The following is a 54,474-nucleotide window of genomic DNA, read 5'->3' on the forward strand; positions in this document are numbered from 1 at the left end:
GGCTGGCGGCGATGGCCGTCGGCTTGGGCCTGTTGTGGAACACGCGTTTCTCGGCCGACGTCTCCTTCTTCCTGCCGTCCAAGCCCACGCCCGAGCAGTCGGTCATGGTGGACCAGCTGCGCGAGGGCGCGGTCTCGCGCCTGCTGATGCTGGCCATCGTCGGCGGCAGCGCCGACCAGCGCGCCGACGCCTCGCGCGCGTTGCGCGCCTCGCTCAAGGACGAGCCCAGCCTGGACACGGTGCAAAACGGCGAGGCCGAGGCGCTGGACGCCGCGCGCGATTTCCTGCTCGACCACCGCTACGTGCTCAGCGGCGCCGTCACGCCCGAGCGCTTCAGCGTGGAGGGCCTGCGCAGCGCGGTGAATCACAGCGTGGACCTGCTCAGTTCCTCGGCCGGCCTGCTGTTCAAGCCCTACCTGGCGCGCGACCCCACCGGCGAGCTGGTGGAACTGGTCTCGGGCCTGAACGCCGGCGTGCAGCCCAACGAGCAGGACGGCGTGTGGGCCTCGCGCGACGGCGAACGCGCCATGCTGGTGGTGCAGACGCACGCCCTGGGCTCCGACACCGACGGCCAGGCCGCCGCCATCGACCTGATCCGCGAGCGCTTCGCGCAGGTGCAGCAGCAGCCCGGCATGGAGGGCCTGACGCTGGAGATGTCGGGGCCGGGCCTGTTCGCGGTGCGCGCGCGCGCCACCATCCAGGAAGAGGTCAGCCGCCTCTCGCTCATCAGCACGGCCATCCTCGCGGTGATGCTGGGATTCGTCTACCGCCGTGGCCGCCTGATGTTGCTCACGCTGGTGCCGGTGCTCAGCGGCACCCTCGCGGCCATCGTGATGGTGGGCCTGGTGCACGGCACCGTGTTCGGCATCACCGTGGGCTTTGGCGCCGCGCTCATTGGCGAGGCGGTGGATTACGCCATCTACTACTTCGTGCAGTCGGGGCGGCAGGGCGTGGGGTCCTGGCGCGAGCGGTACTGGCCCACCATCCGCCTGGGCGTGCTCACCTCGGTGCTCGGTTTCGGCGCGCTGCTGTTCTCGGGTTTTCCGGGCCTGGCGCAGCTGGGCCTGTACGCCATCACCGGCGTTCTCACGGCCGCGCTGGTCACGCGCTACCTGCTGCCCCAGCTTGCGGGCCCGGGCGTGCACCTGCACGACGGCGCGCGCCAGGGCCGCCTGCTGCGCCCGCTGGTGGACCATGCCACCGTGCTGCGCTGGCCGCTGCTGGCGCTGGTGCTGGTCTCGTGCGTGTACCTGGTGCAGGAGCGCCACGGCGTCTGGCAGTCCGACCTGTCCGCGCTGTCCACCGTGAGCCAGGCCGAAGGCGAACTCGATGCGCGGCTGCGCGGCGACCTGGGCGCGCCCGATGCGCGCTACATGGCCGTGATCACCGCGCCCGACCGCGAGAGCGCGCTGCAGGCCGCCGAGCGTGCCGGTGCGAAGTTGCGGCCACTGGTCGAGCAAGGCCTCATCGGCGGTTTCGACACCCCGGCGCGTTTCCTGCCGAGCGAGGCCACGCAGGCCGCGCGCCGCGCCAGCCTGCCCACGCCGGATGAGCTGCGCGAGCGGCTGCGCAGCGCGCTGGTGGACGCACCGCTCTCGGCCGATCGACTGCAGCCTTTCCTGGACGACGTGGCAGCCGCGCGCGGCGCGCCCAAGCTCACGCGCCAGGACCTCGAGGGCACGGGCCTGGGGCTGGCGGTGGATGCGCTGCTGATGCAACGCCCCAGCGGCTGGAGCGTGCTGCTGCCCCTGCGCCCCTCGGCCGAGGCCACGGGCGCGGACATCCCGGTGGCGGCCGTGCGCGAGGCGCTGGCCGGCAGCGGCGCGCTCTTCATCGACCTCAAGGGCGAGTTCGACACGCTGTACGGCGAGTACATCGACGAGGCCATCGTGCTCTCGCTCGCGGGCTTTATCGCCATCGTCGTGGCCATGGCCTTCGTGCAGCGCAGCGCGCTGCGGCTGGCCAGCGTGATGCTGCCGCTGGTGATGGCGGTGCTGGTCGTGACCGCCGGCCTGCACTTCTTCGGCGAGCGCCTGCACCTGCTGCACCTGGTGGGCATGCTGCTCACCGTGGCCGTGGGCTCCAACTACGCGCTGTTCTTCGACCGCCTCGCGCTCGGCGAGGCGCTGGACGACGAGACCCTGCTGTCCATCGGCGTGGCCAGCTTCACCACCGTCATCGGTTTCGGTGTGCTGGCCTGGTCGACGGTGCCGGTGCTGCACGCCATCGGCGTGACGGTGGGGCCGGGCGCGGTGCTGGCCCTGGTGCTGTCGGCGGCCTTCGCCGTCAGAAGGCCCGCGCCGTGAAGGCCTTGCGCACGGTCGGCAGCGCAGGCGCTGCGCCGCAGCTGCTCGTGATGCTGCCCGGCGTGGCCATGCGGCCCGAAGAGCTCTTCGAGGCCGGTTTCTCCGACGCCATCGAACGCCGGGGCCTGGCGCTGGACCTGCTGGCGGTGGACCTCAGCGGGCTCGGGCTCGACGCCGTCGACACCTGGGACGCCTTGCAGCACCAGGTGCTCACCCCGGCGCGCGAGCGCGGCGCGCGCGTGTGGCTGGGCGGCATCTCGCTCGGCGGCATGGTGGCCATGGCGCACCTGGCCGCGCGGCCCGGCGTGGCCGACGGCTTGTGCCTGCTCGCGCCCTACCCGGGCAGCCGCCCCAGCGTGAATGTGATCGAGCGTGCCGGGGGCATCGATCGCTGGCAGCCCAGCGCGCAGGACCTGCAGGACCCCGAGCTGCGCGTGTGGCAGTGGCTGCGGCAGCCGCCCGCCGAGCTGCCGGTGTTTGTCGGCCACGGCACGGAAGACCGGTTTGCCGCGCGCATCGCGCAACTGGCCGAGCGCTTCCCGGCCGCATCGCGCCACACCGTGCCGGGCGGGCACGACTGGTCGGCCTGGCGGCCGCTGTGGGCGCGCTTCCTCGATGCCGGGCACTTCCACTGACATGGCCACGAAGCGCTGGAGCCCATCCCCTTTCCTGAGCGCGAGCGCCGCCGTGCACGGCGCGGCCGTGCTCGGCACGCTGGCCATGCCGGCCGCCTGGCCCTGGGCGGTGGGGGCGCTGGTGGCCAACCATGCGCTGCTCGCCGGTGCCGGCCTGTGGCCGAGTTCGCGCCTGCTCGGCCCCAACCTGATCCGCCTGCCCGAGGCCTCGGTGCAACGGCGCGAGGTCGCGCTGACCATCGACGACGGGCCCGACCCCGAGGTGACGCCGCGCGTGCTTGACCTGCTCGATGCGGCGAACGCGAAAGCCAGTTTCTTCTGCATCGGCCGCATCGCCGAGCAGCACCCAGCCCTGTGCCGCGAGATCGTGCGGCGCGGCCACCGCGTGGAGAACCACGGGTACGCGCACAGCAATGCGTTCTCGCTGTTCGGTCCGGGCGCCATGCGTCGCGACATCGTGCGCGCGCAGGCCACATTGACCGAGATCACCGGCCAGGTACCGCGTTTCTTCCGCGCCACGGCCGGCCTGCGCAACCCCTTCCTCGACCCGGTGCTGCACGGCCTGGGCCTCGCGCTCGCCACCTGGACACGCCGTGCCTACGACACGCGCACCGGCGACCCCGAGCGCGTGTTCCAGCGCCTCTCGCAACACCTGGGCCCGGGCGACATCGTGCTGATGCACGATGGCCACTGCGCCCGCACCCCCGCTGGTGAACCCGTCATCCTCGTGGTGCTGCCGCGCCTGCTGCAGACCCTCGCCGAGCGCCAGTTTCCTCCCGTCACCCTGAACCAAGCCCTGCCCCCATGAGCCGCCAATCCGTCCAGCTGCTGGTCAACGAAGCCAGCCAGACCTTCCGCCCCAGCGGGCGCTTCGCCTACCACTACGCGCGCGGCAAGCTCGGTTACGACAGCATCTTCCACGAGATGCTGCGCCGCGGCCTGCTGCCCGAAGGCGGTCACTACCTCGACCTCGGCTGCGGCCAGGGCAGCCTGTTCGCCTGGCTGCTGGCCGCGCGCCGGCTGCACGAGCAAGGCCACTGGCCGGCGGGCTGGGCGACGCCGCCACAGCCCAGGAAGCTGCGCGGCATCGAACTGATGCAGCGCGACGTGGACCGCGCCGCGCGCGCCTTCGGCCCGCAGCACCCGGTGGTGCGGGTGGAGCAGGGCGACATGAACGCGGTCGACTTCGGCCGGCCCGATGCCATCCTCATCCTCGACGCGCTGCACTACTTCAGCCACGAACAGCAACGCGAGGTGCTCGCGCGCATCCGCCAGGCGCTGCCACCCGGGGGCGTGTTCCTCACCCGCATCGGCGATGCGGGCGCGGGCCTGACTTACCGCATCTGCAATGGCGTGGACCGCCTCGTCACCTACACGCGCGGGCACCGCCTGCCGCGCCTGTACTGCCGCACCCTGCAGGACTGGGTGGCCGAGCTGCAGCAGCTGGGCTTCGTGGTCGAGACCGAGCCCATGAGCGGGCGCAAGCCCTTCGCCAACGTGATGCTGGTCTGCCGGGTACCGCACTGAGCGCCGGCGGTTTTCCTGCCACCATCTGAGACAATGCCCGACCCCGTTTTTGCCCCCTGCCCGTGAAGCCCCTGCTGCTGTCCGCCTACACCGCCACCACCTGCCTGGGGGTGGGAATCGATGCCCACCGAGAGGCCGTGCGCCAAGGCCGCAGCGGGCTGCGGCCCTGCCATTTCGAAACCGTGGAACTGCCGACCTGGGTGGGTGAGATTCAGGGCGTGGACGCCCAGGCGCTGCCCGCCTCGCTGGCCGCCTACGACTGCCGCAACCACCGCCTGGCCTTGCTCGCGCTGCGCGCCGACGGCTTCGAAGACCGCGTGCGCGCCGCCGTGCGGCGCCATGGCGCGGGCCGCGTCGGCGTCTTCATGGGCACCAGCACCTCGGGCATCCTGGAGACCGAACTCGCCTACCGCCGGCGCGATCCCGCCAGCGGCGCGCTGCCCGCCGCCTTCAGCTACGCCACCACGCACAACCCGTATTCGCTCAGCGAGTTCCTGCGCGAACACCTGGGCATCACCGGCATGGCCATGACGATCTCCACCGCGTGTTCGTCCAGCGCCAAGGTGTTCGCCGCCGCCGCGCGCCAGATCGAGCTGGGCACGATCGACGCGGCCCTGGTCGGCGGCGTGGACTCGCTGTGCCTGACCACCTTGTACGGCTTCGCCTCGCTCGAACTCACCTCCGCCGAGCCCTGCCGACCCTACGATGCGGGGCGCGACGGCATTTCCATCGGCGAAGGCGCCGCCTACGCGCTGCTGGAGCGCGGCGCTGACGCCCCCGACGCCCAGGCCGTGTGGCTGCTGGGCGCGGGCGAATCCAGCGACGCGCACCACATGTCCGCGCCGCACCCCGAAGGCCTGGGCGCGAAGCTGGCCATGGAGGCCGCGCTGCGCTCGGCGTCCTTGAACGCGGGCGACATCCACTACATCAACCTGCACGGCACGGCCACGCCGGCCAACGACAGCGCCGAAGGCAAGGCCGTGGCCGCCCTGTTCGGCGACCGCGTGCCGTGTTCGTCCACCAAGGGCGCCACCGGCCACACCCTGGGCGCGGCCGGTGCGGTGGAAGCCGTGTTGTGCGCGCTCGCCCTGGTCGACGGTGTCGTGCCCGGCAGCCCTGGCACGCGCGAACTCGACCCCGCCATCCCGCTGCGCTACCAGTTGCACGGCGAGCCGGCCGCGCTGCGCCATGCGCTCACCAACTCCTTCGGCTTCGGGGGCAGCAACTGCAGCCTGGTGTTCGGGAGGGCGCAGGCATGAACGCACCCCTGACCGCCTGGATCACCGGGATCGGCCTGATCGCGCCGGGCCTGCCCGACTGGCCCAGCGCGCGCGCCGTGCTGCGCGGCGAGCAGGCCTGGGCGCCCGCGCCCTCCGTGCTGCCCACGCCCAGCCTGCTGCCGCCGGCCGAGCGCCGCCGCGCCAGCCGCGTGATCAAGCTCGCGCTGGGCATCGGCCTGGAGGCCGCGGCCGGCGCCGACGTGTCCACCCTGGCCACGGTGTTCAGCGCCTCGGGCTCGGACGGCCACAACTGCCACGCGTTGTGCGAGCAGCTCGCCACCGACGACCGCCACATCTCGCCCACGCGCTTCCACAACTCGGTGCACAACGCGCCCGCCGGCTACTGGGGCATCGCCACGAAGTCGATGGCGCCGTGCCAGGTGCTGTGCGCCCACGACGGCAGCTTCGGCGCCGGTCTGATCGACGCGCTCGGCCAGGTGGTGCTGGACCGCCAGGCCACGCTGCTGCTGGCCTACGACAGCGAGTATCCCGAACCCCTGTTCGCCAAGCGGCCCGTGCCAGACTGCGCGGGCGTGTCCCTGCGGCTCGAGTGCGAGTCCTCGCCGCAGGCGCTGGCGCGCATCACCGTGCAGACCACCGAAGCGCCCGCGCGGCCCCTGGAGCAGGCCACGCTGGAACCCTTGCGCGCGGCCATTCCCGCGCTGCGATCGCTGCCGCTGCTGGAGCGCCTGGCGCAAGGCCGCAGCGGCGAGATCTGTATCGACTACCTGCCCGGCCTGCGGCTCGCGGTCCGGATCGACCCCGCATGAGCGCAGCGCCGGGCCATTCCCAGGCAAGCTCGCACCGCAGCCCGCGGGGCGAAGGTACTCCAGTGAGCCCGGCCACGCTGAGCCACGAGGGCATCGCGGCCCGCATCCCGCACCAGGGCACCATGTGCCTGCTCGACGCCGTCACCGAGTGGTCGGCCGATCACGTGGTCTGCCGGGCGGTGGGCCACACCGACCCGGCGCACCCGCTGCGCGCGCACGGCCGCCTGGGCGCGGCCAACGGCATCGAGTACGCAGCCCAGGCCATGGCGGTGCACGGTGCCCTGGTGGCCGGCACCGAGGCCGCGCCGCGCCAGGGTTACCTCACCAGCGTGCGCGGCGCCACCCTGCACGTCGAGCGGCTGGACGACCTGCCGGGCCCGCTGGACGTGCGCGCCGAGCGCCTCTCGGGCGATGCCTCGAACGTGCTCTACCGCTTCACCGTGGACCACGCCGGCCGCTGCCTGCTCGAAGGGCGCGCGGCCGTGGTGCTCGACGCCGATTCCCTGAACCCCAACAAGGACCCGCAGCCATGAAACGAGCCCTCGTGACCGGCGGCAGCGGCGGCATTGGCGCGGCGATCTGCCAGCGCCTGGCCTCCGACGGCCACCACGTGATCGTGCACGCCAACCGCCAGCTCGACAAGGCCCAGGCCATCGTGTCGGCCATCCGCGAGCGCGGCGGCAGTGCCGAGGCCGTGGCCTTCGACGTGACCGAGCGCTTGGCCACCGCCGCCGCGCTGGCCACGTTGACCGACGCGGGTGCGATCCAGGTCCTGGTGAACAACGCCGGCATCCACGACGACGCCGTGTTCCCCGGCATGAGCGGCGAGCAGTGGGATCGCGTGGTCGATGTCTCGCTCAATGGCTTCTACAACGTGACGCAGCCGCTTACCATGCCCATGATCCGGAAACGCTGGGGCCGCATCGTGAGCATCTCGTCCATCGCCGGCCTCATGGGCAACCGGGGGCAGGTGAACTACGCGGCGGCCAAGGGTGCATTGCACGCGGCGAGCAAGTCGCTCGCGCTCGAACTCGCCAGCCGGGGCATCACCGTCAACGCGGTCGCGCCTGGCATCATCGAGACCGACATGATCGAAGGCGCCTTCGACGCCGAGGCCATCAAGCGCCTGGTGCCCATGCAGCGCGCGGGCCGCGCGGACGAGGTGGCCGAGCTGGTGGCGTTTCTGGTGTCCGACAAGGCGGCCTACGTGAGTGGGCAGGTGATCTCCATCAACGGCGCGATGTGCTGAAGGCCTGCCTGTGAAACCTGAAAACCTGTCCCCGTTCATCCTGCTGTGCGGCCTCGCCGCAGGCCTGCCCGCACGGGCGCAGACCGAGACGCCCCCCACGCTGGAGGCCTGCGCCGCCATCGGTGCTGCGGCCGACCGCCTGACCTGTTACGACAAGCTCGCCGGGCGCGCGCCGGCGCCCACCGCCCCGGTGGCGCAGCAACCCTTCGGGGGCGAAGCGGCCCCGGCGGCCCCGGCCCCTTCACTGCTGTCGCAGTCGGGCGGGCAGCTGCCTCCGGCGGCCGCACCGGCCTCTTCCAGCAGCCTGCTGGCCAAGTTCTGGGAGCTGGACCCGGCCGACAAGCGCGGTGTGTTCAATTTCGTCGGCTACCACCCGAACTACGTGCTGCCCGTGCACGTCACCTCCCGCATCAACCGCTCGCCCCAGTCGCCGACGCAGGCGGCCGTGACTGCGCCCGATGACCGCCGGGAAGAGGCGAAATTCCAGCTGTCGCTGCGCACCAAGTTCCTGCAGGATGTCGGTTTCCCCGGGGGCGACCTGTGGGGTGCCTTCACCCTGCAGACGATGTGGCAGGTCTACAACCACGCCGACTCGCGGCCCTTTCGCAACACCGATTACCAGCCCGAACTGATCTACGTGGTGCCCACCGCGCCGCAGTTCCGCGCCTTGCCGCTGGGCTGGCAATGGCGCTTCACCCAGCTGGGCGTGGCGCACCAGTCGAATGGGCAGTCCGACCCCTTGTCGCGCAGCTGGAACCGCGTGTACCTCGGCGCCGGCTTCGAACGCGACAACTGGACCTTCACCACGAAATTCAACCAGCGCCTGCGGGAGCGCGAAGAGACCGACAACAACCCGGACCTCATCGACTACCGGGGCAAGGCGGAGTTCAACCTCGGGTGGGCGAGCGGGGTGCACACCGCGTCGCTGGTGCACCGCAGCACGCTGCGGGGTGGCAACCGGGGGAGCACGTCGCTCGAATGGACCTACCCCGTGGTGCGCGACCAACCCAATGGGCTGCGCTGGTACGTGCAGCTGTTCAGTGGTTATGGCGAAACGCTGTCGGACTACAACTTCCGCCAGACCAGCCTGGGCGCGGGCGTGAGCTTCCTGCAGTTCTGAGCCTGCCGTCAGGAATGGCGCAGCGCGCTGGCGCCCCGCGCGGCGCCGCGCAGCTTGGGTTCCACGATAGGCACCGTCAGCATGGTGCTGGCCACCGCCATCAGCAGCAGCGCGGTGAAGGTCTCGCTGGTGATCACGTGCTTGTCCAGCAGGATGTTGGCGAAGATGATCATGATCAGCGCCTTGGTCTGCAGCAGCCAGCCGATCAGGGAGGCCTCGCCCGGCGGCCACTTCAGCACGCGGCCGGCCAGGTGCACACCGATCAGCTTGCCGCTGACCGAGGCCAGCAGCAGCAGGGCCGCCATGCCGAACACCGCCGCACCGCCCACGTCCCAGTTGGTGCGCAGGCCGGTGGAGAGGAAGAACACCGGCATGATCACCAGCAGCACGTGGTGGCGCAGCTGGTCCAGCTTGTCCTGGTCGAACCAGTCAGCGTCCATCACCACACCCGCCAGGAAGGCGCCCACCATGTAGTGCAGGCCCGACCAGTCGGCGCCGAACGCGCAGACCGCGAGCCAGATCAGCGCGACGGCCCAGCGGTCGGCTTCGGCCAGGCGGCGCATCAGGTGGCGGAAGGCCCAGCTCAGCACGACGAAGGCGAGGATGAAGGCGCCTTGTTTGCCCACGCGCTGCCAGTCCATCAGGATCAGCGCGAGCACGCCCCAGATCGCGATGTCGTCCACGCTCGCATAGCGCAGGATGCGCTGGCCCAGCGGCTGGCGCAGCAGCTGCAGCTTCTCCATCAGCAGGATCAGGATGGGCAGCGCGGTGACCGCGCAGGCCATGCCCACGCCGAGCACGAACTGCCAGGGCCGGGCAGACGCGCCCATCCAGCCTGGCATGCCCAGCATCACCAGCGCGGCCGCGCTGCCCAGCAGCAGGGGTGCGCCCAGGGCCAGACCGGCGGTGATGCCGCTCTCGCGCCGGTGTTTCCAGGCCTGGCGCAGGTCGAGTTCGATGCCCGCGATCATCACGAACAGCATCACGGCCCACCACGCGATGCCGTTGAGCGACTGGATCACCGCCGGGTTGAAGACGAAGGCGTGGTATTCGGGGAAGGCCTTGCCCAGCACGCCGGGGCCGAGCAGGATGCCGGTGACGATCTGCACCACCACCAGCGGCGCCCAGTAGTCGGTGCGCCCCAGCCGCCAGATCAGCCACGGCACGGTGAAGATGATCGCCATGGCGATCAGGAAGATCTCGGTGGTGTTCATGGCGGTGCGGCCGTCAGCCGGTCAGGCGCCGCCAGAGCAGCAGGGGAAGGCGCAACACGAAGCCGGTGAACAGGCGTGTGTGCATGCCGCTGAGCAGCAGGTTGTCGCGCAGGTAGTTGAAATGCGAGACGCCACCCTCTTCGGGCGTGAAGTAGCGCACCGGGGCGTCGATGTTGATCGGCCGCACGCCGGCCCAGCTCAGGCGCACCACGGCCTCGGGGTCGAAGTCGAAGCGGCGCATGAAGCGCGTGCCGTGCATCACGCGCATCAGCGGCGCGATCGGGTAGACGCGAAACCCGTAGAGCGAATCGCCGATGCCGACGCCCAGCGTTTCCAGGTTGGCCCAGCCGTTCGAGAGCTTTCGGCCCAGCACGCGCACCAGGGGCGCTTCGGGGCCGAACACCGGCTTGCCCAACACCATGGCCTCGGGCTCGGCCTGCGAGGCGGCCATGAAGTCGGGGATCAGGGTTTCGGGGTGCTGGCCGTCGGAGTCCATGGTCAGGGCGTGCGTGAAGCCCTGCTGTGCCGCGACCGTGATGCCGTGCAGCACGGCCGAGCCCTTGCCCTGGTTCTCGGACATCACCAGCACGCGCAGGCCCGGGTCCTTGGCGGCCTCTTCGGTCAGCCAGTCGGCCGAGCCGTCGGTGCTGCCATCGACCACCACCCACACGGGCGTCCATTGGGCCCGCGCGGCGCGCACCGTGGCCAATACCTTGCGGCCCGGGTTGTAGCTGGGAATGAGGACCAGGTGCGTGGTGCTGGAAACGGGCATGGATCAGGCGGCGGCGGACGACGCCATCGGTGGGGAAGAAGGGTCGAGCATGGCACGGAAATAGTCTTCCAGCTCCTGCGTGAAGGCGCCCGGGTTGCGTGGCGCCTCGAAACGCCGGCCCAGGCGGATGCGGCAGGTCAGCGGCAACAGGGGGCGGCGCCAGATCGGCCAGCCCTTGCCCAGGTAGGGGCTGGAAAACTCCACGATCAGCGTCTGCACCGGCACCCCGGCGCGGGCGGCGATCAGCGCGGTGGAGCGCGAGAGCGGGTTGATCGGGTTCGCCGGGTAGCCGCGCGTGCGCGTGCCCTCGGGGAAGATCAGCACCTGCGCGCCCTGTTGCAGCTCGCGGCGGCAGTTCAGCACGGCGGTGAGCAGGTTGTCGTTGCGCACGTAGCGCGCCAGGCGCGCGCCCGCGCCGAGCAGCGGGTTGTCCATCAGGTCGGCCTTCATGAAGCAGACCGCGTTGGGCAGGCGCGAGGTGATCAGCACGGCGTCGAGCAGCGAGGGGTGGTTGGCCGCGATGACCATGGGCCCCTGGTCGCGCAGCGCATCGATCTCGGACAGGTCGAAGCGGCAGGCGCACAGCAGGCGCAGGATGCCGACGTACAGGCGGAAGCCGCGCATGATGGCCTGGCGGCCGAGCCAGCGGCCCAGCGGCCGGGGCAACACCGGGTACAGGGCCAGCGCCGGTGGCGTCCAGCTCAGGCACACCAGCGCCAGCGCGCTCAGGCCCACCACCATCGCGAGGTGCTCGTACACGCTCCACAGCAGCGAGGTCGGGCGGGTCGCCGCCGTGCTCATGGCGACCCCAGCGGGTGGATGGCCTGGCTCTCGATTTCCAACAGCAGGTCTGCGCGGCAGATGTCGGCCTGCACGCACACCAGCGAAGCGCCGCGCAGCAGCGGCTGCAGCGTGCGCTGCACGGTGTCCACGTCGGCGGCGTGGCGCACGTAGGCGCGGTGGCGCAGGCCGGTGAACGAAAACGGCCGGCCCGAGCGCGCCACGCGGTTGGCCTCCTGCACCAGGCACTCGATGTTGCGCACGGTCTCCTCGCACTGCGCGGCCACATCGCCGGGATGCACCGTGGCGTGCCCCACGATGCTGGCCGTGCCCGAGACGAACAGCGCCTCGCGCCCGCGCGGGTAGGCCAGCGCGGCGCGCGAAAAGGTGGGCGCGCGCGGCCCGTACTGCGAGGGGTAGCGCCAGGCGCTAACCTGGCGCGGGTTCTCCAGCGGCACCACCGGCGAGCGGCCTGCCAGGAAGGCCACCGAGAGCGGGCCACCGGCCACGCCGATGGCGCAGGCCGCGGGCACCTGGCCGCCGGTCTCGCGCTGCGCGTGCACGAAGGCCTCGTAGCGGCCCAGGTTGAACTGGCGGTAGCGCTCCAGCCCGTGCGACTCGCCGTTGATGTCGGCCATGTAGTTCCAGACCCGCCACAGGTGCGGCGTGCCCTGCGCGCGCAGCAGGCGGAACAGGCGCTCGTAGAGCAGCCGGCTCGCCGTCTGCAGCGGCGAGCCGCCCTCGGCCGTGGGGGCGTGTTCGGCCTCATTCAGCTCGATCACGCCATAGAGCAGTTCGGCGTTGCGGCGCCAGTGGATGCCCTCGTCGCGGCCTTGGCGCAGTGGGCCGTCGACGCGCCACTGCTCGTGCGCCGCTGGCGCGCCCGCAGGCAGCACGGGCGCGCGCAGGGGTTGGTGCGGCCAGGCCATCGGGCCCAGGTCCTTCTGTTCCCCGATCGACATGCCGCCCAGCACCTCGCCGTCGGCGGGCGCGGCGAGCACGCGGCTGATGGTGTGTTGCAAACTCACGGCGTGCGGGCCAGGGCGGTTTCGTCCGCAGGCCGGATGTTGACGCGGCGCTTGCGCCAGGCGTTGAACGCGCGGCGGGGCTGGGTGAGGTTGGCCAGCAGGTACAGGGCCTTGAAAGCCAGCATCGACCGCCCGATCGGCGCGCCGCCATACACGTCGCCGGCCAGCGTGGACAGCAGGGCTTCTTTCACGCGGAAGATGTTGCGTGGGCCCATGAAGAAGTCGCGCATGATGGGGTTGGTCACGCGGTAGATGAACCACGAGAACGCCTTGGGTCCGTGGCGGCTGTGGCGGTCGAAACGCCTGAGCGCCGCGCGCGCCTGCGCGGGCTGGCGCAGGCAGGTGTCGATGGTCTGCGCGCCGAGCTCGCCGCCGTTCATGGCCAGCCACACGCCCGAGGAGAACACCGGGTCGATGAAGGTGTAGGCGTCGCCCAGCATCAGGTAGTTGTCGCCGTGGTTGCGTTGCGCGGCGTAGGAGAAGTTGCCAGTGGCCTCCACCGGTGCCACCCGGTGCGCGTCCTTCAGGCGCTCGGCCAGGCCCGCGCAAGTGGCCACGTTGTCCATCATGAACTGCTCCATGCTGCGGCCGGCGCGCGCCTTCATGTGGTACGGCCAGGTCACCATGCCCACGCTGGTGACGCCGCCCGTGAGCGGGATGAACCAGAACCAGCCGTGGTCGAACCAGAAGATGGTGATGTTGCCCTCGGCCTCGCCGGTGTTGCGGCGCGCGTTCGCGAAGTGGCCGTAGACCGCCGCGCTGTTGTGGTGGGGGTTGCGTTCCTTGATCTTGAAACGGGATGCAAGAAATGTGTCGCGGCCCGAGGCGTCCACCAGGAATTTCGCGTTCCACACGCTGGTGCGGCCGTCGTCGTGCTCGGCGTGCACGCGCACCGTGCGGTCGGGCAGGAACTCCACCGAGCGTGCCTTGCAGCCTTCGTGCACCTCCACGCCTTTTCGTGCGGCGTTGCGGAACAGGATCTCGTCGAACTCGGCGCGCTTGACCTGGTAGGCGTAAGGCATGGACTTGTCCCAGGCGTCGGCGAACTCGAAGGTCTGGGTGTGCGCGTGGTGCGGCGAGACGAACTCGGCGCCCGGCTTGTGCTGCCCGATGGCGCGCACCTCGTCGGCCACGCCCAGGCGCTCCAGCAGTGGCAGGTTGGCCGGCAGCAGGGATTCGCCGATGTGAAAGCGCGGGTGGTGCGCCTTCTCGAGCATCACGACGCGGTGGCCCTTGCCGGCCAGCAGCGGAGAGACGGTGGAGCCGGCAGGCCCGCCACCGATCACAAGCACGTCACAGGTCTGGTGGTCGGCGCCTGGATGGTCTGGGTTCATGGCCGGGATGCTCGGGCAGTGGACAGTCCAAAATTGTACGGTGTCAAACGAAGGTGGTAGCGCCGGGAGCGGCTTTGGTTACAAGCGCGGGCCGGCTGAACTTTTCGGATATGAGATTCACCCAGTCCAAGCCCTTCAGTTTTCTTGCAACGACCCCATGAACTCCAGCTCCGTCTCGTCCAATTTTTCCAATTCACCCGGTGGGACGTCCCTGCAGGGGGTCACGGATTTGATGAAAGACACGCAATTCAGAGAATTTGCGAAAGAGATGGTGAAGCGCTGCGAGGACGTCGGGAAAGAGCAGGAGGTCTCGGAGGCGCCGGCAGAAGAGCCGGCAGAAGAGCCCCCCGTTGAGATTGTCCGAAGCGCCAGCGCCCAGCAGGGCCCCGTGCGCCTGAACCTCCTCGACCGCAGCGAGAAGAAGGATCAGGACGACCTCAACGGCAGCCAGCAGAAATTCCTCTCTCGCCAGGGTGCGCCCTTGGTGCGTGTGCATGCCGAGCAGCTGGCACAGTTGCCACCGCAGCTGCCTCGGCCGGGCTTTCTCTCGCGCCTGAGCACCGGTTGCCTGAACTTCGTCCAGCGCTGCTTCGGTCGCCCGGCCGGTTGACCCGTCCACCCTTCCCGACGCGGCCCACGGCCGCTTCGAGCGCCCGCCACAAGCCGCACAGCGTGGCATTTCTCGCACTTCATCGGAACGGATGGGCAGCGGGGGCATGAGCTTGTTACAAAATGCCGCATCGCCCTTGCACGTGTGCGACGCCCATGGCGCGACAGGGCCATCGATCCGATCGGAGCACCATGCGACTGCACATTTCCCTGGCCGCCGTTCTTGTTGCCGCGCTGTTCAGCGCAGGGCCTGCCGCCGCCCAATCGCGCGGCGATCGGCTGGCCGCCGCGGAGCAGCAATGCCAGCCCGGGCGCGAAGCGCGCGCTGCGGTCGCCAAGGGCACATCGGTTCCGGAAGGCGCCATGCCGCGGCAAGTGCCAGGCGCCATCACCATCTCCCCGCGCGAGGCCCACTGCATGATCGAGCAGATGGGGCTCGGGCTGGCCGTCGTCGCGGCCATGCGGACGCAGGACAAGATCCCGGGCACCCTGGTCGAGATGCCCCAGGTGGCCGGTGATTCGGACGAGATCCGCCAGGCGTACGCCAAAGCCTTTCAGCGGTTCACCGGGGGCGAGAAGGACACGCCCCTGCTTTTCTACTGCCACCATGACCGCTGCCAGCTGTCGGTGTTCGCCGTGCAGCGGGCCGTGGATGCCGGCTACCGCAAGCTCTACTGGTTGCGCGCGGGCAACAGCGGGTGGGTGAATGCCGGGTTGCCGCTCGAGCGCGATCTGGCCGCCAAGGCGTCGGCCGAGAAAGCCCAGGAGGCCATGCGGTATGCCCAGGTGGGCGTGCGCACCTGTGGCTTCGAAGTCACGGATCAGGATTTCGTGGCGATCGCACTGAAGTCGCCCACGGACCTGCTGCTGACCGCCAACCTGCGTTCGGCTGCCCAGCAGAGCCGGAACCTGCGCACGGAATGCCTCAAGGGCGTGCGCGAGCATGTGGCGAAACTCGACGCGCAAAGCCCCGCGCTGGCCGAGATCGACACCCTGGTGGCCCGCACGCCGGAGGAGGTTGACCGGGCCTACAAGGCCGCCCGCGCCCGCGTCGAGGCCTCGCCTTCGGCTCACCTCAAGGCGCCGTTGGACCAGATGTTCCTGCCTGCCTTGAAGATGGCCCTGGACGAGGCGCGTGCGTCGAAATCGGCGCGTCAGATGTGCGGGACCTTCGACCGCGCCATGCCCTCGAACCAGGCGCAATGGAACGCCGCCAAGACGGCACTCGATGAATACCGCACCTGCCTGGATCGCCTGAAGAGCCGGGCCGAGAACGCGTTCACGGAAGCGGCCATGGGCCACACCAGCGGCCGCGACTTCAATGCCGACGAGGCCGTCGCCCTGGTGACCGGGTCGGCGCGTTACCGCTGCTCCGTGCACGCCGCGTCGGGTTGCCTGCCGGATGCCAGCTGGGACCGCGTGGCCGCGGTCGCCACGCCCGCGAACATCGCTGCCTTCGAGAAAGCCCGCAGCGATCGGCGCAACCAGTCCGGCGACATCGACACCCTGCACGCCGAGGCCAACGACTGGGTGGATCGCTTCAATGCCCACCTCGAGCAGCAGGAGGCGTCGCGTGCCCGCTCCAGCAGTGCCGGTGGCTACAACCCGGTGCCGTCGAACAGCGCACCGCCGGTGCGCCGCTCGTACAGCACCTCGGCCCCCGGGATGAAGTAAACGCCAGGGCTCAGAGCTTCTCGGTCTCGCCGCTGCGCGGCTGCCATTTCATGAGCCGCTTCTCGATCCGGCCCACGGCCGCGTCGAGCGCCAGCGCGAACAGCGTGAGCACGACGATGCCGGCCATCACGGTGTTGATGTCGAAGCTGCCCTCGGCCTGCAGGATCAGGTAGCCCACGCCCTGGCTCGACCCCAGGTACTCGCCCACCACCGCGCCCACGAAGGCCAGGCCCACCGAGGTGTGCAGCGAGCTGAACACCCAGCTCGTGGCACTGGGCAGGTAGACGTGGCGCAGCAGCTGCTTCTGGCTCGCGCCCAGCATGCGCGCATTGGCCAGGATCACCGGGCTGACCTCCTTCACGCCCTGGTAGACGTTGAAGAACACGATGAAGAACACCAGCGTCACGCCCAGCGCCACCTTGCTGGCGATGCCCAGCCCGAACCACACCGCGAAGATGGGCGCGAGGATGATGCGCGGCATGGAGTTCATGGCCTTGATGTAAGGCTCCAGGATGGCCGAGGCCATGGGCGAGAGCGCCAGCCACAGGCCGCCGGCCAGGCCGCCGACGGCGCCGATGGCGAAGGCCAGCACGGTCTCGGTGAGCGTCACGCCCAGGTGCTGGTAGATGTCGGCGTCGCGCACGAACCAGGTCCAGATGCGCTCGGCCACGCGCAGTGGCTCACCGAAGAAGAAGGCGGCCTGGCGGTCGTTGTCGAACATGAAGGGCGGCACCAGCCCGGGCGTGGTCATCAGGTACCAGAACACGATGAGCGCCACCAGCAGCGCTCCTTGCCACAGGCGCAGCGTGGACGGCTGCGGTTTGATGTGCTTCCACATGGGTTCAGGCCGCCTTGAGTTGTTGCTGGTAGCCCTTGAGCACCTCCTCGCGCATCACCGCCCAGATGGCGGCGTGCAGCTCGACGAAGCGGGCGCTGGTCTTGATCTCGGCCACATCGCGCGGGCGCGGGATGTCGATGGCGAACTCGCCGATCGGGTGGCTGGCCGGGCCGGCGCTGAGCACCACCACGCGGTCGCTCATGGCGATCGCCTCATCCAGGTCGTGCGTGATGAACAAGACGGCCTTCTTCTTCGCGGCCCAGAGGTCGAGCACCTCGTTCTCCATCAGCTGGCGGGTCTGGATGTCGAGCGCGGAGAAGGGTTCGTCCATCAGGATGATGTCGGGGTCGAGCACCAGGGTCTGCGCCAGGCTGGCGCGCTTGCGCATGCCGCCGCTCATCTGGTGCGGGTAGCGGTCGCCAAAACCGCCCAGGCCCACGCGGCGCAGCCAGTCCTCGGCCTGGGCGCGCGCTTGGGCTTCGGCCACGCCACGGAACGACAGGCCCGCCATCACATTGCCCAAGGCGGTGCGCCAAGGCATGAGGCTCTCGGTCTGGAACATGTAGCCGGCGCGCGTGTTGATGCCCTGCAGCGGCTGGCCGAAGACCTGCACGGTGCCGGTGCTGGGCGCGAGCAGGCCGGCCGCGACGTTGAGCAGCGTGCTCTTGCCGCAGCCGGTGGGGCCCACCACGCTCACGAACTCGCCCGCGCCCACGGTCAGGGTGACGTTCTGCACCGCCGTGTAGCGCTGGCCGGGGTCGTCCTTGCTGATGAAGGTGCAGGACACGCCCTGCAGGTCGATCGCGGCTGGACTCGTCACATCAACCCTTCGGGTATTTCGCGTTGGCCTTCTGCACGAAGCTGTTGGTGTAGACGGCGTTCAGGTCCAGCTTGGCCTTGGCCAGTTCGGCGTCCACGCTGGCCAGCGCGCGAAAGGCGGTGTCCGCGCCCTTGGCCGGGAAGCTGCCATCGGGCGAGAGCGCGCCCTTGGCGGCCATGAACGCGTCGATGTAGACCGCGCGGTCGCCCAGCAGGTAACTCTCGGGCACGGCCTTGATGATGTCGCCCGGACCGGCGGCCTGGATCCACTTGTCGGCGCGCACGATGGCATTGGTGAGCGCCTGTGCGGTGTTGGGGTTCCTGTCCAGGAAGGGCTGGGGCGCGTAGAGGCAGGCCGCAGGCATGGGGCCCCCGAACACCTTGGCCGACTCGGCCACGATGCGCGTGTCGGAGATGATCTTGAGGTCGCCCGAGCGCTGCAGCAGGGTGATGACCGGGTCGAGGTTGCTGATGGCGTCGATCTGGCCCGCGCGCATCGCGGCCACCGCACCGTTGCCCGCGCCCACGCCGACGATGCTCACGTCGCTGGGCTTGAGGCCGGCCTTGGCGAGCACGAAGTTGACCATCACGTTGGTCGAGCTGCCCGGCGCGGTCACGCCGATCTTCTTGCCCTTGAGGTCGGTGATGGCCTTGTAGCCGCCCATGGTCTTGGGGTTGACGCCGAGCACGATCTGCGGTGCCAGGCCCTGCAGCGCGAAGGCGCGCATGGGCTGGCCCTTGAACTGCATGTTGACCGTGTGCTCGAAGGCGCCGGAGACCACGTCGGCGCTGCCACCCACCACCGCGGCCAGCGCGCGCGAGCCGCCCGCAAAGTCGACGATGGTCACGTCCAGTCCCTCGGCCTTGAAGTAGCCCAGCTGTTCGGCGATGGTCAGCGGCAGGTAGTACAGCAGGTTCTTGCCGCCCACGGCGATCGTGACCTTGGGTTTCTCCACGCCCTGCGCGAATCCGAACGGGGGCAGGACCGCGGCGGCCAGGCCACCGGCCATCAGGTGTCGTCTTTGCATCGGTGTCTCCTTGATGTGGGGCGCCGCCAGGGCCGGGTGGTATGCCCCTGGGGGTATGTTGGAGACGCCATGGTAGCCCCGGGTCCGGCCCAGCGCATCCGGGAAATCACGGCAGGGGCAGGCCGTCCACGAACACCTTGAGCTCGTTGGGCTCGAAGGCGGTCCATTGTTCGTTGCTGGTCAGTGGCGTGGTCACGACCACGGCGGCGCGGTCGCCGGGGTGGTTGAGTTCGGCGAAGTTCACCGTCCAGTCCTGGTCCATCAGCGTGGCCTGGGCGAACGGGTGCTGGCGCACCAGCCAGTGCAGCTTGGTGCTGCAGTGGGCCCACAGGGCCTCGCCGTTGGAGAGCAGGAAATTGAAGGTGCCGAACTGGCGCACCTGCGGCACCAGCTCGCGCAGCGTGAGGGTGAGTTCGCGCACATCGGGCAGGCCGGCGTGCGACTTGGCGAGTTCCTGCATCAGCCAGCAGAAGGCGCGCTCGCTGTCGGTGGTGCCCACCGGGCGGAAGTGGCTGTGCAGCGTGGGCGCGTAGTCCTTGAGGTCGCCGTTGTGCGCGAACACCCACTGGCGGCCCCAGAGTTCGCGCACGAAGGGATGGGCGTTTTCCAGCGCCACGGCGCCGATGGTGGCCTTGCGCACGTGGGCGATGATGTTGCGGCTCTTGAGCGGGTACTGCTGCAGGAAGGCCGCCATCGGCGAGTCGGACGCGCTCTGGTGGTCCACGAACAGCCGCAGGCCCTTGCCTTCGAAGAAGGCGATGCCCCAGCCATCGGCGTGGTGGTCGGTCTTGCCGCCGCGCTGGCAGAAACCGGTGAAGCTGAAGGCCGCGTCGGTCGGCGTGGCGCAATTGAGTCCGAGCAGTTGGCACATGCTGTTTATTGTGACGCCTGGGCCGAGGGCGCCGCCTTGAGTCTCAGCGCGGCGGTCAGTGCGAGCGCACAGATGGCCGCGAGCATCAGAAAGGTTTCCTCGAACGCCGCCACGCGCGCCGGGGTGGCCACGCCGCCGGTGGTGAGCTGCGCGCCGTGCGCGGCCAGGCGCCATTCGAGCACGATGCCGCACAGGCTCACGCCGGCCGCGCCGCCGAGCATGCGCAGGAAGTTGATGACGCTCGCGCCCTGTGCGATGTCCACGCGCTCGAGCCCGCGCATGGCGCCGATGTTGAGCGAGGGCAGGATGAAGCCCAGGCCGATGCGGCCGACGATGGCCCAGGTCACCAGCAGCGGGATGATCTGCGCCGGGCGGCTGGGGTCGATGGTGGCCATGAGACCGAACGACGCGGAGAGCAGCACCAGGCCGATGCTCACCAGCCGGTGCGTGGGCTGCTCGTCGGCCAGGCGCCCCACCATTGCGATGGCCACCGCCAGCACCAGCCCGGCCGGCAGCAGGATGGTGCCGACGTGGGAGGCCGAGAGGCCCAGGCCGCTCTGCATGTAGACCGGCAGCAGGTAGGTGGAGCCGAACAGGGCGATGCCGTAGATGAAGGCCACGATGCTGCCCATCGCGAAGCGCCGGTCCTTGAACAGCGTGAGGTTCATGAGCGGGTCCGTGCCTTGGTCGGGCTGGCGCCGGCGCGCGCGCAGCGTTCGCCGCTCCAGCACCACGAAGGCCAGCAGCGCCAGGAACGCGCCACCCAGCAGCAGGGTGGCCGTGGTGGCGGTGCCGCCGTGCAGCTCGACCAGGCCGTTGAGCAGGCACAGCGTGCCCACGGCGGCCAGCAGCAGGCCGCGCCAGTCCAGTCCGCCGCCCTGCGGGTTGGCGGCGGCGCCACCCGGCGAGGTGGTGGGCACGAAGCGGTGTGCGAGCCAGAGCGAGGCCAGGCAGAACGGCACCACCATGAAGAAGATCGAGCGCCAGCCGAAACCGTCCACCAGCAGGCCGCCGATGCTGGGCCCGAGCGCGGGTGCGAGCACCACGCCCATGCCGAAGATGCCGCTGGCCCGGCCCTGCTCGTGGGGCTGGAAGGCGCGCAGGATGATGATGGCCGGGATCGGCTGCACCACGCCCGCGGCCAGGCCCTCGGCCACGCGCGCGGCCAGCACCACCGGGTAGTCGTTGGCGAAGCCGCCGGCGATGCCGCCCGCCATCAGCAGGCACATGCAGCCCACGTAGGTGCGCCGGTAGCCGTAGCGCGCCAGCAGCCAGGGGGTGGTGAGCATGGAGACCGTCATGGCCGCCATGAAGCCGGAAGTGACCCACTGCGCGCGCTCCTGGCCGAGCGTGAAGTGGTGGCTCATGTCGGGAATCGCCACGTTGATGATGGTGGACGACATGATGGCCGCCATGGTGCCGACCATCACCGAAAGCAGCAGCAGCCAGCGGTAACGCTCGCCGTACCGTTCGCGCAAAGCGGGCAGGGAATGGTCGGGCGGTGGGCTCATGGGGTGGGTGCCGTGGTGACGGTCAAGCTTAGCGCCTTTGCGGGCCGGACCGCGAACGGGCGCGCGTCATCGGGCACTGTAGGGGGGTCGGGTATATTGCCCCAGGTCTCTTTGTCTCTCTCCGCGCCCCTTCTCCCTCCATGCCACCTGTCCCGAACGCTTCACTGATCATTCGCGGCCTGCTGCTGCTGATCGTGGCGGCCGGTGTCTACTTCTTCCGTGGCTTCCTGGTGCCGGTGCTGGCCGCGCTCATCATCGGTTTCGCCAGCTGGCCGCTGTACCGCCGGGGCGTGCGCGCCTGCGGCGGGCGCACCGCGCTGGCGGCCAGCCTGGCCCTGGTGGTGGTGGTCGTGGTGCTGGTGGTGCCGCTGAGCCTGGCCTTGCACTACGCGCTGAAGGAGGCGGGTGGGCTGGTGGCCTGGCTGCTGGACGTGAACCGCTACGGCGCCCCGCCGCCGCAGTGGATCGAAGCCCTGCCCTGGGTGGGCGAGACGCTGGCCTCCTACTGGCGCGAGCACCTGGGCGAGCCGCACGCGCTGGGCGACTGGATCCAGCTGCTCAGCGGCCAGCACATCGGCAACATCTATCGCATGGTGCTCAGCGCCACGGGCGATGCCGTCAACCTCGCGCTGACGGTGCTGTTCATGCTGATCACGCTGTTCTTCGTCTACAAGGACGGCGCGCGCATCGCCGGCCAGCTCGACACCATCGGCGAGCGCATCCTGCCGCTGCAGTGGCAGCGTTTCTCGCGTGTGGTGCCGGCCACCGTGAGCGCCACCGTGACCGGCCTGGGCCTGATCGCCATCGGCGAAGGCGTGGTGCTGGGCGTGGCGTACTGGGTGGCGGGGGTCCCCTCGCCGGTGCTGCTGGGCGTGGCCACCGGTTTCATGGCGCTGATCCCCGGCGGCGCGCCGCTGTCGTTCAGCCTGGTCTCGCTCTACCTCGTGGGCTCGGGCCACCTGTGGGCCGGCGTGGGCCTGTTCGCCTGGGGCTCGATCGAACTCTTCATCGTGGACAAGACCCTGCGCCCGCGCCTGGTGGGCGGGCCGGTGAAGCTGCCCTTCCTGCCGACCTTCTTCGGTCTGGTGGGTGGCGTGAAGACCATGGGCATTGTCGGCCTGTTCGTGGGCCCGGTGCTGATGGCGCTGCTGGTGGCGATCTGGCGCGAGTGGCTGCACAGCCTCAGCGCGGCGCCCACGCCACCGCCGGTGCCGCCGTCCGAGCCGGACCACCCGCCGCGCGAGCCCTAGCTGTGAAGTCTCAATAGGTTGTTCATCTGTCTCGGATTTGAGAAGCTGTGGTTACCAGGCCAAGCAACTCAAGTCAGGAGAGACAGATGAACAGTCATAAGCATGCTCGATTGACGCCCGCAGGTCGAGCCCTGTTGATAGGCCGGGTGCTGGATCAGGGGTGGAGCATGGCGGCGGCGGCTCAGGCCGTGGGCGTGAGTTGCCGAACCGGTTTCAAGTGGCTGGCCCGCTTCAGGGCCGAGGGCCCAGGCGGTCTGTGTGATCGCAGCTCCCGGCCTCGACGCAGCCCAGCGGCCTGCCCCGCCGAGCAGGTGTGCCAGTTCGAGCTGCATCGCCGACAGCGCCAGCCGCTGTGGCGCATCGCCCGCGAGTGCGGTCGTAGCCTGGCCACCGTGGCCCGGCACATGGCCCGCCTGGGCTTGAGCCGCTTGAGCGCCTTGCAACCACCCGTGCCCGTGTACCGCTATGAGCGGGCCAGTCCTGGCGAGTTGTTGCACATCGACACCAAGCGCCTGGGACGCATCCAGGGTGTTGGCCACCGCATCACAGGTCAACGCCAGCACCGCAACCGTGGCATTGGCTGGGATGCCGTTCACCTGGCCATCGACGATCACTCTCGGGTCTCCTTTGCCCGGGTACTCAGCGACGAGACGGCCCTGAACTGCGTGCAGTTCCTGCGCCAGGCCGTGGACTACTACGCCAGCCTGGGCGTGCGCATCGAGCGCGTCATGACCGACAACGGCGCGGGCTACAAGAACACCTTCGGGGCGGCCTGCCAGGAACTGGGCATCCGGCACATCCGCACACGGCCCTACACGCCCAAGACCAACGGCAAGGCCGAGCGCTTCGTACAGACCAGCCTGCGCGAGTGGGCCTATGCCCGGCCCTACGAGAGTTCAGCCCAGCGCCAGGCTGCTTTGCAGCCATTCATTGACGCCTACAACTGGTGTCGCCCACACTCCGCTCTGAACCATCAGCCGCCCATGAGCCGCATCCCGGCCATGAACAACCTCCTGAGACTCAACACCTAGCCGGCCGCTTCGCGCGCCGCGCGCAGGGCCTGGGCCGCGCAGGCCGCGCAGATGCAGGCCTGGCCGCGCGCGGCCTCGGAGATGCGCTTGAACAGATCGGGGCTGAAGGTCGCATCCACGCACCAGCAGGGTGGCTGGGGTTCACCGGTCTCGCGCTGGATTTCCATGGCGCAGCGGTTGTCGGCGCCGCAGAGCGGGCAGCGGCCGGGGTCGATCGGGGCGGCGGGCATGGCGCAGTGTATGACGCCTCAGCGACAAGCGCAGCGCCCCGCCTCACTACCATGGGTCGCATGAACGACGACGCACCCACACCCCCTTCCGAAGGCCGCATCCGCACCGAGGTGCAAGGCCCTGTGCTGCTGATCGCGATCGACCGCGCGGCCAAGCGCAACGGCTTCACGCCGGCCATGCTGCAGGCGCTGGCCGAGGCCTACACCCGGCTCGACGACGACCCCGCGCTGCGCGTGGGCGTGCTGCACGCCGAGGGCGGCCACTTCACCGCCGGGCTGGACCTGCCCAGCTTCGCGCCGCTGATGCAGCGCGGCGAACGCGCCATCGCCGAGGGCCTGGTGGACCCGCTCAACCTGGGCCGCCCCGGCCTGCGTCGGCGCAGCAAGCCGATGGTGGTGGCTGTCAAGGGCATCACCTACACGCTGGGCATCGAGCTCATGCTGGCGGCCGACATCGTGGTCGCGGCCGACGACTGCCGCTTCTCGCAGCTGGAGGTGCAGCGAGGCATCATGGCCACGGGCGGCGCCACGCTGCGCATGGTCGAGCGCGCGGGCCTGGGCAACGCGCTGCTGCACCTGTTGACGGCGGACGTGTTCGACAGCGCCGAGGCGCTGCGCCTGCATTTCGTGCAGCGCGTGGTGCCCGCCGGCAGCGAGCTCGACGAGGCCCTGCGCATCGCGCAGGCGATCGCCCAGCAGGCGCCGCTGGCGGTGGTGGCCACGCGGCTCAACGCGCTCAAGGCGGTGGAAGAAGGCCCGATGGCCGCGGCCGACGAATTCGAGGCCACGCAGCAGCGCCTGGCGAACAGCGAGGACGCGCGCGAAGGCGTGTTGTCCTTCCAGGCCAAGCGCGCCGCGCGCTTCACCGGGCGCTGAGCGGCACCGTCCCGGCCAGGGCCGGCTCGCGCCGGCGCCCGATGCGGCCCAGCGGTTGTTCGACCGCGTGGTGGAACAGCGCCCCCGCCACGTTGCACGCGAGCCAAGCCAGCAGCACACCGAGCGTCTGCACCTCGGCGTCGGCGTTGCCGTAGCGCGTGAACAGCGCGTTGACCACCAGCGCGATGGGGAAGTTGAGCAGGAACACCGCGTAGGAAATGCGGCTCAGGTAAGCCACCACGCGGTTGCGCGGCCAGGTGAACAGCCAGCCCTGGCGCTGCGAACAGGCCAGCGCCAGACACACCGCGAGCGCCAGCGCGATGCGCTCGCGGAAGTCGATCGCCAGCGCCAGCAGCGTCATCGTCACCAGGGCGCCGAGCAGCCAGCGGCCGCTGCGCCAGGCCTCGTCGCTGCGGGCGGCCCACCAGGTCAGCGCGCCCAGGCCGTAGGCGCCGAAGAAGTACAGCGCCCAGCTGTCCCAGTCGCTCTCGCGGTTGAAGTGCAGCAGCGAGGCCGCCACCACGATCACCACCAGCGCCTGCGCCCAGGCGCCGGCCGCGTGCTGGCGGCGCGCCAGCCAGAGCAGGCCCAGCAGCAGCGCGTAGAGCTGGAAGTCGATCGCCACGTACCAGACGCCGGCCGAGAGCGAGTCCACGTCCAGCAGCGTGTGCAGCAGCAGCGCGTGCGAGACGAACTGCCACAGCCCGGGCGGCGCGGAAAGCGAGTCGTGCGCCATCCACAGGCGGGCCAGCTCGGTGCACAGCATGGCGATCAGCAGCGAGGCAATGTAGGGCAGGGCGGTGCGCACGTAGCGCTGGCCGACCTGGCCCAGCGGCGAGGCGGTGCGCAGAACGCCGTCGGGCGCGAGGCTGCGCGCCGCGAGGAACCCCGCGACCACCAGGAAGACCTGCACCGCCATGCGCGCGTCCTGGCTGAACCAGGTCACGAGCTCGGGCGCGAGCCGGTGTGTCCAGTCCGACATGGGGCCGTAGAAGGCGAGGTGGTGCAGCACGATCAGCTGCGAGCCCACGGCCTTGAGCAGGTCGATGAACATCAGGCGCTCACCCGCGCCGGCGCTCTCGACGGCCCTCACAGCGCCGCCACGCCGCCATCGCTGCGCGGGTCGGCCGCGCCCTCGATCACCCCGTCGGGGTGGCGCACCAGCGCGCCTGCGTGGCCCATGGTGTCGCTGAAGGCCTCGGGCAGTTCCTCGATCACGTGGCCGGCGTCGCGCAGGGCCTGCACCAGGGCGGGGTCGAAGCGGCTCTCCAGCTTGAGGGTGGTGCTCTTGTCGCCCCAGGTGCGGCCCAGCAGCCAGCGCGGCGCGCTCACGGCCTGCTGCAGTGGCTGGCCAAAGCGCGCGTAGCGCGTGAACACCACGGCCTGCGTCTGCGGCTGGCCTTCGCCGCCCATGGTGCCGTAGGGCATCACGCGGCCGTCGTCGAACAGCGCCAGCGAAGGGTTGAGCGTGTGGAAGGGCTGGCGGCCCGGCTCGAGGTGGTTCAGCGCCTGCGGGTCGAGCGAGAAGCTGGTGCCGCGGTTCTGCCAGCAGATGCCGGTGTCCTGCAGCACGGTGCCCGAGCCGAATTCCCAGTACACGCTCTGGATGAAGCTGACCGAGCGGCCCTGGGCGTCGATCGCGCCCATCCAGATGGTGTCGCCCGGCGCGGCCGGGTCGGGCCAGGGCAGGGCCTGGCGCGGGTCGATCTGCGCGGCCAGGGTGTCCAGCGAGGCGGCCTCCAGCAGGCTTTGCGGGTCGGCCGGCACGCGCCCCGGGTCGGTCACCACGCGGTCGCGCACGCGGAAGGCGCGCTTGGTGGCCTCCACCAGACCGTGCAGGTGCTCGAAGCCCTCGCCTTCGCTCACGCCCAGGCGGTCGAACAGGCCGAGGATCATCAACGCCGACAGGCCCTGCGTGGGCGGCGGCAGGTTGTAGACCGTGCTGTCCTTCAGGCGCACCGCAAGCGGCTGGACGCGCTTCGCGCGGTAGGCCGCGAGGTCACTGGCGCGCAGCGGGCTGCCCAGGCGTTCCAGCTCGGCCCCGATGCGCCGGCCCAGCTCGCCGCGGTAGAAGTCGTCCAGGCCGCGTTCGGCCAGCGTGGCCAGGGTCTGGCCCAGCGCGGGTTGCCGCAGCAACTGGCCGGGCTCGGGCGGCTGGCCGTCCACGAGGTAGGTGGCAGCGAAACCCGGCGCGTCTTTCAGGCCGTCGAGCTTCTGACGCGTCAGGGCGGCCTGGCTGGTGGTCACCACCACGCCGTCGCGCGCGTGGCGGATCGCGTCGGCCAGCAGGCGCGGCAGCGGCAGGGCCTGGCCCCAGGGCGCGGCCACGTTCAGCGCCTCGGCCCAGCCGCCGAGGGTGCCGGCCACGGTCAGCGCGGCGGTGGGGCCGCGCGCGGGAATCTCCTGCAGGCCGGCGTAGAAGTCGCGCGTGGCCAGCGCGGCGGCCGGACCGCTGGCGTCGATCGCCACCACCGGCCGGCCCGGTTCGTGGATCAGCCAGAAACCGTCGCCGCCGATGGCGTTCATGTGGGGGTAGACCACGGCGATGGCGGCGGCGGCGGCCACCATGGCCTCGACCGCGTTGCCACCGTCGCGCAGCACATCGCGCCCGGCCTGTGCCGCCAGGTGATGGGGTGCGACCACCATGCCGCCCAGGGCCTTGAGGGTGTGGATCATCGAAATGGGTCTCCTGCGCGTGGGGAAATGAACATGGGGCAAACCCGCTATTGTCGCGGCGCCGCGAAGGGGCAAATCGGGTGCGATGACGCACCAGCGACGCCCAGGCATAGACTGGGCCGCATGAGCACGTCGTCCTGGCCCGTGTGGCCCGCCCTCATCGCCGCCCTGCTGCTGGCCTTGCTCGCCACCTCGGGCTGCGCGGTCTGGCGCATCGGCCAGGCGCGCGACCTGGCCCAGCGCAGCGAGCCGCTGCAGCACGCCCCGGCGGATGCCGCGCTGCGCCTGCTCATCGTCGGCGACAGCACCGGCGTGGGCACCGGTGCGAGCGACCCGAGGCACAGCCTGGCCGGCCTGCTGGCGCGGGCCTACCCGAGGCTGCACATCGACAACCGCGCCAGCGACGGCGCGACTTTCGCCCGGGTGATCGGCCAGCTCGAAGCCACCACCGGACGCTACGACCTGGTGCTGGTGCAGGCGGGTGGCAACGACGTGATCCGGCTGCGCTCGCTCGATGACGTGCGCGCCGACATCGACCGCGTGGCGGCGCTCGCCCGTGCGCGCGGTGGGCGCGTGTTGCTCATGCCGGCGGGCAATGTGGGCAACGCGCCCTTTTTCTTCGCACCGGTGTCGTGGTTCATGACCTCGCGCGCCCGCTCGATGCACGGCTTCGTGCGCGAGGCCGCGGCGCGGCACGACGCGGTGTATGTGAACCTGTTCAAGGAGAAGGCGGACGACCCGTTCGCCCAGCAGCCCGGCCTGAACGCGGCCGATGGCCTGCACCCCAGCGACGCGGGTTACCGCGTGTGGTTCGACGAACTCATGGCGCAAGGCCGGCTCGAGCCTGTGCTGGCGCCCGCGGCCGCGCGCTAGCTGCTGGGCCTTCAATCGGCTGGCGCGAACTGCGCCAGCAGGGCCTCGCCCCAGGCCCAGGGGCCGGTGAGCGTCAGCGTCACCGTGGTCCATTCGCCGTCCACCTGCACTTGCTCGTCGGCGTCCCACGCGCCGCCCTCGTCGAGCGGGCCGCGCGGGCCCGGCGCGTGGGCTTCGGCCCAGTCCAGCACCGCGCGCACCTCGGCCATCGCGGCAGGCAGCTGCGCAGCGCGCACGCTGGCCATGGCGTCCCAGGTGCCGGTGTCTTCGCCGTCGTCGCTGGCGTCAAAAAGCAGGTAGTTCATCAGGGGCATGGCGGCGAGCTTAGCCGGTCCGCCGAACGCTGTTCAGGGTAAACCCGCATTTGGTTGATATTGCAACTGGTTGGCAATACAACCATAATTCGAGCCGTCAACACCGATGCCATTTCCCCCGAGTGGCGCAACAACCAGGAGACAGACATGTCCATCTCACGACGCGTTCTCTGCGGCACGGCCCTGGCGGCCGCCGTCCTGTCCACCGCGCCTGTCCACGCGCAGGACCCGGCGATCAAGGTGGGCGTCATCGGCCCGTTCTCCGGCCCGTTCGCGCACTACGGCACCTTGTTCAAGGCCGGTGTGGAGGCCTATGTGGCCAGCCAGGGCGGCAAGCTCGCGGGCAAGTCGGTGGAGTTCATCTACCGCGACACCGGCGGTCCGAACCCCGCGCAGACGCGGGTGCTGGCGCAGGAGCTGATCGTCAAGGACAAGGTGGACTACCTGGGCGGTTTTGTCTTCACGCCCAACGCGCTCGCGGTCGCGCCGCTGATCCAGCAGTCGCAGACGCCCACGGTCATCTTCAACGCGGCCACCTCGTCGATCACCGAGAAGTCGGAGTATTTCATCCGCAGCAGCTACACGCTGTGGCAGGTGACGGTGCCGCTGGCCCAGTGGGCCGCCAAGCAGGGCATCAAGAAGGTGGTGACGGCCGTGACCGACTACGGCCCGGGCCTGGACGGTGAAGCGGCGTTCAAGAGCGAATTCGTGAAGCAGGGCGGAACGGTGGTCGAGACCATTCGCATGCCCATTGCCACCACGGACTTCGGCCCGTTCGCGCAGCGCATCCGCGCCAGCGGCGCGCAGGCGGTCTACACCTTCCTGCCAGGCGGCCCGCCGAACCTGGGTTTCGTGAAGGCCTACAACGAGAACGGCCTGGCCAAGGCCGGCATCCAGTTCCTGGGCACCTCGGAAACGGACGAGTTCGACCTGCAGAAGTTCGGTGACTCGGCGCTCGGCCTCACGACCGCGTTCCACTATTCCGGCGCGCACGACTCGCCGGCGAACAAGGCCTTCGTCGCCGCGCTGAAGAAGCAGAACCCGGCGGCGGTGGCCAACTACGCCTCGGTCGGCGCGTGGGACGGCATGCACGTCATCCACAAGATGATCGAGGCCACCGGCGGCCAGAAGAACGGCGCCAAGGCCCTGGCTGCGGCGCGCGAGCTGCAATGGGAAAGCCCGCGCGGCCCGGTGCGCATCGACGCCAAGACGCGCCACATCACCCAGAACGTCTACCTGCGCAAGGTGGAGAAAGAGGGCGGCGTGCTGGTCAACAAGGAAGTGCAGAGCTTCGGACCGCAGACCGATCACGGCCTGAACCCCTGATGCGGCGGCTGATGGACGAAGCGACGTGATCACGTTCTCCAACATCCTGATCGACGGCCTGGCCTACGGCATGGTGCTGTTCGTCATCGCCGTGGGCCTGTCGGTCACGCTGGGGCTCATGCGCTTCGTGAACCTCAGCCATGGCGCCTTCGCCATGGTGGGCGGCTACTGCGTGGCCCTGCTGACGCGCGAGCTCCAGTGGAGCTTCTGGATCGCCGTGCCGCTGGCGGTGCTGGCCACCGGCCTGCTGGGCGCGCTGCTGGAAGCGCTGGTCCTGCGGCACCTGTACCAGCGCAAGGAGCTGGACCAGGTGCTCTTCACGATCGGCCTGACCTTCGTGCTGATCGCCTCGACCAATGCCCTGGTCGGCCCGCAGGTGCAGATGGTCCAGCTGCCGCCCTCGCTGTCGGGCTCGGTGGACCTGGGTTTCCGCACCCTGCCGGCCCAGCGCCTGCTCGTGATCGGCGTGGGCCTGGCCGTGGCCGTGCTGGCCGCGCTCACGGTGACGCGCACGCGCTTCGGCATCTGGCTGCGCGCGGCGGTGGCCCACGCGGGCACGGCCTCGACGCTGGGCATTCCGATCCGCCGCGTGCAGTGCCTGACCTTCGCCGCCGGCGCGGCGATGGCCGGCCTGGGCGGTGTGCTGGGCGCGGAGGTGATGCCGCTGGAGCCTTACTACGCGCTGAAGTACCTGGTGCTGGTGCTGGTCGTCGTGGCCGTGGGCGGCATGGGCAGCATCGCGGGCTCGCTGTGCGCGGCCATCGTGCTCGGCCTGATCGAGACCGCGAGCAAGTACCTGGCCTCGGACTGGGGCAGCCTTTTCTTCTTCGCCGCCATGGCCCTCTTCCTGGCCTGGCGTCCCAACGGACTGTTGAAACGATGAACGCCCTGTCCTTGTTCAAGACGCGGGCGCTCGCGGGCCCGCAAGACGGTGGCGGCGATGCCGCCTCGCCGCGCTGCGCGCCGGCCTGGCGCGCGCCGCTGGTGATGCTGGCGCTGGGCCTGGCGGCCTGCCTGATGCTGCCCGACCAGCTGGGGCTGCTGACGCGCATCTTCATCATGGGCCTCTTCGTGCTGTCGCTGGACCTGGTGGTGGGCATCGCCGGCCTGGCCACCCTGGGACACGCCGCGATGTTCGGCGTGGGTGCCTACGCGGCGGGCGTGTTTGCCTTGCGCGTGATGCCCGACCCGCTGGTGGGCCTGGCCATTGGCGTGCTGGCGGGCGCCGTGCTCGCGGCGGCGACCGGGGCCTTTCTGCTGCGCTACCAGGGCTTCACCTTCCTCATGCTCACCGTGGCGGTGGCGCAGATGGTGCTGTCGCTGGCGCACAAGGCGCGCGACTGGACGGGCGGCGACGACGGCCTCTCGGGCTACGTGATGGGCCCGCTGCTGGGGCAGTTCCAATTCGACCTCGAAGGCCGGCTGGCCGCGTTCTACGCGCTGGCGGTGCTGGTGGTTTGCTTCTATGCCGCGCGCCGCCTGGTGGACTCGCCGTTCGGCATGGCCGTGCGCGGCATCCACGAAAACCGCGCCCGCATGGCCGCCCTGGGCACGCCGGTCTACCGCCGCCTCTGGGGCATGTACGCCGCCGCGGGCGCGCTGGCCGGCGCGGCCGGGGCGCTCTCCGCGCAGACCACCGCCGTGGTGGGCCTGGACAGCCTGTCGTTCTCCCTCTCCGCCGAGGCCCTGGTCATGCTGATCCTGGGCGGCGCCGGGCGCCTGAGCGGTGCCCTGGTGGGCGCGGCGGTGTTCCTGGTGCTGCACCACACCGCGGCCTCCATCAACCCCTACCACTGGCTGTTCGTGGTGGGTGGCCTGCTGATGCTGGTGGTGCTGGTCTCGCCCGCGAAGGCCGTGGCCTGGCTGCGCAACCGCTGGGGAGGCCGCGCATGAGCCACCTGCTCGAACTGCGCCACCTGGACAAGCGCTTCGGCGGCATCCACGTGACGCGCGACGTCTCCTTCCAGCTCGCGCCGGGCGACCGCCTGGCCCTGATCGGCCCCAACGGCGCGGGCAAGACCACGCTGGTGAACCAGATCAGCGGGGTGTTCCCCGCCGACAGCGGCGAGATCTGGCTGCGCGGCGAGAACGTCTCTCGCCTGAGCCAGGCCCAGCGCGTGCGCGCCGGCCTGGCCCGCACCTTCCAGATCACCACGCTGGCGCCGCACTTCCCGGTGCAGCGCCAGATCGAACTCGCCCTGTTCGAGCGCGAAGGGCTCGGCGGGTGCTTCTGGCGCGGCATCGACAGCTTCCCCGCGCTCCAGGCCGAGGCCCGGGCGCTGCTGGCCCGCTTCGGCCTGCAAGGGCAGGCCGCCACGCCGACGCAGGACCTGGCCTATGGCGAACAACGCCTGATCGAGATGGCGCTGGCCATGGCGCTGCGGCCCCAGGTGCTGTTGCTGGACGAGCCCATGGCCGGCGTGCCCAAGGGCGACGGCGAGCGCCTGCTCGCCGCGCTCGATGCCCTGCCGCGGGACCTCGCGGTGCTGATCATCGAACACGACATGGACCTGGTGTTCCGCTTCGCCAGCCGCATCCTGGTGCTCGCCGAGGGTGCGGTGCTGGCCGACGGCACGCCGGACGAGATCCGCCGCGACCCCCTGGTCCGCGCGGCCTACCTGGGCCATGGAGAGGCGACACGGCATGCTTGAAGTCAAAGACGCCACGGCCGGTTACGGCCCCACGACGGTGCTCAACGGCCTGTCGTTCGAGGTCGGCGCCGGCGAGCGCCTGGCCATGATCGGGCGCAACGGCGTGGGCAAGACCACGGCGCTGCGCGCCGTCATGGGCCTGGTGCCGCTGCGCGCCGGCACCATCACCTTCCAGGGCGAGGACGTCACGCGGCTGTCCGCGCACCAGCGCGCGCAGCGCGGCCTGGGCTACGTGCCCCAGACCCGCGACGTGTTTCCCTCGCTGAGCGTCGAGGAGAACCTGCTCGCCGGCCTCAAGCACCGCCCGCGCGCCGCGCTCAACGAGGCCTACGAACTGTTCCCGCGCCTGGCCGAGCGCCGCCGCAACGGGGGTGCCCAGCTCTCGGGGGGCGAGCAGCAGATGCTTTCGGTGGCGCGCGCCCTGCTGGGCCAGCCCCGGCTGATCCTGCTGGACGAGCCCCTCGAAGGCCTGGCGCCGCTGATCCGCCTGGACCTGTTGCGCGCCTTCGGCGAGATGAGCCGGCAGACCGGCATCGCGGTCGTCATCGTGGAACAGCAGGTCGACGAGGCCCTGGCCTACGCGGGCCGGGCGGTGGTGCTGGACCACGGTGTGGTGGTGCACGGCGCGCCCGCCGACGAGCTGGCGCGCGACACCGCGGCGCTGGAGCGCTGGGTCGGGATGGCGGTGCACTGACATGCGTGTCCAGAATAGAGGCATGAAAACCTCCAAATCCCTCCCCGCCGTCAGCGATCCGCTCAAGCAGATCGACCTCGACCACTACGTCCCGGCCTACCTGACCTGGACCGCCAACAAGCTCTCGCGCGGTGCGTCCCAGCACTACCTGAAGATCTTCGGGGTGGGCATCGAGACCTGGCGCTGCCTGGTGCTGCTGGCCATCGAAGGTTCGATCTCCGCGCAGCAGGTCTCGCGCGTCATCGGCATGGACAAGGCCTCGGTCAGCCGCTGCTTCAAGTCCATGCAGGAAAGTGGCTTCATCCGCATCGAGCTGGACCCGCGCGACGGCCGGGCCCGCATCGCGGTGCTGACCACCAAGGGCCGCGCCATGCACGATCAGATCCGCGAAGTGGCGCTCGAACGCGAGCGCGCTTTCCTCGAGGTGTTGTCCGCCGACGAAGCCGAGACCCTGTTGGTGCTGCTGCGCCGCCTGCACGAAAACCTGCCGGCCGTGGAAACCGCGACCCAGCGCTTCGTGGAGCAGAAGTACGCCAAAACCCGCAAACCGCCGCGAAAGCCGGCGCCCCCCGAAAGCGACTGAGACATGGTGGAACTGGACGTCAGGGTGCGCGCGCGCCAACCGGAGGCCGACGGCATCTGCAGCTTCGACCTGGAGCCCATCGGGGCGAACGAGCTGCCGGCCTTCCGCCCCGGGGCCCACATCGACGTCCAGGTCGCGCCCGGCCTGATCCGCCAGTACTCGCTCTGCGGCCACCCGCAGGAGCGGCGCAGCTGGCGCATCGGCGTGCTGCGCGAGCCGCAGTCGCGCGGCGGCTCGGCCGGCATGCACGACCGGGTGCAGGTGGGCGCAGTGCTCAAGGTGAGCGCGCCGCGCAACCTGTTCGAGCTGGTCGAGGCCCCGCACAGCGTGCTGGTGGCTGGCGGCATCGGCGTCACGCCCATCCTGTCGATGGCGCAGCACCTGCAGGACGCCGGCGGCTCTTTCGAGATGCACTATTGCGCGCGCTCGCCCGAGCGCATGGCGTTTCGCGGGCAGATCGAGGCCGGGCCGCTCGCTGGCCACACGCGGCTCTACTTCAGCGACGCGCCGTCGCCCCAGGCTTTCGATGCACCGGCCCTGCTGCGGGCCGCGCCCGAGGGCGCGCACCTCTACGTGTGCGGCCCCGCCGGTTTCATGGATTTCGTGCTCTCGGCCGCGCGCGCGGCCGGTTGGGCCGAGGCGCGCCTGCACCGCGAGCATTTCGCAGGCACCGTGGCCGACAGCACCGGCGACCAGGCCTTCCAGATCCGCCTGCAGCGCAGTGGCGCCACGCTCGACGTACCGGTGGGCGTGAGCGCGCTCCAGGTGCTGCTGGAGCACGGCGTGGACGTGAACTACGCGTGCGAGGCCGGTGTCTGCGGCAGCTGCCTCACCCGCGTGCTCGAGGGCACGCCCGACCACCGCGACAGCTGCCTGATGGACGCGGAGCGCGCCACCAACGACCAGTTCACGCCCTGCTGTTCCCGCTCGAAATCCCCCACGCTGGTCCTCGATCTGTGAGACCGACCGCCTGACCGTCACCCAAGGAGACCCCCATGAACGCCGATTGCATCGCCATCCAACCGATCCCGCCCACCGCCGCCGGCCGCGGTCGCTTTCCGCTGAACCAGTGGTACATGGCCGGCTTCTCCAGCGACCTGACCGACAAGCCCGTGGGCCGCACCTTCCTGAACCAGAAGGTCGTGCTGTTCCGCACCGGCGAAGGCCAGGTCGCCGCGCTGGAGGACCGCTGCTGCCACCGCTCGCTGCCGCTGTCGTGCGGCACGGTCGAGGCCTCGGGCGTGCGCTGCGGCTACCACGGCATGCTCTACGCGCCCACGGGCGTGTGCATCGAGATCCCGGGGCAGGAGCGCATTCCGGGCAAGGCCCGGGTCAAGGCCTACCACGTCGCCGAGAAGAACCACATTCTCTGGATCTGGATGCCCAAGGAAGAGGGCGGCGCGCCCACCGTCGAGGCGCCCGACTACCCCTGGCACGATGACCCGCGCTACAAGTTCGGCTCCGGCCAGTACCACTACAACGCGCCCTGGCAACTGATCCACGACAACCTGCTGGACCTGAGCCACCTCGGCTACGTGCACCTCAAGACCATCGGCGGCAACGCCCGCCTGCACATGAGCGCCAAGATGAACGTCACGCAGGACGGCGACAAGGTCAAGGTGGTGCGCCTCATGCCCGGCTCCACGCCGCCGCCGACCTACAAGGCCGCCTGGCCCTTTGGCGAGACCTGCGACCGTTGGCAGGAGATCGAGTTCGAGCTCTCGCACCTCAGGATCTGGACCGGCGCCGTCGAGCCCGGCACCGACGCCATCGACGACCCCGAGCGCGGGGGCTTTCACATGCGCGGCCTGCACGGCATCACGCCCGAGACCGAAGAGACCTGTCACTACTTCTGGAGCATGTCCAGCACCAGGCACCCCGACATGCCGGAGAACATCGAGGCCGTCATCGAGCAGACCGCGTTCACCTTCGACGAAGACCGCGTGGTGATCGAAGAGCAGTACCGCAACATGCAGCGCTTCGGCGGCAAGCCCAGCTGGATCGACATCCACGTCGACGTGGGAGGCAACCGCGCGCGCCGCATCGTCGAGCGCCTGACCGCGGCATCGGCCGACCCGCAGCCGGCCTGAGATCCGCAAGAAAAAGCCCGCCGGGGGCGGGCTTTCGGGGGTCAGGCCGAGGCCTTGACCTTCAGGCGCCAGGCGTGCAGCAGCGGCTCGGTGTAGCCGCTGGGCTGCTCCTTGCCCTTGAACACCAGGTCCAGCGCGGCGAGGTAGGCCTTGCTGGTCTTGAAGTTGCCGGCCATCTTCTTGTACAGCGGATCGCCGGCATTCTGGCCATCCACCACGGCGGCCATGCGCTCGAAGGTGTCGCGCACCTGCTTCTCGCTCACGATGCCGTGGTGCAGCCAGTTGGCGATGTGCTGGCTGGAGATGCGCAGCGTCGCGCGGTCTTCCATCAGGCCCACGTTGTGGATGTCGGGCACCTTGGAGCAGCCCACGCCCTGGTCCACCCAGCGCACCACGTAGCCCAGGATGCCCTGCACGTTGTTGTCCAGCTCCTGCTGCTTCTCGGTCGCGCTCCAGTTCGGGTTGCTGCTCACGGGCACCGTCAGCAGGCCGGTGAGCAGGTTGTCGCGCTCGGCGTTGGCGTCGATCTTCTCCAGTTCCTTCTGCACATCCGACACCAGCACCTGGTGGTAGTGCAGCGCGTGCAGCGTGGCGCCGGTGGGGCTGGGCACCCAGGCGGTGTTGGCGCCGGCCTTGGGGTGGGCGATCTTCTGGCGCAGCATCTCGGCCATCAGGTCGGGCATGGCCCACATGCCCTTGCCGATCTGCGCCTTGCCGCGCAGGCCGCACGAGAGGCCCACGATCACGTTGTTCTTCTCGTAGCTCTGGATCCAGGCGCTGGCCTTCATATCGCCCTTGCGCACCATGGGGCCGGCCAGCATGGCGGTGTGCATCTCGTCGCCGGTGCGGTCCAGGAAGCCGGTGTTGATGAAGGCCACGCGGCTCGCGGCCGCGCCGATGCAGGCCTTGAGGTTGATGGAGGTGCGGCGCTCCTCGTCCATGATGCCCAGCTTGACCGTGCTGTCCTTGAGGCCCAGCACCTTTTCGACTCGGCCGAACAGCTCGGCGGCGAACTCGACTTCGCGCGGGCCGTGCATCTTGGGCTTGACAATATAGACCGAGCCCTTGCGCGAGTTGCGAATGGCGTCCTTCTTGGTGCGCTTGAGGTCGTGCATAGCGATGGTGGTGGTCACCATCGCGTCCAGGATGCCCTCGGGGATTTCCTTGTCGTCCGCGCCCCAGAGGATGGCGGGGTTGGTCATCAGGTGGCCCACGTTGCGCACGAACATGAGCGAGCGGCCGTGCAGGCGCACGCCGTTCTTCTTGCCGTTGGGCGCGGTGTACTCGCGGTCGCCGTTGAGGCCGCGCGTGAAGGTCTTGCCGGCCTTGGTGACGGACTCGGTGAGCGTGCCCTGCAGGATGCCCAGCCAGTTGCGGTAAGCCAGCACCTTGTCCTCGGCGTCCACCGCGGCCACGGAGTCTTCCAGGTCCAGGATGGTCGAGAGCGCGGCTTCCACCACCAGGTCGCTCACGCCGGCGGCGTCGCCCTTGCCAATGGGCGTGCTGCGGTCGATCTGGATTTCCAGGTGCAGGCCGTTGTGCACGAGCAGCACGGCGCTGGGGTGCTTGGCCTCACCCTGGTAACCCACGAACTGCGACTTGTCGGCCAGTTTGCTGGAGCCGCCGTCGGCCAGCGATACCACCAGCTCGCCGTCCTTGTTGACGCGGTAGCCGACCGAGCCCACGTGCGAACCCTTCTTCAGCGGTGCGGTGCGGTCCAGCACATGGCGCGCGTACTCGATGACCTTGGCGCCGCGCTTGGGGTTGTAGCCGCCCTTGGGGCCCACCTTGCCGCAGCCCTTGTCTTCCGAAATCACGTCCGTGCCGTACAGCGCGTCGTACAGCGAGCCCCAGCGGGCGTTGGCCGCGTTGAGCGCGTAGCGCGCGTTCAGGATCGGCACCACCAGCTGCGGGCCGGCCTGCACGGCCAGCTCGTCGTCCACATTCCTGGTCGTGGCCTTCACGTTTTTGGGCTGGGGCACCAGGTAGCCGATGGTTTCCAGGAACTTGCGGTAGCCCGCCATGTCGCGGATCGGGCCGGGGTTGGCCGCGTGCCAAGTGTCCAGTTCGGTCTGCAGGCGGTCGCGCTCGCCCAGGAGGGCCGCGTTCTTGGGTGCTAGGTCCGCCACGATGCCGTCGAAACCCTGCCAAAAGTTTGCTTCGCTCACGCCGGTGCCGGGCAGCACCTGCTGGTTGATGAAGTTGAACAGTTCGGTGGCGACCTTCAGGCCGTGGATCTGGGTGCGTGCTGTCATGGAAAGCTCCGTCTGGGCGAAAAGTGCGGGTGCCCGCATTGCGCGGGCGTGAGCGAACTGTATTCCATACCCACGCCAGCATTAATTCGATTTTTCGTCACGGATCAGTGACTTGACTGTGGGTAATGGCCCCCGAACGGGCACATCGTGCCGCTTTGTCCTGATCAAATGAATTCTTTTGGTTGAAAAATTTCTGCGTTTCGATCCGAATTTGAGTCTACTCATTCCTTGTTTGTAATTCTTTGGGTCTAAGTCACTAGATTCCGGGTTCTTCCGAAATTCGGCGCGCAACACCGTGTGCGTGTCCGTTAAGAGGCCACCGGGGCTCGCTGGTGGCATGTGTTGAACCCATCTCAAATCTCAAAAATGACACTCTCGAAAAAGACGGCGGTCGCCCTGGCCGCTTTCGGTGCCCTGACCGGGGTCGCCCACGCCCAATCCAACGTCACGCTGTATGGCCTGGTGGACCTGTATGTGGGCAAGAGCACCAGCAAAATCACGCTTGGTGGCGCGAGCTTCCAAATCAGCAATGGATCAAGCTTGACGAGCGGCGGGCTGAACGGCAGCCGTTGGGGGCTGCGGGGAGCGGAAGACCTGGGGGGTGGCCTGAAGGCCACCTTCCAACTGGAGTCCGGCTTCAGCGCCGACACCGGCACCAGCGCCGTCGCCGGCGGTGGCTTCAACCGCACCAGCAAGGTGGGGTTGAGCGGTGGCTTCGGTTCCTTTGAAATGGGCCGCCAATACACGCAGATGTTCCTGCTGATGGACCGGTTCGATGCCCAGGGCACCTCCAGCTTCTCCGCCACCAACGCCATCTTCGGGCCACCTATCCTGGTGGCTGCCGGCTCGCTGTCGCCGGCCATTCGCCGGGACAACATGCTGCAATACACCACGCCGACCATGGGCGGGTTCACCGGCGCCGTGCAATACGCCTTTGGCGAGAACGGGGGTCCAGGCGTCTCAGCTGGTCGAGCCATGGGCGTCTCAGCACTGTATGCAGATGGTCCAATCGCTGTGCAAGGCGTGTACGAATCCCTCAAGGGTGCGGGCTCTGGCGCCGCCACCGCCAAGACGACTGGCCTTGGGGCAAGCTACGATTTCACTGCTGTCAAGGTGCTGGCCCAGTACGTTGCCCAGAAGGATGGTCGAGTCAACGGCATCAAGGAAAACGGCTACGTGTTGAGCATCGCGGTGCCGGTCAGTTCTGCCGGCACTATCAATGCTGGCATTGGCTCGGAAGCGCTCAAGGCCGCCGCCACTGGCACCCGCCTGATCAAGACATCGTCTGCCAGCGTCGAATACCGTCACGACTTGAGCAAGCGCACCACGGTCTATGCTGGTTTCAACAATGTGAAATTCGAGGCCGAGACCACTCCTGTGCTTACCTCCAGGGATCGACTCTACGGCGTGGGCCTGCGCCACAAATTCTGAGTTTCCGCAAGGGTCAACACCTGGCCGCAGGGGGCCAGGTGCTGGAATTGCCCACCGCCATCCGGCGGTGGGCTTTTTTTTGCTCTCTTTCCGTCGAGCGGTCCGCGTCGATCCGGCACCCGGTGATCAACCGACCCGCCCACTCAGTTGCCGTGCCGCTGCCAGCACCTTGCCCACGTGCCGCTCATCGAACCGGTGCGCCGGCATCGTGAGCGTGAGGGAGGCGGCGATCGAGCCGTCCGCGTGGAACACCGGTGCCGAGATGCCGGCCACCTCGGCCAGGCGGTCGCCCACGGCGGTCATGAAGCCATCGGCGCGGATGCGCGCCAGCGCGCGTTTGTCGGCCGGCGTGGGCTTGCGGCTGTCGTCGCCCGCGCCGAACGCCGAGAGCACGCGCCCGCCCGTGCCCTGGTGCAGCGGCAGCACGTCGCCCGCGCGGATGTGGTCGCGCACCGGGTGGGGCGAGTCCACGCGGTAGAGGCACAGCCGCGTCTGGTTCGGCGCCTGGCCCTGGCGCACGTGGTAGGCCGCGCTCTCGCCGGTGGCCGACACCAGCTGGCGCAGCACCGGCATGACGACGCGGTCCAGCGAAAACGAGGCCGCGTAGATGCCGTGCAGCCGCGCCACTTCGCCGCCCAGGGCGTAGCGACCATCGTCCAGCCGCTGCAGCAGGTGCGCGTGTTCGAGCGAGGCGAGCAGGCGCAGCGCGGTGCTCTTGTGCAGCTGGGTGCGCTCGGCCAGCTCGGCCAGCGACAACGAGGCGTCGCCCGCGTGGAACGCGCCCAGCAGCGAGAGCGCGCGGTCCACCGCGGCGGTGCCGCCGGTGGCGGCGTTGGCGTCGGCCAAGGAAGGGGTCTGCGCTTTGCGGGGCATGAAAGAAGGAGGAAGGGGACTTGGTTGACAGGATGGAAGTGATCTGCGATTCTTTCAATAGAAAGAATATCGTTCTATCTTATAAAACGCAAGCAACCTCGCATCTTCCATGCAAAACGCCCCTGGAGTTCTCATCAGCGAAGTCGGCCCGCGCGACGGCCTGCAGTCCGTGAAGGCCACCATGCCCACGGCCGACAAGCTGCGCTGGATCGATGCGCTCGTGGCCGCCGGCCTGCGCGAGATCGAGGTCGGCTCCTTCGTGCCCGCCAAGCTGCTGCCGCAGATGGCCGACGTGGTCCACGTGGTGCACCACGCCCTGCGGCACGAAGGCATCACCGTGATGGCCCTGGTGCCCAACCGGCGTGGGGCTGAGGCCGCGCTGGCCTCGGGCGTGCACAAGATCACCCTGCCGGTGTCGGCGAGCGAGGCGCATTCGCTGGCCAACGTGCGCAAGACGCGCGAGCAGATGGTGGACGAGCTGCGCGAGGTGCACGCGCTGCGCCGCGACACCGCGCCCGGCGTGGCGATGGAGGTGGGCCTGTCCACCGCCTTCGGTTGCACGCTGCAGGGCGCGGTGGACGAAGACGAGGTGATCCGCCTGGCCGTGGCCTGCGCGAACGTGGGCGTGGACGAGGTGGGTCTGTCCGACACCACCGGCATGGCCAACCCCGCGCAGGTGCGCCGCCTGTTCACGCGCCTGCGCGCCGAGCTGGGCGAGCGCGCGGGCGCGGCCCACATGCACAACACGCGCGGCCTCGGGCTGGCCAACTGCCTGGCCGCGTTCGACGTGGGCGTGCGCACCTTCGACGCCTCGCTCGGTGGCCTCGGCGGTTGCCCCTACGCGCCAGGGGCCTCTGGCAACGTGGTCACCGAAGATCTGGTCTTCATGTTCGAGGCCATGGGCGTGCGCACCGGCATCGATCTTTCGACCCTCATCGCCGCGCGCGAGCCCCTGCGCGCCGGCCTGCCCGGCGAGCCGGTGTACGGCATGACGCCCGAAGCCGGCCTGCCCAAGGGCTGGCGCGCCGCCTGAAACTTCTCCACCCCTGCCATGCCAGATACCCAAGACACCCCCCGTCCCTTGCCCTTCGAAGGCATCCGCGTCGTCGAATTCACCCACATGGTCATGGGCCCCACCTGCGGCATGGTGCTGGCCGACCTGGGTGCGGAGGTCATCAAGGTCGAGCCGCCCGCCGGCGACAACACGCGTCGACTGCTCGGTTCGGGCGCGGGCTTTTACCCGCTGTTCAACCGCAACAAGAAAAGCCTGGTGCTGGACCTGCAGTCGCCCGAGGGCCAGGAGGCCGTGCTCAAGCTGATCGCCACCGCCGACGTGGTCAGCGAGAACTTCAAGCCCGGCACCATGAAAAAACTGGGGCTGGACCACGAGAGCCTGAAGAAGCTCAACCCGCGCCTCATCTATGTGAGCCACAAGGGCTTTCTGCCCGGCCCCTACGACCACCGCACCGCGCTCGACGAGGTGGTGCAGATGATGGGTGGCCTGGCCTACATGACCGGCCGCCCCGGCGACCCGCTGCGCGCAGGCTCCTCGGTGAACGACATCATGGGTGGCCTGTTCGGCGCCATCGGCGTGATGGCCGCGCTGAGCGCGCGCGAGAAAACCGGCGAAGGCTGCGAGGTGCAGAGCTCGCTGTTCGAGAACAACGTCTTCCTCGTCGCTCAGCACATGATGCAGTTCGCCGTCACGGGCAAGGCCGCCGCGCCCATGCCCGACCGCATCTCCTCCTGGGGCATCTACGACGTGTTCCAGGTGAAGGGCGGCGAGCAGATCTTCCTCGCCGTGGTGAGCGACACGCAGTGGGCCATCTTCTGCAACGCCTTCGGCTACCAGGACCTGCAGGCCGATCCGCGACTGGTGGGGAACAACAACCGCGTGCGCAACCGCGATTGGCTCATTCCCCTGCTGCGCGAGCGCCTGGCCCTGCAGAGCGCGGCCGATCTCGCCGCGCTGTTCGAGCGCCACGGCCTGCCGTTCGCGCCCATCACCAAACCCCACGAACTGTTGGACGACCCCCACCTCTGCGCCACCGGCGGGCTGGCGCCCATCACCCTGCCCGATGGCGAGCGCGCCGGCCAGACCGCGCAGACCGTGTTGCTCCCGCTCGCGCTCGACGGCGAACGCCTGGGCGTGCGCCGCAGCCCCCCGAAACTCGGTGAACACAGCGCCGAGCTGCTGGCCGAACTGGGCTACGGCACCGAGGCCGCGGCCCAATTGAGCCGCACGGTCGTCAAAGCCGCCTGAAAAGTCATCAATCAGCCCAAAGTTGTCATTGATTCGCTCCTGCAGGTGGGGTAATCTGCCCGGGTGGACAAACTCAAACAACTCGAAACCTTCGTCGCGGTCGCCACGCGCGGCAGCCTCACCGCCGCCGCCAAAGCCGAGGGCGTGGCCCCGGCCATCATCGGGCGCCGGCTCGACGCCCTGGAAGCCCGGCTCGGCGTGAAGCTCATGGTGCGCACCACGCGGCGCATCACCCTCACCCACGAAGGCAGCGCCTTCCTGGAAGACTGCCAGCGCCTGCTGGTGGACATGGCCAACGCCGAAGCCAGCGTGAGCGCAGGCGGCGTCAAGGCCAGCGGCCACCTGCGCATCACCGCGCCGGCCGGTTTCGGCCGCCGCCATGTGGCGCCGCTGGTGCCGCGCTTTCGCGAACTGCACCCCGAGGTCACCATCTCTTTGAACTTGAGCGACCGCGTGGTCGATGTGGCGGGCGAGGCCTACGACTGCGCCGTGCGTGTGGGTGATCTGCCCGACTCCTCCCTGGTCAGCGTGCGCCTGGCCGACAACCGCCGCCTGTGCGTGGCCACGCCGCGCTACCTGCAGCAGCACGGCCGCCCGCAAGTGCCGGCCGATCTGGTGCGCTTCGACTGCCTCACGCTCTCCAGCGACGCCTCGCAGACCCGGGGCTGGGCCTTCACCGTGCCGGCGCCCGGCGGCCTGGGCGAGGTGGAGATCGTGCACCTGCGCCCCAACGGCCCGCTGGACTGCACCGACGGCCAGGTGCTGCGCGAGTGGTGCCTGGCCGGTTACGGCATCGCCTGGCGCAGCACCTGGGAAGTGGAGGCCGACATCGCCGCCGGTCGGCTGGAGAGCGTGCTCGACGACTTCGCCGCGCCGCCCAATGGCATCTTCGTGCTGTTTCCGCAGCGCAAGCACCTCGCGCTGCGCGTGCGCCTGTGGATCGACTTCCTCAAGCACGAGTACGCGCGCCCCGATTTCTGGAAAACCTGAGCCTTCAAACCACCATGAGCACCCCCCAACTCCTCGGCATTTCCGGCAGCCTGCGCCAGCAATCCTTCAACACCTCGCTGCTGCGCGCGGCGGTTCCGCTGGCGGGCGACGCGGCCCGGCTCGACGCCGCCACGCTGCACGGCATCCCGCTCTACGACGGCGACCTGGAACAGCGCGAAGGCACGCCGGCGGCCGTGCGCGAACTCAAGGAAAGGATCCTCGCCAGCGACGGGCTGCTGCTTGTCACGCCCGAATACAACAACGGCATTCCCGGTGTGTTCAAGAACGCGGTGGACTGGCTCTCGCGGCCCACGCCCGGCCTGCCCGACGTGTTCCGCGACCGGCCCGTGGCCGTCATCGGCGCCTCGCCCGGGGGCTTCGGCACCATCCTGTCGCAAGCCCACTGGCTGCCGGTGTTGCGCACCCTGGGCACCCACCCTTGGCAGGGCGGGCGGCTCATGGTTTCGCGCGCCTCGTCCGTGTTCGGCCCCGACGGCGCGCTGCTGGACGACAAGGTGCGCCAGCAGCTCGGCGAATTCGTGCAAGGCTTCGCGGCCTTCGTCGCGGCCGCGAAAAAGCCCTGAACACGGCGGGGGTGGCTCAGCCCGGGATGTCCGGCTCCACCAGATGGGCCAGCTGGGCCAGCGATTCCTGCCAGCCCAGGTAACACATCTCCAGTGGAATCACGTCGGGGATGCCGTCCTGCACCACGTTGAGTTCGGTGCCGCAGGACACGGCCTTGAGTTGCACGTCCACCGTGATCAGGCCGGGCAGGTTCGGGTCGTCGAACTGGTCGGTGTAGCGCAGGCGCTCGCCGGGCACGAGCTCCAGGTACTCGCCGCCGAACGAATGACCATGACCGGTCGAGAAGTTGTGGAACGACATCTTGAACGTGCCGCCCACCTTGGCCTCCAAATGCTGCACCTTGCAGAGAAAGCCGTAGGGCGGCAGCCAGCGGGCGAGGGCGTCGGCGTCGAGGAAGGCGCGGTAGACCTTGTCAGGTGGGGCCTTGAGGACGCGGTGGAGGCGGACGGCGCGGGAAGAGGAAGTGCTCATGGCGAGGGCCTTTCAGGTGGTGGATCATGTGGCAAGCGCGGGTCGGAGACAAGGGACTCCCAGCTGCTGACTCCACGACGATCCGGCGTGCGCCGTTTCGACATTGACCCACCTCGTCAGTCGTCATTCCAGGTGCTGTTGGCTCTCCTTCGGCGGGGCGGCTGCTCGATGGCCGTCTCCATCAAGTCCAGAAGACGGGGTTTGTCCAGGCGATCTGCAATCGTCAATGGCGTCTCACCATGGCAGTTCATGTCGCCCCACGGCAAATGCTCAGCGCAGTGCTCGAAAAAGTTCGTGATGCACGCTTGCCATGCCGGATCGGTTGAACCTGGCTCGAAGATGTGGTCGTCCAGTACCCTGGCGATGACGTGCAGCACGTTGCAGCCATAGGGATCTGTGCGGCGGAGCGTTGCTCTGCTGCGCATATCCTCGGTGAGTGCTTCGAACGCCTCAGCGTTTCTCTCTCTCACGGCGGCCATGAGGAGCGTTCCACCGAGGATCCTGGTGTTCGCATGGACATCTCTGCCATCGATCAAACCCCTCAGCCCTTGAATATCGCCGCTGACGATGAAACTGTAGGCCTCTTGGGATGGGCTCGGGTCGAGCCTCATGCTGGGAAATTTCGGGTAAATCGTGTTGATCATGTGGGGATTCGATCTCTTGGGACAGGTGTGTTCGACTTGAACACACCTGGTTGTGGAAAGAGAGTCCCTCGGAGTTCAGGCGCCGCCCGGTGTATCGACGCACACGAGCACATCGCGCGCGACCGCGAAGTGCTCAGCAAAGAGGCGGCCTGGCTCAGGCCGCCTTGGGCCGGCGCACCGCGCGCACCTTCCCGCTGGGGCCGCCACCGCAATAGAACAGACCCGCCCCGTCGGATTCGAGCCCGCTCACGCCGATGCCGGCCGGCATGTCGAGGCGTTCGAGCACCTTGCCACTTTGCGGGTCGATGCGTCGGATGTCGCTCTCATCACCTTCCCAGGTGCCATGCCAGAGCTCGCCATCGACCCAGGTGACGCCCGTGACGAAGCGGTTGGATTCGATGGTGCGGCGGATCGCGCCGGTGGCCGGGTCGATCTGATGGATCTTGCGGTCGCGGTACTGGCCCACCCACAGGCTGCCTTCGGCCCAGGTGAGCCCGGAGTCGGCGCCGCCACCGGGCGCGGGGATGGAGGCGAGCACCGCACCGGTGGCGGGGTCGATCTTGTCGATGCGCGCCTCGGCGATCTGGTACAGGTGCTTGCCGTCGAAGGCGGTGCCGGCGTCGCCCGCGCGTTTCAGCGTGCGGGTGATGTCGCCGCTGGCGGGGTCGAAGGCGACGATGCCTTCGTCGGTGGCGGCCCACACGCGCTGGCCGTCGTGGGTGACGCCGTGCACGCGCTCGGAGCCGAGGAAGGGACCGTACTCGCGCACGACTTCGGCGGTGCGCGCGGTGGGGGTGGTCTGACGGGTCATGGTGAATCTCCTATGGGCAGCACCGGGTGTCGGCGCTTGAGGGTCACTCTATTCAATCGGCAGCGAAGCAGGGAGTAACAAGATCGTCGCGAATCCGGCCAGCGGCGGTGCCAGCCAGCGCCGCGCGCGCGCCTGGCCGATGGCGCGCACGCGGCCCTCGGCCTCCAGCTCGGCGAGCGCGCGCTGCACGGTGCGCTGGCTCGCGCCCTGCGCGAGCGCAAGGGCCGAGGTGGACCAGGCCGCGCCGTCGGCCAGCAGCGCCAGCAGTGAGGCCTGTTCGCCGTCGATGGGCGGCGCGAGCAGCACAAGGGAGCGCCCGCCCGAGGGCCGCAGCGCGAAGCCGCGCGCGGTGGCCTCGATGCCCGCGAGGGGTTTGACGAGCGCGCGCAGGCGCCCGATCTCGACACGCAGGCGCGCGCGGTGCGTCTCGTCAGGGCGGCGGGAGCGAAACGTCTCGGCGATCAGGGCCTCGCGCTCCACGTCGCCCGGCCAGGCCTGGGCCAGCGCGCGCGCCAGCGCGAACAGCACGGGCCGGCGCGCGAGCGATTGCCACGCAGCGCCCGTGCCCAGGCCGCGGCGGCAGGCGTCCACCACCAGCGCGTCGGAGGCCAGCAGTTCGGCCACGTCGGCCAGCCGCAGCGCCTGCTCGCTGCCGTTGCTCAGGCGGCGCGCGGCCGGGTGGTCCAGCGCGGACTGGGTTTGTGCGACCTCGGCCTGCAGGGCGGGCACACCGGCCCGTGTGGCCGCATCGCGCGCGCGGGCCAGGGCCGCGCGCCCGGCCTCCACGCGCAGCGAGCGCAGCGCGAGCTCGGCCGCGACCAGTTCGGCCACCGCCGCGAGCGCGGGCGGCTGGCGGGTGGTGTCGATGGCCGCGAGCACGGCCTCGGCTTCGGTGAGTCGGCCGAGCCGCAGCAGGCGGCGCGCCGCGATCAAGCGGGCCTGGTGCGCGTTGGCGTGGTCGGCGTGGGCTTCAAGGATGGCCGCGGCGGCGGTCAGCGGGCGCGTGGAGCCGCCGAGGTCGCGCATGGCCAGCGCCACCTCGGCCTCTGCCACCACGCAGCGGGCGCGCGCCAGGGTTTCGTGCGCGCCGAAGCCTCGGCCGGCGCGCCGCAGCAGGTCGCGCGCGCGTGAGTGTTCCCCGAGCTGGGCCATGGCGATGCCGCGCAAGGCCAGGGCGGGCGGGTCGTCACGCAGGGCCACGCGCTTGAGCGCGCCCAGCGCGTCGCCCGCAGCCAGGGCGCGCGCGGCGGCGGTGATGAGGGAGTCCATGCCGACAGGCTACACCGCGGCGCGCCCACGGTGCGAACCTGTCGGTCCACCTTCACGTTGGCAGCCTTGACGTCTGACGCGCTGGCCGCTTCAACGCGAGCGGCTGTCCGGCTGCCTCTCAGACAGGAAGGCCGTGGCCTTCACCGCCCGGATCGCCGGGTCCGTCAGAGCCGTTGTGGAACGAGCCATTGGGCTCGACGTCATTGCTGGCCGAGGTGTCCTCGCCCGGGTTTTCGTAGGTCGCCAGGAAGCCTTGAAGGTTGTCTTTGTGCACCGTTTCGGCCAGCTCGACCGCCGTGAGGCCCCGGATGTTGTGGCGTTCCCAGTCGAAGAACAAGCGGAATTCGTGGAAGAAGTCTTCCAGCAGGTTCGCGAGCACCGGTTGGTCCGAGGGGACGTCAAACCAGGCATCTGGCAGGTGCATCGCCATGTCGTGGAGCACCGTGTTGCCCTGGTCATCGTGGTGCCTCAGTTCGGGCTCGATCGACCGGATCGCCATGTCGGTGAGCAGCAGGTACAGGGCGCTGGCGTTGCGATGCCTAACGGCCTCCATCAGCAAGGTGACGCCCTGTGCGTTCCGGGTGTTCAGGTTGACCCGCTGTTGGGCAATCTGCCACATGAGTTGGGGCAAGTTGTGGCTGGCGATGGCCTGGCGTGCCAGATCGCCTGGATCGACGGCTGCCTGTGAATGAAGGCCGGTACCAAAGATGGAGTGCACGGAGGGGCTCACTTTCGCTTCAAAAAGGGATGAAGCAGAGGCAGTGGGCGTGGTTCAGCGCTCGGTTCAGCTCCAGGAGGAAGGGAGGTCGCCGCGCCGGTCGCGCAGTTGCGAATGCCGCCGCGCTTCGACCAGCGCGCCGCGCGAGAGGGTGGCGAAGCGCAGGGTTTCCTCGCGCCCACCCTGGTCCATCACGGCGCCGTCCGGCGCACAGACCGTGCTCAGGCCGCCGTAGGTGGTGTGGCCTTCCTGGCCGCAGGCGTTGGCGTAGGCCACGAACACGCGGTTCTCCAGCGCGCGCGCGGGCAGCAGCACGCGCTGCACCTCGTCGAAGTCGATCATGTTCGCGGTCGGCACGAGCAGGGCATCGGTGCCTTGCAGCGCGAGGCCGCGCGCGGGTTCGGGGAACTCGATGTCGTAGCAGATCAGCAGGCCGAGCTGCCAGCCGTGCCAGGCGAACACGGCGGGCGCCTTCGGGCCGGGGCTGAACTGCGCGCGGTCGATGTCGCCGAACAGGTGGGTCTTGCGGTAGTTCGCAAGGCGCTGGCCGTCGGCATCGATGAACTGCACTGCGTTCCAGGGCTTGCCGTCGGCGTTTGCTTCGGGATAGCCGTAGACGATGGCGATGCCATGGCGCAACGCGATGGTGGCCACGGCCTGCGCGAGCGCGCCGTCGGCCGGTTCGGCCAGGGCCGCCACGCCGGCCGCGCCGATCTGGTAGCCGGTGAGCGACATCTCGGGGCACAGCAGCAGCCCGGCCCCCTGGTCGCGCGCCTGCGCGGCGGTGGCGTCGAGCAGCACCAGGGCCTGGGACGGTGTGCCCGCGTAGGGGCATTGCCATAGGGCAAGGGTGAGGGACTCGTCCATGCTCAGTCCGGCAGGGCCATGGGCCCGAGTTCGGCGAACACGTCGCCGGGTCCGGGGTTGGCCGCGTGCGTGTGGCCGCCCAGGTGCCTGACGATGCCCCACACCGCGTTCAGCGAGGTCTGCACCGCGCCCTCGACCCAGGCGGGCGTGAAGGACACGTCGTCGCCCGCGAGGAAGATGCCGCGCTCGGTGGCCGCGAAGCCGTCCTGCATGAAGTGGCTGTACATGCGGTGGTTGTAACGGTAGTGGCCGGGCAGCGCGCCCTTGAAGGCGCCGAGGAAGTGCGGGTCGGCCTCCCAGGAGACGCTGATCGGGTCGCCGATGATGTGGCTGGCGATGTCCACGTCGGGGTAGATCTTCTGCAGGGCCTGCAGCGCGAGCTGCACGCGCTTCTGGGTGCCGTGCGGCAGCATCTTGAGCGCGTCGCCCATCCAGGCGTAGCTCAGGCAGATCACGCCGGGCTGGTCGGGCCCGTGGTCGAACAGGTAGGTGCCGCGCGTGAGCCGGTCGGTGAGCGTCATGCCCATCTGCGGCCAACCGTTGGCACGGAGGTCGTTCCAGAACGGGCGGTCCACCATCACGAAGGTCTTGGACGACTGCATGTAGCGCGTGCGGTCCAGCGCCATCCAGTGCTTCTGCGAGAACAGCGCCTCTTCCACCGCGATCTGCGTGGTCAGCAGCCAGCTCTGGCAGGTGGTGACCACGGCCGGGTAGCTGCGGGTGTTGCCCCAGGTGTCGGTGACGGCGAGTTCGTTGCTCGCCGCGCGCGCGATCGCCGTGACGCCCGGGCGCGGCGCGCCGTGGTGCAGGCTGGCCAGGGTGGTGCCGGCGGGCCAGTGGCGCAGTTCGTTTTCGGCGGGCGCGTGGTGCCACAGACCCAGCGGTACCTGCTGCGCGCCACCCACGATGAGGTGCTGGTTCTCGTCGCAGCCGGTGAGCACCACGCGCAGAATCTCGAGCATGGAGTTGGGGAAGTCGGAGTCCCAGCCGCCGGTGCCGAAGCCGACCTGGCCGAACACCTCGCGGTGCTGGAACGGCAGGCGAGAGAAGGCTTTGGAGGTGGCGACGAAGTCGTAGAAGGTGCGGTCGTCCCACAGGGGCACGAGGTGGTCCCACAAGGCCTTGAGCTTGGCCGCGTCGCGCTCGCGCAGCGCCTGCTGCAGGCCGGTGAAGCCGGCGCCGTCCTCCAGCGCCTGGGCCCAGGCCTCGGCCACCTCGCCGAACAGCGGCGGCAGATCGGCCAGGGTGCGGCCCCAGTGGGTCTGGCCTTCGAGGTCGATCACGGTGCAGCCGGCGGCGGGCGTGAGCGGGTTGGGGAAGGGCTGGGTCTTGAGGCCGAGCCGGTCCACGTAGTGGAAGAAGGCGGTGCTCGATGCGGGAAAGCGCATGCCCCCGAGTTCGGCGATGGCGCCCTGGCCACCTTCGAAGGCCTGCGAGCGCAGCCGCCCGCCCATGCGCGAGGCCTCGTAGACCACGGGTTTGAGGCCCAGCTTCATCAGCTCGTAGGCCGCCACCATGCCGGCCATGCCGGCGCCGACGATGGCCACTTCCTGCCCCAGGCGCTCGGTGGGCAGTTCGCCCAGGCCGGCGGGGTGGGCGATCCAGTCGTCGAAGGCGAACGGGAAGTCGGGTCCGAACAGGGTCACGGGCGCATCGGCGCCGCGTTGCAGGGTGGCCATGGCGAGTCCTTTCAGAACAGGCTGGTGAGAAGCCAGCCTGCCGTGCCCCACATCATCAACGCAACCAGGCCATCCAGCACGCGCCACACGTGCAGCGAGTTGAGCCGGCGGCCCAGCCAGAAGGCGGCCGCGCCCAGCGCGATGAACCAGACCAGCGAGCCGGTGGCCGCGCCCAGGCCGAAGACGGCGCTGCCCTGGCCGTAGGCGAGCGAGGCGGTGCCGATCAGCACGGCGGTGTCGAGCCAGGCGTGCGGGTTCAGGAAGGAGAAGGCCAGGGCGGAGAGGACGGCCTGGCGCGGCGACACCGGTTCGGCGGTGAGGCCGCCGTCGGCGCCGAAGGGCGTGGCGCGCGGGCGCAGGAAACGCTGGAAGGCCTGCCAGCCATAGACACCGAGGAACAGCACGCCCGCGCCGATCAGCGCGCCGAGCAGCTTGTCCGACAGGCCGCCGAGCTGGGCCAGGCCCAGCACGCCCAGGCCGATGAGCACCACGTCGGCCAGTGCGCAGGTGAGCACGGTGAGCCACAGGTGCTGGCGTTGCAGGCCCATGCGCAGCACGTGGGCGTTCTGCGGGCCGATCGCCATGATCAGCGACATGCTCAGCACCATGCCGGCGGTGAAGGTGGGAAAGGCGAGGGTCATGCGGACTCCGGAAACAAAACAGGTGAATGGCCGGCAGTGTGCGCGCAAACCCGCATCATTTAAATGGAGTTAAATTAAACTAGGTTCGATTGAAAATAACTTGAGTGAATGATGCTGGACGCCCGCCAACTCGACGCCCTGGCCGCCGTGGTCGAGCACGGCGGCTTCGGCCCGGCCGCGCAGGCCCTCTCGCTCACGCTGGCGGCGGTGTCGCTGCGCATCAAGTCGCTGGAGGACACGCTGGGCCAGCGCCTGCTGGTGCGTGGCAAGCAGGTGCGCGCCACCCCGGCCGGGCAGGCGCTGCTGGCCCATGTGAAGCAGGTGCGGCTGATGGAGGCCGACCTGCTCGACGGCCTGCAGGGTGGGGCGCCGGCCCCGGGCGGCGTGCGCTGGCAGAGCCTGTCGGTGGCGATCAACGCCGACTCGGTGGCCGGCTGGTTCCTGCCTGGCGTGGCCGCGCTGCTCAAGCGCCACCACCTGCTGCTGGACATCATGATCGACGACCAGGACCACACGCACAGCGCGCTCAAGAGCGGCGACGTGATGGGCTGCGTGACCGCGTTGTCCACGGCCATGCGCGGCTGCGTGGCCGAGCCGCTGGGCGTGATGCGCTACCACTGTGTGGCCTCGCCGGCGGTGGCGCAGCGCTGCCGCACGCCCAAGGGCGCGGTCTCGGTGCACAAGCTGCTGGCGCAGCCGGCCATCATCTTCAACCGCAAGGACGCGCTGCAGGACGCCTTTCTGGAACAGCACTTCGGTTTGCGCCAGCCGCGCTACCCGCGCCATTTCGCGCCGGCGGTGGAGGCTTTCGAGACCGCGATCGAGCTCGGCCTGGGCTGGGGCATGGTGCCCGAGCAGCACCTGCAGAACCGCCCGGCGTTGCAGGAAATCCTGCCCGGCGCCACGGTGGACGTGTCGCTGTACTGGCAGCACTGGGCGCACGAATCGCTGTCGGCGCGGCGACTGACCGAAGCGGTGAAGGCGGCGGCGCGCGCGCACCTGGCGGCGCCGGGCTGAGCGCCCGGGCGGTGGTGGCGCTCAGGCGGGGGTGAGGGTCGGCGGTTCGAAGGCGCGCACGGGCGCGGCCTCGCCGTGCCAGAGCGCCACGTCCACCAGCGCGGTCATGGCGCTGCTGCCTTGGGCCAGGCGCGAGGTGCCGAGGTCGAGCGTGAGCACGTTCGGGTTGCCGTGGCGCTCCGGCTCGCCACCGTCGCTGTCGAACCAGGCGCCGGTGGAGATCACCACCACGCCCGGCATCACGGCCTCGTCCAGCGTGGCGCCGCCCAGGCAGGTGCCGCGCGCGTTGAACACGCGCACCAGGTCGCCGTCGGCGATGCCGCGTGCGCGTGCGTCGTCCGGGTTCAGTCGAACGCGCTGGCGCTCGCGCAGCTTCTGCTCGCGCGAGACGACCCCGGCATCGAGCTGCGAGTGCAGCTTGTCGGCCGGTTGCGAACTGATCAGGTGCAGCGGCCACTGGCGCGCGCTGTCCGCGCCCAGCCATTCGGCGGGGGCGAGCCAGCTCGGGTGGGGCGGGCAGTCCGCGTAGCCGAAGCCCGCGATGGCGGCCGAGTGCAGCTCGATGCGGCCCGACGGCGTGCCCAGTGGCGCGGCCTGCGGGTCCTGGCGGAAGGCCTCGAACAGCACCATCTCGCGCTCGGGCTCGGGCAGCTCGGCCACACCTTCTTCCCAGAAGCGGTCGAAGTCGGGCAGGGTGAAGCCGGCGGCGCGCCAGTTGTCGGCGGTGCTGTCGTAGAGGGCGCGCACCCAGGCGGCCTCGTCGCGGTCCTCGGTGAACGCGGCCTCGTGCCCGGCGCGCGCCGCCAGGTCGCGGTAGATGTCGAAGTCGTTGCGGCTCTGGCCCACCGGCGCGATCGCCTGCTTCATTGCCAGCAGGTAACGGTCGCGCGACGAACCCCCGACGTCGTTGCGTTCCAGCGTGGTGGTGGCGGGCAGCACGATGTCGGCGCGGCGCGCGGTCGGCGTCCACCAGCTGTCGTGCACGACGATGGTCTCGGGCTTCTGCCAGGCGCGCACCAGGCGGTTCAGGTCCTGGTGGTGGTGGAACGGGTTGCCGCCGGCCCAGTAGACGAGTCGGATGTCGGGGTAGGTCCCTGTGCGGCCGTTGAAGGCATAGGTTTCACCGGGGTGCAGCAGCATGTCGGCCATGCGCGCCACCGGGATGCTGCGGCCAATCGGGTTGGGGCCGGTCGACAGCCGGGGGGCGGCGACATCAGGCCGTGGCGTGGCCGCGCCATTGATGGACCCATGGCCGAAGGCGAACCCCCCGCCCGGCAGGCCGATCTGGCCCAGCACGGCCGCCAGCGCGATGCTGGCCCAGTAGGGCTGTTCACCGTGGTGGGCGCGCTGCAGTGACCAGGTGCAGTTGATCATGGTGCGCTGGCGCGCGGCGCTGCGCGCCAGCTCGGCGATGGTGGGGGCGTCCACGCCGCAGATGGTGGCGGCCCAGGCCGCGTCCTTGGGCTGCCCGTCGTCCGTGCCGCGCAGGTAGCGGGCCCAGGCGTCGAAGCCGCTGCAATGGGTGTGAAGGAAGGCGGTGTCGTGCAGGTCCTCGGCCAGCAGGGTGTGGGCCATGCCCAGCATCAGCGCGGTGTCGGTGTTGGGCCGGATCGGGATCCAGCGCGCGCTCAGGCCCTCGGGCACGTCGGCGCGCGTCGGGCTGATCACCACGAACTCGATGCCTGCCCGGGCGGCGCGGGCGATCCAGGCCGCGCTGCTGTGCTCGCCCGCACCGCCGGAGGTGACCTGGGTGTTGCGCAGCGGCAGGCCGCCGAAGGCAATGAACAGGCGGGTGTGGGCCAGCACGCTGCGCCAGTCGGTCACGCGGCCGGTCACGGGGGCGTAGGTGCCGATCACGTGCGGCAGCAGGAACTGGGCCGCGCCCCAGCTGTAGTTGCCGGCCTGTCCGACGCAGCCGCCGCCGCTGTGCAGAAAGCGCTGGGTGAGCGTGCGCGCGTGGTGCAGGCCGCCGGCCGACGACCAGCCGTAGGAGCCACCGAA

54 protein-coding genes (2 of these 54 cut by a window edge) are annotated in these 54,474 nt (G+C 69.8%); 29 read left to right on the plus strand and 25 right to left on the minus strand.

All coding sequences use genetic code 11. From position 1 onward, the window contains the following. From ACODTB_RS18725 to ACODTB_RS18765, 9 genes are all read left to right on the plus strand, one after another. Positions 1–2,306, plus strand: partial view of an MMPL family transporter gene (locus ACODTB_RS18725; protein ID WP_488929622.1) — the 3' portion only. The gene continues 34 nt to the left of window position 1, outside the view; only the last 2,306 of its 2,340 coding nucleotides appear in the window; the start codon falls outside the window, past its left edge; it ends in the stop codon at positions 2,304–2,306. Beyond that, positions 2,303–2,941 (plus strand): alpha/beta hydrolase, encoded by a 639-nt coding sequence (locus ACODTB_RS18730; RefSeq protein WP_291117246.1) that lies wholly within the window; start codon positions 2,303–2,305, stop codon positions 2,939–2,941. Before ACODTB_RS18725 ends, ACODTB_RS18730 begins: the two co-directional genes overlap by 4 nt. A gap of 1 nt (position 2,942) precedes the next feature. After that, positions 2,943–3,749: a polysaccharide deacetylase family protein gene (locus ACODTB_RS18735; protein ID WP_291117248.1), complete on the plus strand. Its 807-nt coding sequence runs from the start codon at positions 2,943–2,945 to the stop codon at positions 3,747–3,749. Continuing rightward, positions 3,746–4,468 carry a methyltransferase domain-containing protein gene (locus tag ACODTB_RS18740; RefSeq protein ID WP_291117251.1) on the plus strand — a complete coding sequence of 241 codons (723 nt, stop codon included), beginning with the start codon at positions 3,746–3,748 and terminating at the stop codon, positions 4,466–4,468. The genes ACODTB_RS18735 and ACODTB_RS18740 overlap by 4 nt, the downstream gene beginning before the upstream one ends. 62 nt (positions 4,469–4,530) lie before the next feature. Further along, positions 4,531–5,727, plus strand: coding sequence for a beta-ketoacyl-[acyl-carrier-protein] synthase family protein (locus tag ACODTB_RS18745; RefSeq protein ID WP_291117253.1), 1,197 nt, complete (start codon positions 4,531–4,533; stop codon positions 5,725–5,727). Next, positions 5,724–6,518: a beta-ketoacyl synthase chain length factor gene (locus ACODTB_RS18750; protein ID WP_488929623.1), complete on the plus strand. Its 795-nt coding sequence runs from the start codon at positions 5,724–5,726 to the stop codon at positions 6,516–6,518. The genes ACODTB_RS18745 and ACODTB_RS18750 overlap by 4 nt, the downstream gene beginning before the upstream one ends. Next, positions 6,515–7,051, plus strand: a complete 537-nt coding sequence (locus ACODTB_RS18755; protein WP_488929624.1) for a hotdog family protein — start codon at positions 6,515–6,517, stop codon at positions 7,049–7,051. Before ACODTB_RS18750 ends, ACODTB_RS18755 begins: the two co-directional genes overlap by 4 nt. Next, positions 7,048–7,767, plus strand: coding sequence for a 3-oxoacyl-ACP reductase FabG (fabG, locus tag ACODTB_RS18760; protein ID WP_291117258.1), 720 nt, complete (start codon positions 7,048–7,050; stop codon positions 7,765–7,767). Before ACODTB_RS18755 ends, fabG begins: the two co-directional genes overlap by 4 nt. A 10-nt stretch (positions 7,768–7,777) precedes the next feature. Then, a complete protein-coding gene (locus tag ACODTB_RS18765) occupies positions 7,778–8,887 on the plus strand; it encodes a phospholipase A (RefSeq protein ID WP_291117260.1) in 1,110 nt (369 codons plus the stop codon). 8 nt (positions 8,888–8,895) lie between these two features. On the opposite strand, the gene ACODTB_RS18770 is transcribed toward ACODTB_RS18765, so the two are convergent. Genes ACODTB_RS18770 through ACODTB_RS18790 form a run of 5 tightly spaced genes read right to left on the minus strand, consistent with a single transcriptional unit; the run spans position 8,896 to position 14,015 of the window. Further along, complete coding sequence (locus ACODTB_RS18770; RefSeq protein ID WP_291117263.1) at positions 8,896–10,101, minus strand: cation:proton antiporter; 1,206 nt, start codon at positions 10,099–10,101, stop codon at positions 8,896–8,898. Between the two features lie 13 nt (positions 10,102–10,114). Further along, positions 10,115–10,873 (minus strand): glycosyltransferase family 2 protein, encoded by a 759-nt coding sequence (locus tag ACODTB_RS18775; protein ID WP_291117266.1) that lies wholly within the window; start codon positions 10,871–10,873, stop codon positions 10,115–10,117. A 3-nt stretch (positions 10,874–10,876) separates the two neighbouring features. Further along, positions 10,877–11,674, minus strand: coding sequence for a lysophospholipid acyltransferase family protein (locus tag ACODTB_RS18780; RefSeq protein WP_291117269.1), 798 nt, complete (start codon positions 11,672–11,674; stop codon positions 10,877–10,879). After that, positions 11,671–12,681: a chorismate transformation FkbO/Hyg5 family protein gene (locus tag ACODTB_RS18785; protein ID WP_488929625.1), complete on the minus strand. Its 1,011-nt coding sequence runs from the start codon at positions 12,679–12,681 to the stop codon at positions 11,671–11,673. Before ACODTB_RS18785 ends, ACODTB_RS18780 begins: the two co-directional genes overlap by 4 nt. Further along, complete coding sequence (locus ACODTB_RS18790) at positions 12,678–14,015, minus strand: NAD(P)/FAD-dependent oxidoreductase (protein WP_291117275.1); 1,338 nt, start codon at positions 14,013–14,015, stop codon at positions 12,678–12,680. Before ACODTB_RS18790 ends, ACODTB_RS18785 begins: the two co-directional genes overlap by 4 nt. Before the next feature lie 157 nt (positions 14,016–14,172). On the opposite strand from ACODTB_RS18790, the gene ACODTB_RS18795 reads away from it, so the two are divergent. Continuing rightward, positions 14,173–14,625 (plus strand): hypothetical protein, encoded by a 453-nt coding sequence (locus tag ACODTB_RS18795; protein WP_291117278.1) that lies wholly within the window; start codon positions 14,173–14,175, stop codon positions 14,623–14,625. A 191-nt stretch (positions 14,626–14,816) separates the two neighbouring features. After that, on the plus strand, positions 14,817–16,298 hold the full coding sequence (locus ACODTB_RS18800; RefSeq protein WP_291117281.1) for a rhodanese-like domain-containing protein: 1,482 nt from the start codon (positions 14,817–14,819) through the stop codon (positions 16,296–16,298). 10 nt (positions 16,299–16,308) lie between these two features. On the opposite strand, the gene ACODTB_RS18805 is transcribed toward ACODTB_RS18800, so the two are convergent. The 5 genes from ACODTB_RS18805 to ACODTB_RS18825 all read right to left on the minus strand — a co-directional run bounded on the left by ACODTB_RS18805 (position 16,309) and on the right by ACODTB_RS18825 (position 21,365). Next, a complete protein-coding gene (locus tag ACODTB_RS18805; RefSeq protein WP_291117284.1) occupies positions 16,309–17,136 on the minus strand; it encodes an ABC transporter permease in 828 nt (275 codons plus the stop codon). Positions 17,137–17,140: 4 nt separating this feature from the next. Beyond that, positions 17,141–17,956, minus strand: a complete 816-nt coding sequence (locus ACODTB_RS18810; protein ID WP_291117287.1) for an ABC transporter ATP-binding protein — start codon at positions 17,954–17,956, stop codon at positions 17,141–17,143. Position 17,957: 1 nt separating this feature from the next. Further along, positions 17,958–18,983, minus strand: a complete 1,026-nt coding sequence (locus tag ACODTB_RS18815; protein ID WP_291117290.1) for an ABC transporter substrate-binding protein — start codon at positions 18,981–18,983, stop codon at positions 17,958–17,960. Between the two features lie 106 nt (positions 18,984–19,089). Next, positions 19,090–19,854: a class II glutamine amidotransferase gene (locus tag ACODTB_RS18820; RefSeq protein WP_291117293.1), complete on the minus strand. Its 765-nt coding sequence runs from the start codon at positions 19,852–19,854 to the stop codon at positions 19,090–19,092. Positions 19,855–19,859: 5 nt separating this feature from the next. Further along, a complete protein-coding gene (locus ACODTB_RS18825) occupies positions 19,860–21,365 on the minus strand; it encodes a DHA2 family efflux MFS transporter permease subunit (protein ID WP_291117296.1) in 1,506 nt (501 codons plus the stop codon). A 140-nt stretch (positions 21,366–21,505) separates the two neighbouring features. On the opposite strand from ACODTB_RS18825, the gene ACODTB_RS18830 reads away from it, so the two are divergent. Beyond that, positions 21,506–22,615 (plus strand): AI-2E family transporter, encoded by a 1,110-nt coding sequence (locus tag ACODTB_RS18830; RefSeq protein WP_291117299.1) that lies wholly within the window; start codon positions 21,506–21,508, stop codon positions 22,613–22,615. An 86-nt stretch (positions 22,616–22,701) separates the two neighbouring features. After that, positions 22,702–23,646 (plus strand): IS481 family transposase, encoded by a 945-nt coding sequence (locus ACODTB_RS18835; protein ID WP_291117302.1) that lies wholly within the window; start codon positions 22,702–22,704, stop codon positions 23,644–23,646. Here ACODTB_RS18835 and ACODTB_RS18840 read toward each other — a convergent pair. Then, positions 23,643–23,876: a cysteine-rich CWC family protein gene (locus ACODTB_RS18840; RefSeq protein WP_291117305.1), complete on the minus strand. Its 234-nt coding sequence runs from the start codon at positions 23,874–23,876 to the stop codon at positions 23,643–23,645. The genes ACODTB_RS18835 and ACODTB_RS18840 overlap by 4 nt on opposite strands. A 60-nt stretch (positions 23,877–23,936) precedes the next feature. Here ACODTB_RS18840 and ACODTB_RS18845 point away from each other — a divergent pair, with 60 nt between their 5' ends. Next, a complete protein-coding gene (locus ACODTB_RS18845; protein WP_291117308.1) occupies positions 23,937–24,752 on the plus strand; it encodes a crotonase/enoyl-CoA hydratase family protein in 816 nt (271 codons plus the stop codon). Here the strand turns inward: ACODTB_RS18845 and ACODTB_RS18850 are convergent. Both ACODTB_RS18850 and ACODTB_RS18855 read right to left on the minus strand, forming a co-directional pair. Then, positions 24,739–25,806: an acyltransferase family protein gene (locus ACODTB_RS18850; RefSeq protein WP_291117311.1), complete on the minus strand. Its 1,068-nt coding sequence runs from the start codon at positions 25,804–25,806 to the stop codon at positions 24,739–24,741. The two genes, ACODTB_RS18845 and ACODTB_RS18850, sit on opposite strands and share 14 nt — an antisense overlap. Positions 25,807–25,841: 35 nt before the next feature. Beyond that, the gene (locus ACODTB_RS18855) at positions 25,842–27,428 is read right to left on the minus strand and encodes a gamma-glutamyltransferase family protein (protein WP_488929626.1); all 1,587 of its coding nucleotides are present in this window, start codon (positions 27,426–27,428) and stop codon (positions 25,842–25,844) included. 123 nt (positions 27,429–27,551) lie between these two features. On the opposite strand from ACODTB_RS18855, the gene ACODTB_RS18860 reads away from it, so the two are divergent. Next, the gene (locus tag ACODTB_RS18860; RefSeq protein WP_291117316.1) at positions 27,552–28,301 is read left to right on the plus strand and encodes a GDSL-type esterase/lipase family protein; all 750 of its coding nucleotides are present in this window, start codon (positions 27,552–27,554) and stop codon (positions 28,299–28,301) included. An 11-nt stretch (positions 28,302–28,312) separates the two neighbouring features. On the opposite strand, the gene ACODTB_RS18865 is transcribed toward ACODTB_RS18860, so the two are convergent. Beyond that, entirely contained in the window at positions 28,313–28,615 is a 303-nt protein-coding gene (locus tag ACODTB_RS18865) for a hypothetical protein (protein ID WP_291117319.1), read from the minus strand. A gap of 147 nt (positions 28,616–28,762) precedes the next feature. Between ACODTB_RS18865 and ACODTB_RS18870 the strand changes: the two genes are divergently transcribed. Genes ACODTB_RS18870 through ACODTB_RS18905 form a run of 8 tightly spaced genes read left to right on the plus strand, consistent with a single transcriptional unit; the run spans position 28,763 to position 35,959 of the window. Continuing rightward, positions 28,763–29,941, plus strand: a complete 1,179-nt coding sequence (locus ACODTB_RS18870) for an ABC transporter substrate-binding protein (RefSeq protein WP_291117322.1) — start codon at positions 28,763–28,765, stop codon at positions 29,939–29,941. Positions 29,942–29,966: 25 nt separating this feature from the next. After that, positions 29,967–30,824 carry a branched-chain amino acid ABC transporter permease gene (locus tag ACODTB_RS18875; protein ID WP_291117325.1) on the plus strand — a complete coding sequence of 286 codons (858 nt, stop codon included), beginning with the start codon at positions 29,967–29,969 and terminating at the stop codon, positions 30,822–30,824. Then, complete coding sequence (locus ACODTB_RS18880; protein ID WP_291117327.1) at positions 30,821–31,834, plus strand: branched-chain amino acid ABC transporter permease; 1,014 nt, start codon at positions 30,821–30,823, stop codon at positions 31,832–31,834. Before ACODTB_RS18875 ends, ACODTB_RS18880 begins: the two co-directional genes overlap by 4 nt. Continuing rightward, positions 31,831–32,592, plus strand: coding sequence for an ABC transporter ATP-binding protein (locus ACODTB_RS18885; protein WP_291117329.1), 762 nt, complete (start codon positions 31,831–31,833; stop codon positions 32,590–32,592). The genes ACODTB_RS18880 and ACODTB_RS18885 overlap by 4 nt, the downstream gene beginning before the upstream one ends. After that, positions 32,585–33,286, plus strand: a complete 702-nt coding sequence (locus tag ACODTB_RS18890) for an ABC transporter ATP-binding protein (protein ID WP_291117332.1) — start codon at positions 32,585–32,587, stop codon at positions 33,284–33,286. The genes ACODTB_RS18885 and ACODTB_RS18890 overlap by 8 nt, the downstream gene beginning before the upstream one ends. Before the next feature lie 22 nt (positions 33,287–33,308). Then, positions 33,309–33,869: a MarR family winged helix-turn-helix transcriptional regulator gene (locus ACODTB_RS18895; RefSeq protein WP_291117335.1), complete on the plus strand. Its 561-nt coding sequence runs from the start codon at positions 33,309–33,311 to the stop codon at positions 33,867–33,869. A gap of 3 nt (positions 33,870–33,872) precedes the next feature. Continuing rightward, positions 33,873–34,829: a PDR/VanB family oxidoreductase gene (locus tag ACODTB_RS18900; RefSeq protein ID WP_291117338.1), complete on the plus strand. Its 957-nt coding sequence runs from the start codon at positions 33,873–33,875 to the stop codon at positions 34,827–34,829. Between the two features lie 35 nt (positions 34,830–34,864). Continuing rightward, a complete protein-coding gene (locus ACODTB_RS18905) occupies positions 34,865–35,959 on the plus strand; it encodes a Rieske 2Fe-2S domain-containing protein (RefSeq protein WP_291117341.1) in 1,095 nt (364 codons plus the stop codon). A gap of 41 nt (positions 35,960–36,000) precedes the next feature. Here the strand turns inward: ACODTB_RS18905 and ACODTB_RS18910 are convergent, their stop codons facing one another. Continuing rightward, complete coding sequence (locus tag ACODTB_RS18910; RefSeq protein WP_291117343.1) at positions 36,001–38,214, minus strand: malate synthase G; 2,214 nt, start codon at positions 38,212–38,214, stop codon at positions 36,001–36,003. A gap of 366 nt (positions 38,215–38,580) precedes the next feature. Between ACODTB_RS18910 and ACODTB_RS18915 the strand changes: the two genes are divergently transcribed. Continuing rightward, entirely contained in the window at positions 38,581–39,645 is a 1,065-nt protein-coding gene (locus ACODTB_RS18915) for a porin (RefSeq protein ID WP_291117346.1), read from the plus strand. Positions 39,646–39,771: 126 nt separating this feature from the next. Here ACODTB_RS18915 and ACODTB_RS18920 read toward each other — a convergent pair whose 3' ends face one another. Then, complete coding sequence (locus tag ACODTB_RS18920) at positions 39,772–40,518, minus strand: IclR family transcriptional regulator (protein WP_291117350.1); 747 nt, start codon at positions 40,516–40,518, stop codon at positions 39,772–39,774. 109 nt (positions 40,519–40,627) lie between these two features. Here ACODTB_RS18920 and ACODTB_RS18925 point away from each other — a divergent pair, with 109 nt between their 5' ends. From ACODTB_RS18925 to ACODTB_RS18940, 4 genes are all read left to right on the plus strand, one after another. Then, a complete protein-coding gene (locus ACODTB_RS18925; protein WP_291117353.1) occupies positions 40,628–41,551 on the plus strand; it encodes a hydroxymethylglutaryl-CoA lyase in 924 nt (307 codons plus the stop codon). Between the two features lie 18 nt (positions 41,552–41,569). Beyond that, positions 41,570–42,781: a CaiB/BaiF CoA transferase family protein gene (locus ACODTB_RS18930; RefSeq protein ID WP_291117356.1), complete on the plus strand. Its 1,212-nt coding sequence runs from the start codon at positions 41,570–41,572 to the stop codon at positions 42,779–42,781. Positions 42,782–42,844: 63 nt separating this feature from the next. Further along, entirely contained in the window at positions 42,845–43,771 is a 927-nt protein-coding gene (locus ACODTB_RS18935) for a LysR family transcriptional regulator (RefSeq protein ID WP_291117359.1), read from the plus strand. A gap of 14 nt (positions 43,772–43,785) precedes the next feature. Further along, the gene (locus ACODTB_RS18940) at positions 43,786–44,355 is read left to right on the plus strand and encodes an NADPH-dependent FMN reductase (protein ID WP_291117362.1); all 570 of its coding nucleotides are present in this window, start codon (positions 43,786–43,788) and stop codon (positions 44,353–44,355) included. A 16-nt stretch (positions 44,356–44,371) separates the two neighbouring features. Here the strand turns inward: ACODTB_RS18940 and ACODTB_RS18945 are convergent, their stop codons facing one another. From ACODTB_RS18945 to ACODTB_RS18980, 8 genes are all read right to left on the minus strand, one after another. Beyond that, positions 44,372–44,827, minus strand: coding sequence for an SRPBCC family protein (locus ACODTB_RS18945; RefSeq protein ID WP_291117365.1), 456 nt, complete (start codon positions 44,825–44,827; stop codon positions 44,372–44,374). A gap of 116 nt (positions 44,828–44,943) precedes the next feature. Then, entirely contained in the window at positions 44,944–45,471 is a 528-nt protein-coding gene (locus tag ACODTB_RS18950) for a hypothetical protein (protein WP_291117368.1), read from the minus strand. A 154-nt stretch (positions 45,472–45,625) separates the two neighbouring features. After that, positions 45,626–46,282 (minus strand): Vgb family protein, encoded by a 657-nt coding sequence (locus ACODTB_RS18955; RefSeq protein ID WP_291117370.1) that lies wholly within the window; start codon positions 46,280–46,282, stop codon positions 45,626–45,628. A gap of 48 nt (positions 46,283–46,330) precedes the next feature. Further along, positions 46,331–47,551 carry a helix-turn-helix domain-containing protein gene (locus ACODTB_RS18960; protein ID WP_291117373.1) on the minus strand — a complete coding sequence of 407 codons (1,221 nt, stop codon included), beginning with the start codon at positions 47,549–47,551 and terminating at the stop codon, positions 46,331–46,333. A 118-nt stretch (positions 47,552–47,669) separates the two neighbouring features. Then, a complete protein-coding gene (locus tag ACODTB_RS18965; RefSeq protein WP_291117376.1) occupies positions 47,670–48,269 on the minus strand; it encodes a hypothetical protein in 600 nt (199 codons plus the stop codon). Between the two features lie 66 nt (positions 48,270–48,335). After that, entirely contained in the window at positions 48,336–49,136 is an 801-nt protein-coding gene (locus ACODTB_RS18970) for a carbon-nitrogen hydrolase family protein (RefSeq protein WP_291117379.1), read from the minus strand. Positions 49,137–49,138: 2 nt separating this feature from the next. Further along, positions 49,139–50,815, minus strand: a complete 1,677-nt coding sequence (locus tag ACODTB_RS18975; protein WP_291117382.1) for a flavin monoamine oxidase family protein — start codon at positions 50,813–50,815, stop codon at positions 49,139–49,141. Positions 50,816–50,826: 11 nt separating this feature from the next. Beyond that, a complete protein-coding gene (locus tag ACODTB_RS18980; protein ID WP_291117385.1) occupies positions 50,827–51,456 on the minus strand; it encodes a LysE/ArgO family amino acid transporter in 630 nt (209 codons plus the stop codon). Positions 51,457–51,567: 111 nt separating this feature from the next. Between ACODTB_RS18980 and ACODTB_RS18985 the strand changes: the two genes are divergently transcribed. Beyond that, the gene (locus ACODTB_RS18985; protein WP_291117480.1) at positions 51,568–52,473 is read left to right on the plus strand and encodes an HTH-type transcriptional regulator ArgP; all 906 of its coding nucleotides are present in this window, start codon (positions 51,568–51,570) and stop codon (positions 52,471–52,473) included. Positions 52,474–52,494: 21 nt separating this feature from the next. Here the strand turns inward: ACODTB_RS18985 and ACODTB_RS18990 are convergent, their stop codons facing one another. Further along, positions 52,495–54,474, minus strand: partial view of a molybdopterin-dependent oxidoreductase gene (locus tag ACODTB_RS18990; RefSeq protein WP_291117388.1) — the 3' portion only. 327 nt of this gene lie beyond the right edge of the window; only the last 1,980 of its 2,307 coding nucleotides appear in the window; its start codon lies off the right edge, out of view; it ends in the stop codon at positions 52,495–52,497.

Source organism: Hydrogenophaga sp. FG152 (genome assembly GCF_057809615.1).

Excerpts from the sequence above, each read along its gene's own strand:
- ACODTB_RS18805 (WP_291117284.1), bottom strand. The coding sequence starts at position 17,136 with ATGTGGAAGCACATCAAACCGCAGCCGTCCACGCTGCGCCTGTGGCAA.
- ACODTB_RS18980 (WP_291117385.1), bottom strand. The coding sequence starts at position 51,456 with ATGACCCTCGCCTTTCCCACCTTCACCGCCGGCATGGTGCTGAGCATG.
- ACODTB_RS18740 (WP_291117251.1), top strand. The coding sequence starts at position 3,746 with ATGAGCCGCCAATCCGTCCAGCTGCTGGTCAACGAAGCCAGCCAGACC.
- ACODTB_RS18905 (WP_291117341.1), top strand. The coding sequence starts at position 34,865 with ATGAACGCCGATTGCATCGCCATCCAACCGATCCCGCCCACCGCCGCC.
- ACODTB_RS18815 (WP_291117290.1), bottom strand. The coding sequence starts at position 18,983 with ATGCAAAGACGACACCTGATGGCCGGTGGCCTGGCCGCCGCGGTCCTG.
- ACODTB_RS18955 (WP_291117370.1), bottom strand. The coding sequence starts at position 46,282 with ATGACCCGTCAGACCACCCCCACCGCGCGCACCGCCGAAGTCGTGCGC.
- ACODTB_RS18795 (WP_291117278.1), top strand. The coding sequence starts at position 14,173 with ATGAACTCCAGCTCCGTCTCGTCCAATTTTTCCAATTCACCCGGTGGG.
- ACODTB_RS18985 (WP_291117480.1), top strand. The coding sequence starts at position 51,568 with ATGCTGGACGCCCGCCAACTCGACGCCCTGGCCGCCGTGGTCGAGCAC.
- ACODTB_RS18790 (WP_291117275.1), bottom strand. The coding sequence starts at position 14,015 with ATGAACCCAGACCATCCAGGCGCCGACCACCAGACCTGTGACGTGCTT.
- ACODTB_RS18930 (WP_291117356.1), top strand. The coding sequence starts at position 41,570 with ATGCCAGATACCCAAGACACCCCCCGTCCCTTGCCCTTCGAAGGCATC.
- ACODTB_RS18975 (WP_291117382.1), bottom strand. The coding sequence starts at position 50,815 with ATGGCCACCCTGCAACGCGGCGCCGATGCGCCCGTGACCCTGTTCGGA.
- ACODTB_RS18925 (WP_291117353.1), top strand. The coding sequence starts at position 40,628 with ATGCAAAACGCCCCTGGAGTTCTCATCAGCGAAGTCGGCCCGCGCGAC.
- ACODTB_RS18840 (WP_291117305.1), bottom strand. The coding sequence starts at position 23,876 with ATGCCCGCCGCCCCGATCGACCCCGGCCGCTGCCCGCTCTGCGGCGCC.
- ACODTB_RS18775 (WP_291117266.1), bottom strand. The coding sequence starts at position 10,873 with ATGCCCGTTTCCAGCACCACGCACCTGGTCCTCATTCCCAGCTACAAC.
- ACODTB_RS18950 (WP_291117368.1), bottom strand. The coding sequence starts at position 45,471 with ATGATCAACACGATTTACCCGAAATTTCCCAGCATGAGGCTCGACCCG.
- fabG (WP_291117258.1), top strand. The coding sequence starts at position 7,048 with ATGAAACGAGCCCTCGTGACCGGCGGCAGCGGCGGCATTGGCGCGGCG.
- ACODTB_RS18855 (WP_488929626.1), bottom strand. The coding sequence starts at position 27,428 with ATGATCCACACCCTCAAGGCCCTGGGCGGCATGGTGGTCGCACCCCAT.
- ACODTB_RS18895 (WP_291117335.1), top strand. The coding sequence starts at position 33,309 with ATGAAAACCTCCAAATCCCTCCCCGCCGTCAGCGATCCGCTCAAGCAG.
- ACODTB_RS18890 (WP_291117332.1), top strand. The coding sequence starts at position 32,585 with ATGCTTGAAGTCAAAGACGCCACGGCCGGTTACGGCCCCACGACGGTG.
- ACODTB_RS18800 (WP_291117281.1), top strand. The coding sequence starts at position 14,817 with ATGCGACTGCACATTTCCCTGGCCGCCGTTCTTGTTGCCGCGCTGTTC.
- ACODTB_RS18920 (WP_291117350.1), bottom strand. The coding sequence starts at position 40,518 with ATGCCCCGCAAAGCGCAGACCCCTTCCTTGGCCGACGCCAACGCCGCC.
- ACODTB_RS18865 (WP_291117319.1), bottom strand. The coding sequence starts at position 28,615 with ATGCCCCTGATGAACTACCTGCTTTTTGACGCCAGCGACGACGGCGAA.
- ACODTB_RS18830 (WP_291117299.1), top strand. The coding sequence starts at position 21,506 with ATGCCACCTGTCCCGAACGCTTCACTGATCATTCGCGGCCTGCTGCTG.
- ACODTB_RS18835 (WP_291117302.1), top strand. The coding sequence starts at position 22,702 with ATGAACAGTCATAAGCATGCTCGATTGACGCCCGCAGGTCGAGCCCTG.
- ACODTB_RS18770 (WP_291117263.1), bottom strand. The coding sequence starts at position 10,101 with ATGAACACCACCGAGATCTTCCTGATCGCCATGGCGATCATCTTCACC.
- ACODTB_RS18850 (WP_291117311.1), bottom strand. The coding sequence starts at position 25,806 with ATGTTCATCGACCTGCTCAAGGCCGTGGGCTCGCAGCTGATCGTGCTG.
- ACODTB_RS18750 (WP_488929623.1), top strand. The coding sequence starts at position 5,724 with ATGAACGCACCCCTGACCGCCTGGATCACCGGGATCGGCCTGATCGCG.
- ACODTB_RS18900 (WP_291117338.1), top strand. The coding sequence starts at position 33,873 with ATGGTGGAACTGGACGTCAGGGTGCGCGCGCGCCAACCGGAGGCCGAC.
- ACODTB_RS18755 (WP_488929624.1), top strand. The coding sequence starts at position 6,515 with ATGAGCGCAGCGCCGGGCCATTCCCAGGCAAGCTCGCACCGCAGCCCG.
- ACODTB_RS18970 (WP_291117379.1), bottom strand. The coding sequence starts at position 49,136 with ATGGACGAGTCCCTCACCCTTGCCCTATGGCAATGCCCCTACGCGGGC.
- ACODTB_RS18885 (WP_291117329.1), top strand. The coding sequence starts at position 31,831 with ATGAGCCACCTGCTCGAACTGCGCCACCTGGACAAGCGCTTCGGCGGC.
- ACODTB_RS18845 (WP_291117308.1), top strand. The coding sequence starts at position 23,937 with ATGAACGACGACGCACCCACACCCCCTTCCGAAGGCCGCATCCGCACC.
- ACODTB_RS18735 (WP_291117248.1), top strand. The coding sequence starts at position 2,943 with ATGGCCACGAAGCGCTGGAGCCCATCCCCTTTCCTGAGCGCGAGCGCC.
- ACODTB_RS18910 (WP_291117343.1), bottom strand. The coding sequence starts at position 38,214 with ATGACAGCACGCACCCAGATCCACGGCCTGAAGGTCGCCACCGAACTG.
- ACODTB_RS18960 (WP_291117373.1), bottom strand. The coding sequence starts at position 47,551 with ATGGACTCCCTCATCACCGCCGCCGCGCGCGCCCTGGCTGCGGGCGAC.
- ACODTB_RS18940 (WP_291117362.1), top strand. The coding sequence starts at position 43,786 with ATGAGCACCCCCCAACTCCTCGGCATTTCCGGCAGCCTGCGCCAGCAA.
- ACODTB_RS18780 (WP_291117269.1), bottom strand. The coding sequence starts at position 11,674 with ATGAGCACGGCGGCGACCCGCCCGACCTCGCTGCTGTGGAGCGTGTAC.
- ACODTB_RS18870 (WP_291117322.1), top strand. The coding sequence starts at position 28,763 with ATGTCCATCTCACGACGCGTTCTCTGCGGCACGGCCCTGGCGGCCGCC.
- ACODTB_RS18880 (WP_291117327.1), top strand. The coding sequence starts at position 30,821 with ATGAACGCCCTGTCCTTGTTCAAGACGCGGGCGCTCGCGGGCCCGCAA.
- ACODTB_RS18915 (WP_291117346.1), top strand. The coding sequence starts at position 38,581 with ATGACACTCTCGAAAAAGACGGCGGTCGCCCTGGCCGCTTTCGGTGCC.
- ACODTB_RS18820 (WP_291117293.1), bottom strand. The coding sequence starts at position 19,854 with ATGTGCCAACTGCTCGGACTCAATTGCGCCACGCCGACCGACGCGGCC.
- ACODTB_RS18825 (WP_291117296.1), bottom strand. The coding sequence starts at position 21,365 with ATGAGCCCACCGCCCGACCATTCCCTGCCCGCTTTGCGCGAACGGTAC.
- ACODTB_RS18860 (WP_291117316.1), top strand. The coding sequence starts at position 27,552 with ATGAGCACGTCGTCCTGGCCCGTGTGGCCCGCCCTCATCGCCGCCCTG.
- ACODTB_RS18945 (WP_291117365.1), bottom strand. The coding sequence starts at position 44,827 with ATGAGCACTTCCTCTTCCCGCGCCGTCCGCCTCCACCGCGTCCTCAAG.